52 protein-coding genes (2 of these 52 running past the window's edge) are annotated in these 57,671 nt (G+C 43.6%); 22 read left to right on the plus strand and 30 right to left on the minus strand.

The window, feature by feature from the left end:
- The 5 genes from QEP08_RS15235 to QEP08_RS15255 form a co-directional block, all read left to right on the plus strand.
- A protein-coding gene (locus tag QEP08_RS15235) for a 3-dehydroquinate synthase (RefSeq protein ID WP_285059296.1) crosses the window boundary here: on the plus strand, positions 1 to 154 show its end. Its footprint begins 1,022 nt before the window's first position; 154 of the gene's 1,176 nt are visible here — the last part of the coding sequence; the start codon falls outside the window, past its left edge; its stop codon occupies positions 152 to 154.
- Between the two features lies 1 nt (position 155).
- Entirely contained in the window at positions 156 to 1,364 is a 1,209-nt protein-coding gene (gene eboE / locus QEP08_RS15240) for a metabolite traffic protein EboE (protein WP_285059297.1), read from the plus strand.
- A gap of 19 nt (positions 1,365 to 1,383) precedes the next feature.
- Complete coding sequence (locus QEP08_RS15245; protein ID WP_285059299.1) at positions 1,384 to 2,739, plus strand: alkaline phosphatase family protein; 1,356 nt, start codon at positions 1,384 to 1,386, stop codon at positions 2,737 to 2,739.
- A 228-nt stretch (positions 2,740 to 2,967) separates the two neighbouring features.
- The gene (locus tag QEP08_RS15250) at positions 2,968 to 3,363 is read left to right on the plus strand and encodes a DUF1801 domain-containing protein (protein WP_285059300.1); all 396 of its coding nucleotides are present in this window, start codon (positions 2,968 to 2,970) and stop codon (positions 3,361 to 3,363) included.
- Positions 3,364 to 3,413: 50 nt separating this feature from the next.
- Complete coding sequence (locus QEP08_RS15255) at positions 3,414 to 5,789, plus strand: phosphocholine-specific phospholipase C (protein WP_285059302.1); 2,376 nt, start codon at positions 3,414 to 3,416, stop codon at positions 5,787 to 5,789.
- Here the strand turns inward: QEP08_RS15255 and QEP08_RS15260 are convergent.
- Positions 5,786 to 6,022: an isoleucyl-tRNA synthetase gene (locus QEP08_RS15260; RefSeq protein ID WP_285059303.1), complete on the minus strand. Its 237-nt coding sequence runs from the start codon at positions 6,020 to 6,022 to the stop codon at positions 5,786 to 5,788. The two genes, QEP08_RS15255 and QEP08_RS15260, sit on opposite strands and share 4 nt — an antisense overlap.
- 438 nt (positions 6,023 to 6,460) lie before the next feature.
- Between QEP08_RS15260 and QEP08_RS15265 the strand changes: the two genes are divergently transcribed.
- On the plus strand, positions 6,461 to 7,072 hold the full coding sequence (locus QEP08_RS15265) for a GNAT family N-acetyltransferase (RefSeq protein ID WP_285059305.1): 612 nt from the start codon (positions 6,461 to 6,463) through the stop codon (positions 7,070 to 7,072).
- A 33-nt stretch (positions 7,073 to 7,105) separates the two neighbouring features.
- On the opposite strand, the gene QEP08_RS15270 is transcribed toward QEP08_RS15265, so the two are convergent.
- Positions 7,106 to 8,779 carry an FAD-dependent oxidoreductase gene (locus tag QEP08_RS15270; protein WP_285059307.1) on the minus strand — a complete coding sequence of 558 codons (1,674 nt, stop codon included), beginning with the start codon at positions 8,777 to 8,779 and terminating at the stop codon, positions 7,106 to 7,108.
- Positions 8,780 to 9,148: 369 nt separating this feature from the next.
- On the opposite strand from QEP08_RS15270, the gene QEP08_RS15275 reads away from it, so the two are divergent.
- The 6 genes from QEP08_RS15275 (at position 9,149) to QEP08_RS15300 (ending at position 15,318) form a co-directional block, all read left to right on the plus strand.
- Positions 9,149 to 9,565 (plus strand): hypothetical protein, encoded by a 417-nt coding sequence (locus QEP08_RS15275; RefSeq protein ID WP_285059308.1) that lies wholly within the window; start codon positions 9,149 to 9,151, stop codon positions 9,563 to 9,565.
- Between the two features lie 110 nt (positions 9,566 to 9,675).
- Positions 9,676 to 13,068: an isoleucine--tRNA ligase gene (gene ileS, locus QEP08_RS15280; RefSeq protein ID WP_285059309.1), complete on the plus strand. Its 3,393-nt coding sequence runs from the start codon at positions 9,676 to 9,678 to the stop codon at positions 13,066 to 13,068.
- A gap of 5 nt (positions 13,069 to 13,073) precedes the next feature.
- The gene (locus QEP08_RS15285) at positions 13,074 to 13,457 is read left to right on the plus strand and encodes a TraR/DksA family transcriptional regulator (protein ID WP_285059310.1); all 384 of its coding nucleotides are present in this window, start codon (positions 13,074 to 13,076) and stop codon (positions 13,455 to 13,457) included.
- Positions 13,457 to 14,059, plus strand: a complete 603-nt coding sequence (locus tag QEP08_RS15290) for a lipoprotein signal peptidase (protein WP_285059312.1) — start codon at positions 13,457 to 13,459, stop codon at positions 14,057 to 14,059. The genes QEP08_RS15285 and QEP08_RS15290 overlap by 1 nt, the downstream gene beginning before the upstream one ends.
- Before the next feature lie 81 nt (positions 14,060 to 14,140).
- Positions 14,141 to 14,845: an SIMPL domain-containing protein gene (locus QEP08_RS15295; protein ID WP_285059314.1), complete on the plus strand. Its 705-nt coding sequence runs from the start codon at positions 14,141 to 14,143 to the stop codon at positions 14,843 to 14,845.
- Positions 14,846 to 15,003: 158 nt separating this feature from the next.
- A complete protein-coding gene (locus QEP08_RS15300) occupies positions 15,004 to 15,318 on the plus strand; it encodes a hypothetical protein (protein WP_285059316.1) in 315 nt (104 codons plus the stop codon).
- Positions 15,319 to 15,493: 175 nt separating this feature from the next.
- Here the strand turns inward: QEP08_RS15300 and serS are convergent, their stop codons facing one another.
- Positions 15,494 to 16,765 carry a serine--tRNA ligase gene (gene serS, locus QEP08_RS15305; protein ID WP_285059318.1) on the minus strand — a complete coding sequence of 424 codons (1,272 nt, stop codon included), beginning with the start codon at positions 16,763 to 16,765 and terminating at the stop codon, positions 15,494 to 15,496.
- Positions 16,766 to 16,841: 76 nt separating this feature from the next.
- On the opposite strand from serS, the gene rsmI reads away from it, so the two are divergent.
- The 3 genes from rsmI to lnt are packed head-to-tail and all read left to right on the plus strand — an operon-like array spanning position 16,842 to position 19,862.
- Complete coding sequence (rsmI, locus tag QEP08_RS15310) at positions 16,842 to 17,549, plus strand: 16S rRNA (cytidine(1402)-2'-O)-methyltransferase (protein ID WP_285059320.1); 708 nt, start codon at positions 16,842 to 16,844, stop codon at positions 17,547 to 17,549.
- 39 nt (positions 17,550 to 17,588) lie between these two features.
- Positions 17,589 to 18,212 (plus strand): PH domain-containing protein, encoded by a 624-nt coding sequence (locus QEP08_RS15315; protein ID WP_285059322.1) that lies wholly within the window; start codon positions 17,589 to 17,591, stop codon positions 18,210 to 18,212.
- A 9-nt stretch (positions 18,213 to 18,221) separates the two neighbouring features.
- Positions 18,222 to 19,862, plus strand: coding sequence for an apolipoprotein N-acyltransferase (gene lnt / locus QEP08_RS15320; protein WP_285059323.1), 1,641 nt, complete (start codon positions 18,222 to 18,224; stop codon positions 19,860 to 19,862).
- On the opposite strand, the gene QEP08_RS15325 is transcribed toward lnt, so the two are convergent.
- Both QEP08_RS15325 and QEP08_RS15330 read right to left on the minus strand, forming a co-directional pair.
- Positions 19,859 to 21,499, minus strand: a complete 1,641-nt coding sequence (locus tag QEP08_RS15325) for an NAD+ synthase (protein ID WP_285059325.1) — start codon at positions 21,497 to 21,499, stop codon at positions 19,859 to 19,861. The two genes, lnt and QEP08_RS15325, sit on opposite strands and share 4 nt — an antisense overlap.
- 16 nt (positions 21,500 to 21,515) lie before the next feature.
- Positions 21,516 to 22,196, minus strand: coding sequence for a porin family protein (locus QEP08_RS15330; RefSeq protein ID WP_285059327.1), 681 nt, complete (start codon positions 22,194 to 22,196; stop codon positions 21,516 to 21,518).
- A gap of 54 nt (positions 22,197 to 22,250) precedes the next feature.
- Here QEP08_RS15330 and gldB point away from each other — a divergent pair, with 54 nt between their 5' ends.
- Positions 22,251 to 23,306 (plus strand): gliding motility lipoprotein GldB, encoded by a 1,056-nt coding sequence (gene gldB, locus QEP08_RS15335; protein ID WP_285059328.1) that lies wholly within the window; start codon positions 22,251 to 22,253, stop codon positions 23,304 to 23,306.
- A gap of 6 nt (positions 23,307 to 23,312) precedes the next feature.
- On the opposite strand, the gene QEP08_RS15340 is transcribed toward gldB, so the two are convergent.
- The 7 genes from QEP08_RS15340 to QEP08_RS15370 are packed head-to-tail and all read right to left on the minus strand — an operon-like array spanning position 23,313 to position 30,224.
- Positions 23,313 to 24,035 carry a 2-phosphosulfolactate phosphatase gene (locus QEP08_RS15340; RefSeq protein ID WP_285059329.1) on the minus strand — a complete coding sequence of 241 codons (723 nt, stop codon included), beginning with the start codon at positions 24,033 to 24,035 and terminating at the stop codon, positions 23,313 to 23,315.
- 20 nt (positions 24,036 to 24,055) lie between these two features.
- Positions 24,056 to 25,135: a glycine cleavage system aminomethyltransferase GcvT gene (gene gcvT / locus QEP08_RS15345; RefSeq protein ID WP_285059330.1), complete on the minus strand. Its 1,080-nt coding sequence runs from the start codon at positions 25,133 to 25,135 to the stop codon at positions 24,056 to 24,058.
- A 40-nt stretch (positions 25,136 to 25,175) separates the two neighbouring features.
- Positions 25,176 to 26,378 (minus strand): glycosyltransferase family 4 protein, encoded by a 1,203-nt coding sequence (locus QEP08_RS15350; RefSeq protein WP_285059332.1) that lies wholly within the window; start codon positions 26,376 to 26,378, stop codon positions 25,176 to 25,178.
- A gap of 17 nt (positions 26,379 to 26,395) precedes the next feature.
- Complete coding sequence (gene rnhB, locus QEP08_RS15355; protein WP_285059334.1) at positions 26,396 to 27,007, minus strand: ribonuclease HII; 612 nt, start codon at positions 27,005 to 27,007, stop codon at positions 26,396 to 26,398.
- A gap of 35 nt (positions 27,008 to 27,042) precedes the next feature.
- Positions 27,043 to 28,128 carry an ABC transporter permease gene (locus tag QEP08_RS15360; RefSeq protein WP_285059336.1) on the minus strand — a complete coding sequence of 362 codons (1,086 nt, stop codon included), beginning with the start codon at positions 28,126 to 28,128 and terminating at the stop codon, positions 27,043 to 27,045.
- Between the two features lie 4 nt (positions 28,129 to 28,132).
- The gene (locus QEP08_RS15365; RefSeq protein ID WP_285059337.1) at positions 28,133 to 29,269 is read right to left on the minus strand and encodes a glycosyltransferase family 2 protein; all 1,137 of its coding nucleotides are present in this window, start codon (positions 29,267 to 29,269) and stop codon (positions 28,133 to 28,135) included.
- Positions 29,247 to 30,224 carry a lysylphosphatidylglycerol synthase domain-containing protein gene (locus QEP08_RS15370; RefSeq protein WP_285059338.1) on the minus strand — a complete coding sequence of 326 codons (978 nt, stop codon included), beginning with the start codon at positions 30,222 to 30,224 and terminating at the stop codon, positions 29,247 to 29,249. Before QEP08_RS15370 ends, QEP08_RS15365 begins: the two co-directional genes overlap by 23 nt.
- 43 nt (positions 30,225 to 30,267) lie before the next feature.
- Between QEP08_RS15370 and ruvC the strand changes: the two genes are divergently transcribed.
- Complete coding sequence (ruvC, locus tag QEP08_RS15375) at positions 30,268 to 30,831, plus strand: crossover junction endodeoxyribonuclease RuvC (RefSeq protein ID WP_285059339.1); 564 nt, start codon at positions 30,268 to 30,270, stop codon at positions 30,829 to 30,831.
- On the opposite strand, the gene QEP08_RS15380 is transcribed toward ruvC, so the two are convergent.
- The 10 genes from QEP08_RS15380 to QEP08_RS15425 all read right to left on the minus strand — a co-directional run bounded on the left by QEP08_RS15380 (position 30,824) and on the right by QEP08_RS15425 (position 37,945).
- A complete protein-coding gene (locus QEP08_RS15380) occupies positions 30,824 to 31,669 on the minus strand; it encodes a DUF4349 domain-containing protein (RefSeq protein WP_285059341.1) in 846 nt (281 codons plus the stop codon). The two genes, ruvC and QEP08_RS15380, sit on opposite strands and share 8 nt — an antisense overlap.
- 160 nt (positions 31,670 to 31,829) lie before the next feature.
- Positions 31,830 to 32,045, minus strand: a complete 216-nt coding sequence (locus QEP08_RS15385; protein WP_285059343.1) for a hypothetical protein — start codon at positions 32,043 to 32,045, stop codon at positions 31,830 to 31,832.
- Between the two features lie 136 nt (positions 32,046 to 32,181).
- Positions 32,182 to 33,063, minus strand: coding sequence for an ATP synthase F1 subunit gamma (gene atpG / locus QEP08_RS15390; protein ID WP_285059346.1), 882 nt, complete (start codon positions 33,061 to 33,063; stop codon positions 32,182 to 32,184).
- A gap of 4 nt (positions 33,064 to 33,067) precedes the next feature.
- Positions 33,068 to 34,642 (minus strand): F0F1 ATP synthase subunit alpha, encoded by a 1,575-nt coding sequence (gene atpA, locus QEP08_RS15395; protein ID WP_285059348.1) that lies wholly within the window; start codon positions 34,640 to 34,642, stop codon positions 33,068 to 33,070.
- A 53-nt stretch (positions 34,643 to 34,695) separates the two neighbouring features.
- Complete coding sequence (gene atpH / locus QEP08_RS15400; protein WP_285059351.1) at positions 34,696 to 35,244, minus strand: ATP synthase F1 subunit delta; 549 nt, start codon at positions 35,242 to 35,244, stop codon at positions 34,696 to 34,698.
- Positions 35,245 to 35,275: 31 nt separating this feature from the next.
- Positions 35,276 to 35,770, minus strand: coding sequence for a F0F1 ATP synthase subunit B (locus QEP08_RS15405; RefSeq protein WP_285059353.1), 495 nt, complete (start codon positions 35,768 to 35,770; stop codon positions 35,276 to 35,278).
- Between the two features lie 83 nt (positions 35,771 to 35,853).
- Positions 35,854 to 36,081: an ATP synthase F0 subunit C gene (atpE, locus tag QEP08_RS15410; RefSeq protein WP_285059356.1), complete on the minus strand. Its 228-nt coding sequence runs from the start codon at positions 36,079 to 36,081 to the stop codon at positions 35,854 to 35,856.
- 41 nt (positions 36,082 to 36,122) lie between these two features.
- Positions 36,123 to 37,253 carry a F0F1 ATP synthase subunit A gene (atpB, locus tag QEP08_RS15415; protein ID WP_349019042.1) on the minus strand — a complete coding sequence of 377 codons (1,131 nt, stop codon included), beginning with the start codon at positions 37,251 to 37,253 and terminating at the stop codon, positions 36,123 to 36,125.
- Positions 37,254 to 37,285: 32 nt separating this feature from the next.
- Complete coding sequence (locus tag QEP08_RS15420; RefSeq protein WP_285059360.1) at positions 37,286 to 37,675, minus strand: hypothetical protein; 390 nt, start codon at positions 37,673 to 37,675, stop codon at positions 37,286 to 37,288.
- A gap of 45 nt (positions 37,676 to 37,720) precedes the next feature.
- Complete coding sequence (locus QEP08_RS15425) at positions 37,721 to 37,945, minus strand: AtpZ/AtpI family protein (protein ID WP_285059361.1); 225 nt, start codon at positions 37,943 to 37,945, stop codon at positions 37,721 to 37,723.
- A 103-nt stretch (positions 37,946 to 38,048) separates the two neighbouring features.
- On the opposite strand from QEP08_RS15425, the gene porW reads away from it, so the two are divergent.
- Genes porW through uvrC form a run of 3 tightly spaced genes read left to right on the plus strand, consistent with a single transcriptional unit; the run spans position 38,049 to position 44,870 of the window.
- On the plus strand, positions 38,049 to 40,820 hold the full coding sequence (gene porW, locus QEP08_RS15430; RefSeq protein WP_489737907.1) for a type IX secretion system periplasmic lipoprotein PorW/SprE: 2,772 nt from the start codon (positions 38,049 to 38,051) through the stop codon (positions 40,818 to 40,820).
- A 1-nt stretch (position 40,821) separates the two neighbouring features.
- Positions 40,822 to 43,047, plus strand: a complete 2,226-nt coding sequence (locus tag QEP08_RS15435) for a penicillin-binding protein 1A (protein ID WP_285059364.1) — start codon at positions 40,822 to 40,824, stop codon at positions 43,045 to 43,047.
- Between the two features lie 20 nt (positions 43,048 to 43,067).
- On the plus strand, positions 43,068 to 44,870 hold the full coding sequence (gene uvrC / locus QEP08_RS15440) for an excinuclease ABC subunit UvrC (RefSeq protein ID WP_285059366.1): 1,803 nt from the start codon (positions 43,068 to 43,070) through the stop codon (positions 44,868 to 44,870).
- Positions 44,871 to 44,972: 102 nt separating this feature from the next.
- On the opposite strand, the gene porN is transcribed toward uvrC, so the two are convergent.
- From porN to QEP08_RS15480, 8 genes are all read right to left on the minus strand, one after another.
- On the minus strand, positions 44,973 to 45,854 hold the full coding sequence (gene porN, locus QEP08_RS15445) for a type IX secretion system ring subunit PorN/GldN (protein ID WP_285059368.1): 882 nt from the start codon (positions 45,852 to 45,854) through the stop codon (positions 44,973 to 44,975).
- Positions 45,855 to 45,860: 6 nt separating this feature from the next.
- On the minus strand, positions 45,861 to 47,399 hold the full coding sequence (porM, locus tag QEP08_RS15450) for a type IX secretion system motor protein PorM/GldM (protein ID WP_285059370.1): 1,539 nt from the start codon (positions 47,397 to 47,399) through the stop codon (positions 45,861 to 45,863).
- Between the two features lie 44 nt (positions 47,400 to 47,443).
- Positions 47,444 to 48,247, minus strand: a complete 804-nt coding sequence (gene porL / locus QEP08_RS15455; RefSeq protein WP_285059371.1) for a type IX secretion system motor protein PorL/GldL — start codon at positions 48,245 to 48,247, stop codon at positions 47,444 to 47,446.
- A gap of 35 nt (positions 48,248 to 48,282) precedes the next feature.
- Positions 48,283 to 49,653, minus strand: coding sequence for a T9SS ring complex lipoprotein PorK/GldK (gene porK / locus QEP08_RS15460; protein WP_285059373.1), 1,371 nt, complete (start codon positions 49,651 to 49,653; stop codon positions 48,283 to 48,285).
- 105 nt (positions 49,654 to 49,758) lie between these two features.
- Entirely contained in the window at positions 49,759 to 50,529 is a 771-nt protein-coding gene (locus tag QEP08_RS15465; RefSeq protein ID WP_285059374.1) for a uroporphyrinogen-III synthase, read from the minus strand.
- Positions 50,530 to 50,544: 15 nt separating this feature from the next.
- A complete protein-coding gene (locus QEP08_RS15470; protein ID WP_285059376.1) occupies positions 50,545 to 51,525 on the minus strand; it encodes a DUF4271 domain-containing protein in 981 nt (326 codons plus the stop codon).
- Positions 51,526 to 51,611: 86 nt separating this feature from the next.
- Positions 51,612 to 51,947 (minus strand): cupin domain-containing protein, encoded by a 336-nt coding sequence (locus QEP08_RS15475; protein ID WP_285059378.1) that lies wholly within the window; start codon positions 51,945 to 51,947, stop codon positions 51,612 to 51,614.
- Between the two features lie 375 nt (positions 51,948 to 52,322).
- Positions 52,323 to 55,112 carry a hybrid sensor histidine kinase/response regulator transcription factor gene (locus QEP08_RS15480; protein WP_285059380.1) on the minus strand — a complete coding sequence of 930 codons (2,790 nt, stop codon included), beginning with the start codon at positions 55,110 to 55,112 and terminating at the stop codon, positions 52,323 to 52,325.
- 254 nt (positions 55,113 to 55,366) lie between these two features.
- Here QEP08_RS15480 and QEP08_RS15485 point away from each other — a divergent pair, with 254 nt between their 5' ends.
- Complete coding sequence (locus tag QEP08_RS15485) at positions 55,367 to 56,731, plus strand: sugar porter family MFS transporter (protein WP_285059381.1); 1,365 nt, start codon at positions 55,367 to 55,369, stop codon at positions 56,729 to 56,731.
- 14 nt (positions 56,732 to 56,745) lie between these two features.
- Positions 56,746 to 57,671, plus strand: partial view of a carbohydrate kinase family protein gene (locus tag QEP08_RS15490; protein WP_285059383.1) — the 5' portion only. It continues 4 nt past the right edge of the window; the window shows 926 of its 930 coding nt (coding positions 1–926); its start codon is at positions 56,746 to 56,748; its stop codon lies off the right edge, out of view.

Raw genomic sequence — 57,671 nt, forward strand, 5'->3', positions numbered from 1 at the left:
GGAGCACCTGGGCGGAATTCTTACCATTACCCTGCTTACCGATCTTGGCACAGGACAGGAAGTCCATGAAATGGACCATGAACTGCTCATAGCAGCGAGCAGTTATGTCGCCAAATACAGTCAGGATAAAAAAAGCTTAACTACAATTCACTAAAATGAAAGTAAATAGCGGCCATTTAACCTATTGCACCAATATCCATCCCGGCAGGAACTGGACAGAAGATTTTGAGCAATTACAAAAGAATTTCCCGCAGATCAGACAGGCTGTATCGCCTGACCAGCCAATGGGCCTTGGCCTGAGACTGTCCAATGAAGCAAGTCTGGCATTGAGCGAACAAACGACGCTCGATGAATTCAAACAATGGCTGAAAGAAAACGATACTTACGTTTTCACCATGAACGGTTTCCCTTACGGAGAATTTCACCGTACGGTGGTCAAAGCAGATGTACACACCCCAGGCTGGACAAGCGATGCACGCAAAACATACACCATCAGGCTGTTCCGCATCCTGGAACAATTGCTGCCTGAGGGAATGGACGGAGGCATATCTACCAACCCGCTCGGATACCGGCACTGGTATACTACCGCAGAAACGCTGAATGAAGCCAGGAAAACAGGAACCCTGAACGTAATCGAGGTGGTAAAGGAACTGATCCGTATCAGCAACGATACCGGTAAAGTATTGCACCTTGATATTGAGCCTGAACCCGATGGGATGATGGAGACCGGAAGAGAATTCATCGACTGGTTTGAGGGTGACCTGCTAAGCCTGGGCATCCCTGAGATCAGCAATGCATTCGACCTCAACGATACTGAAGCCGAAGCTCTGATCAGAAAACATGTCAACCTTTGCTATGATGTCTGTCACTTTGCGATAGGCTACGAACCTCATGAAGAGATTCTAAATGAGCTGGCCACAAAAAACATAAGCGTCGGAAAGATCCAGATCAGCGCGGCGCTAAAAGCGGACCTGCAAAAATCACCTGAAGAAAAACCACTCATCAAAAAAGCGTTTGACATTTTTAATGAACCCGTTTACCTCCACCAGGTAGTGGCCAGACAAAAAGACGGCAATCTTTTGCGCTATCTTGACCTTCCGGAAGCATTGGACGATTTTGAAAACGAAACTGTACAGGAATGGAGAGCCCATTTTCATGTCCCTATATCCATTAAAGAGATCGGCCTCCTTTCAACTACACAGGAAGACATCATTACGGTGCTGAACCTTCAAAAAAACAAGCCGTTTACCAATCACATGGAGGTCGAAACTTATACCTGGGAAGTTTTGCCGGAGCAGATCAAACTTCCGATCACCGAGTCGATCAGCAAGGAGCTGGACTGGGTGATCAAACAACTGGCATAATACCAAATACCCATTCAAGATGAAGAAAACTGTAGTTATAGATGTTGTTGGCCTGTCCTCAAACCTGATTGGGGCCCATACCCCATTCCTGGAAAGATACACCAAAGCAAAAAACCTTCATACCATAGCTCCTATGCTGCCTGCGGTCACTACTGCTGTGCAGTCTACTTATCTGACCGGAGCAACACCGTCTGAACATGGCATTGTGGGCAATGGCTGGTATGACCATACCGATGCAGAAGTTAAATTCTGGAAGCAGTCCAACAAACTGGTACTGGCCGACAAGATCTGGGATAAAGCCAAAAAAGAAGACCCTAATTTTACCTGCTCCAATATGTTTTGGTGGTACAACATGTATTCCAACGCAGATTATTCGGTAACACCGAGGCCAAACTACCTGGCCGATGGCAGAAAAATGCCCGACTGCTACTCAGAACCCGCAGAACTCAGAGATACCCTCCAAGATAAGCTGGGCCAGTTTCCGCTTTTCCAGTTCTGGGGACCCGGAGCAAACATCAAATCCACCAAATGGATTGCCGATGCCGCCGTTATCACAGACGAACTCTACAACCCTACCCTGACACTTATCTATTTGCCGCACCTGGATTACTGCCTGCAAAAATTCGGACACGACTTTAGTAAGATCAGCAAAGAGCTGGGTGAAGTGGACGAAGTGGTCAAAGACCTTGTAGCCCATTACGAAAAACAGGGTGCCAACATCATTATATTATCTGAATATGGTATCGTCCCAGTTAGTCAGCCGATACACCTAAACCGCATTTTCAGACAAAACAAGCTGCTTCAGATCCGCATTGAACGTGGCCTGGAACTTCTGGACGCAGGCGCTTCAAAAGCCTTCGCAGTTGCCGATCATCAGGTGGCGCATATTTACATCAACGACGCGTCCGTAAAAAACCAGGTAAAAAACATCCTTGAAAAAACACCGGGTATAGCCCTGATCCTAGACGAAGCAGGCAAGAAAGAATATGGAATAGACCATGCCAGAGCAGGTGATTTCGTCGTTGTTGCCAAACCTGAAAGCTGGTTTACCTATTACTTCTGGCTGGACGATGCCGTAGCGCCGGATTATGCGCGCTGTGTAGACATCCATAAAAAGCCGGGCTATGATCCCGTGGAAATGTTCATGTCTTCCAAACCACGCGCCGCCTACAAGCTGCTCCGCAAGAAAGCTGGTTTCCGGTACGTGATGGATGTCATTCCTTTGGATGCCACACTCATTGGCGGTTCTCACGGCAGTGTCGATACGCCAAAGGAATTTCACCCGGTACTGATCACCGACCCTGCGTTAAATGCTGAAGACAAAAAAGCCACGGACGTTTACGAGGTGATCTGGAAAGCGCTGACAAAAGCATAATGTATGCCGTGCTCCTGGCACTGCATTCCCTTGTCAGCCAGCTGGTGCTGCTATGCCTGCTTTTTGCAGTTTTTTTCTGATAAACCACTGTTAACTCCTTTCCTCCGCCATTCTCCGCTATTTCTGCGCTAAATCACCGCATCAGCACCGCTAAAAGTACTTTTTAGCGCAGAACTACCGCAGCAGGTACGGAATAAGTGCGCAACTTTTCATAACTTAGTTATCAGCATGATAAATAAAGATATACAGATATATAACGATTCGCAGTCAGCAGGTGACCAGGAAATCTGCGATACACTTTCCAGAGAAATCGACAAACATCTGCCTGACGCAGAAAATAAAATCTGGCATGCACACCCGGTCTGGTTTTTAGATGGAAACCCTATAGTCGGGTATAGCAGGTTGAAGGCGGGTATCCGTTTGATGTTCTGGAGCGGAGCGGATTTTGGGGAGGAGCAGCTGAAAATAAATACGGGAAAATTTAAAGACGCATCTATCGGATACAGCTCTGTAAATGAAGTCAATCCAAAAGATCTCGAACGCTGGATAGCCAAATCCAGAGAAATACAATGGGACTACAAAAATATTGTGAAGAGAAAAGGAGTGCTGGAACGTTTAAAATAAAATCCCATCTTTAAGTCCCGATTTATTCCTTAACACACCCCCTGTCCTGTATGGATTCAAGAAGAGAGTTTTTAAAAAAAGCTGCATTACTATCCGGCGCGGCCGGCCTGCCAAATGTGATCCCGATGTCTGTTCAAAAGGCAATGGCCATTAGCGCAGATCCCGGCAGCACTTTTTACGATGCGGAACATGTAGTGATCCTGATGCAGGAGAACCGTTCCTTTGACCATATGTTTGGCAAAATGAAGGGTGTGCGTGGTTTTAACGATCCAAGAACCTATACCCAGCCCGACAAAAATAAGGTATGGCTGCAAAAAGATGCCGAAGGCAACACTTATGCCCCCTTTCACATTGACATCAATAGGACCAGGATCACCTGGCAGGGCGGGCTGCCCCATTCATGGAACGATCAGCTGGCTGCCCGAAACGGGGGAAAATATGACAAATGGGTACCGGTAAAGTCGCTGATGTGCATGGGATATTATGACCGTAAAGACGTGCCCTTTTATTATGCCATGGCCGATGCCTTTACGATCTGCGACCATAATTTTTGCTCTTCTCTTACTGGAACAACCCCCAACCGGCTGTTTATGTGGACAGGCAACATCAGGCCTGAGCTGAACGGCACATCCGTAGCTGCCGTCAACAATTCACAGGCCGAGTCCCGCGATGACGTGTATGTAGACTGGGAAACTTTTCCTGAAGTGCTTGAAGACAATGGCATCAGCTGGAAGATTTACCAGAACGAGATCTGGACGAGTGATCTGCAGGGTGACACGGTAGACGACTGGCTGGGCAATTATGGCGACAATGCCATAGAATATGTGAAGCGGTATAATGTCAGGCTATCGGCCTGGTTTAGAAAACACGGCGATCCAAAGAAAAAACTAACAGCAAAAGAGGTTAGAGAGAAGTATGAGGCCCTGACGGCGAGAGAGAAAAATCTGATAGATAAAGCCTTTGCCACCAATATCAATGCACCTTTCGATTACCTGGAGCTCGCACCGTTTAACTATACGGATGACCAGGGCCAAAAACAAAGCCTGAACATTCCCAAAAATGACATCTTCTACCAGTTCAGGGAAGATGTGGATAAGGGCAGGCTGCCCGCTGTATCCTGGCTGGTGGCCCCGCAGCGTTTTTCCGACCATACCAGTTCTCCGCTCTATGGAACCTGGTATGTTTCTGAAACGATAGACATTCTTACAAAAAATCCTGAAGTATGGAAAAAGACAATCTTTATCCTGACCTATGATGAGAATGACGGTTATTTTGACCACATCCCGCCTTATGTGGTGCCCAAACCCGGAGACACGGACAGCGGAAAGGTTTCACATGGTATGGATACGGCCGCAGATTACGAAACAAATAAAGACAGTCCTATTGGTCTTGGCTACCGCGTGCCGATGCTGATTGCCTCGCCCTGGAGCAAGGGTGGTTATGTCAACTCACAGGTCTGCGATCATACCTCTACGATCATGTTCCTGGAAAATTTCCTGAGCAAAAAAACAGGCAAGAAGATCAGGAGCAATATGATCAGCAGCTGGCGCCGTGCCATCTGCGGCGACCTGACCTCAGCTTTCCGGCCCGCTCATGCGGAAGCTACGGGTATGCCGCCGCTTCCGGACCGAGATGAAGTGGTTACAGGTATACAGAATGCAAAGAACAAGCCGCCGCAGTTAAAGCCTGATCCACTTTCTGCCAGGGAAATAGATAAGATCAACAGCTTTCATCCTTTTCAGAAGGGTGCATCCACCTTTATGCCGCAACAGGAAAGCGGCACCAGGAGAGCCTGTGCACTGGGTTATCGTCTTTCTGCAGATTGCTGGCTTGATCCGGCAAAAAAAGAGGTGGTCATTCATCTCTCAACAGGAAGTACCGGACATTTGCGGCCTATGCCTCTTGGCGCTCCGTTCAGTGTTTATACGCCGGAACTCTTCCGGAACGCGGCAGGAAAAACATGGTCTTATGCTGTGGCAGCGGGGGACAGGCTGGCTGACCATTTTAGTCTTCAGGATTTTGAAGGAAGCCGTTACCACCTTTGTGTAAACGGACCAAATGGATTTTTCCGCAGGTTTAAAGGCTCGGCAGAGGATCCGGGCCTGAGGATCATCTGCGCGTATCAGCCTAGGTTTCTTGGCGCTGGATCTTCGGGAAATCTGAAAGTGTACTTTGAGAATGACGGGGACACCCCTCTGGAAATACTGATTGCTGACGATGTATATCAAAATATCAGACCAGTCTCCGTTAAAATACCGTCCAAAGGCAGTAAAAGTCTAATTATTGACCTGAAGAAAAGCCAGGGTTGGTACGATTTAAAAATATCTGTAAAAGGAAACGAAGGCTATCTGAGGCAATACGCCGGACATGCGGAAAAAGACGGCGAAGACTCAGTTACTGATCCGTATATGGGCGGGATAGTTTAGTTTTCTTCCTGTTTTTCAGGATCAAGCTCAACACAGCCTTCCTTGTCTTTTTTAGCAAAAAGAATAGGATAAAGGAACATCAATGCCCCGGCTACAAAGAAAATACCGGCGAGTGTCAGCATCAGGTTGCTGGACGGCGCTCTGTTTTCACTCATTATCCGATAAGCAACCAAGGCCCCTACTCCGAGTATAAAGGCTATCACAGCTTTTTGAAGTTTTAATCTTTTGATCATTGTGTTGCCTGTTAAGTAAAAACTACCAGTTATTTAACAAAAATCAATCCATAATATATACAATATCAATTCTGGTTTTTGTAAACACACATCAGTATGCTAAAAAACTGAGGGGCAAGCAGGAGCGTGAAACTCGTGTTTGCCCCCTCGTCTATGTTGTGCCTGCCCTACGCGGATCACCCGCTCACAGGACTTTTTTTCAGAATTGAGCAGTTCTTTTATTAGTAACAATTTAGCCATTCTGAAAGTTTTAAACGCAATAAACTTTTAAACAATTCCACATCATGTGAACAATATCATCCTGAGTTATTTCTTTCACGTATAATAATTTTGCTATTTCAGTTTTTGAGACGGCGTGTTCTACCGGATGATTTTTTAACTCCTGAAAATTAATGTTTTTCAGGCACATATCTATTCATTAAATTTACCCGCATGGACATGCCTGTTTTGCAAGGAAAATTTATAAAACTCGAACCGCTTGGTCTTGATCACGCCGATAGCCTGGCTGAAGCGTCGGCTGGCAATGAAGTTTTATATAAATGGACCCCGGTCCCACAGGGTAAAGCCGCCGCTGTCAATTACATCAAAACAGCTATTGCGATGAGAGATGCCGGAACCTCGATGCCATTCGCTATTGTAGGCCAGCAAGACGGACTTTTTAAAGGATCGACCCGCTTCTGGAACATGGAATACTGGCCATGGCCGGAGGGCCATCCCAGGTTTGCAAATAAAGCCCCGGATGCTTGTGAGATCGGCCATACCTGGCTAACGCGATCGGCGACAAGGACAGGCATCAATACAGAAGCCAAATTATTGCTGCTTACCCATGCCTTTGAAATATGGGGGGTACTCCGTGTTTGTCTGCATACAGATGTGCGCAATGAGCGATCAAGGGCCGCAATCGAGCGCATCGGCGGCAAGCTGGAAGGGATACTCAGGGCACATAAAATGAGTACTGACTTCGTCCCAAGAGATTCTGCCCGGTATTCTGTCTTAATCGATGAATGGCCCCTTGTAAGAGAAAAGCTGACTGCATTGTTAAACAGGTAACTGTCATGTATCATCCCTCAATAGTTTCATAACTTACCTGCTAAACCGCAATTTCTGATTCCGCTTTAATAAGACCTGTTCCAGTTTTTCGTAGCGCACATCCTGAACGGCAACCTGATCATCGATAGCAAGTACTGCTGCTGCTGCGGCAGATTCCCCAAGAATCATAAATACCGGCTCCATTCTGGCGGAACCATAGGCGATGTGTGAACTGGACAAGCAGACCGGGACCAGCAGATTTTTGCATTCAGATTTTTTTGGAACAATGGCACCGTATCCGATACTGTAAGGTCTCGGAGCCTTTACTCCGATGTCTCCTTCATTCTGCACAAATCCTTTGTCTGTCACATAGCGTTGGGTGTTGTGTGAATCCAGGGAATAAGAGCCCATCCCTATGGGCTTAAGCACTTCTTTTTTGCCCAGCACTTCATTTTCAGTCATTACATAATCGCTTACCATCCTTCTGGCTTCTCTGATGTAAAGCTGGTGCGGCCAGTTACCGTTGTCTTTAAATTCATCTCTGGAAAGTCCCCAGGTCTTTAAGCGGTTTTGCAGATTTGCGGGTACCCTCGGATCTGTGATCATAAAGTAATACAGCCCTTTCTGATAATTTTCGTGTGCTTTAATGATCTTCTTGCGCTGTGCGTAAGAGGCCTCGGGATAATCATAATTCATTCCGATATAGTCTGTACTGAAAGGGCCATGATTATTGGTATCTGTTTTTCGGTTGGGGATGTCATCAAATTTATCAAAAAGCTCATTCCAACCGCTTTGAAATACCCTGGCCAGCAGTTCATAATTTAACGGATCATAGCCATCAGGCTTAGGAAAAGCAACCCGGTTATCCGGATGATCGGTCAGGCACATCCTGAAGCAATAGGCCTGAAGTTTGTTGTCGCCTGAGCCGTTAATACCCGGTTTCTCAGCGGAAATACCTGCAAGCAGACCGCTTGCCGGATTCCCGGGAATTTTGTAAGGATCTACATCCTTTTTAAAATGATGCCCATGCTGAAATACTCCTGTTTGAATGCCATTCCATTCCTCGCCATATACTGCGCTCGCTTCGCGTCCAATGTGATAACTGACACCAGCAGCCGCCATCAGGTCTCCCTCATAAGTAGCATCAATGAACATCCTGCCTGTATAAATTTTTCCGCTCAGGGTTTTGATTGAAACAATCCGCCCGTTTTTCCTGACTACACCGTTCTTCCTGTTCAGCCATTCATTTCTATAGACGGTGATCTTATTTTCTTTTATAAAATCCTCCATAATCTTTTCGGCAACATGCGGCTCAAAGATCCACATGGTACGCTCCTTTCCATCCATGGCAGGTGTTCCCTGTCCTTTATTTCCGTATTCTTCTTTTTTTTGCCACATCCAGGCATCCTGTTGCTGATAATGCATATAAACCCGGTGATAAAACTCCCTGGACAAACCACCGATCACTTCCTTATTGCCTGTATCCGTAAAGCCCAGCCCGCCGGATGACAGCCCCCCAAGGTGCCGGTCAGGGCATACGATGATCACTCGTTTACCGTCTTTAGCTGCCCTTACGGCAGCGGTTACTGCCGCAGAAGTCCCGCCATAAATGACAATGTCTGCTCTATAAGCAACAGGTGCGCGGGCAAAAGGCACTGCCCTGCTCTCCGCATAGATCAATATCAGCAGTAAAATGAGGAAGGGCCTGGTTGAAAAAGTGTTTGTCATATCGGGATTGTTTATAGAAGTGTTAATGTAATAATTATTGTTGATTTTTAAAGGGGTGCTATGTCAACACATTGCTGAATTTCGTACGCTGTACAATTTCCCCATCTCGTCGTTTCGTGTATTTAGGCGACATTTTTTTAATTGGCCTACCCTTTGCATTAACCAATATGTCCGGGGAGGAAATTTTATATAAAATGAGGGCAAAGTCGAGGGGGAGAGAAAGAGAGCTGTGAGGGTGAAATTCCGGGAACGGGGATGGATGTTGTTAGGGTTACATTCATCCCCACGGCCTGGAATTAAAGTCGTTAAATCAAATCTTTTGTAGCGTTTTAAAGGTTTGATACGTATTGGTATTAAAATCTAAATGCCATGTACAAAGCCGCTTTGATATGCCTGTGCGCAGTCCTGTTTATAGCCTGTGATAAAAAAGACGCTTCAGAGTGTCCTGATTTAATCTGCACGGAGAGTTTTGCAATGGTAACTTTCAGCTTCACCAATAAAGATGGTGTCGGTGTGGGTATTAAAAATTACAGCGCGGTAAACCAAAGAACAGGTGATACCATTAAAACCGCCGGCATAGCAAGCCTTAGCCTCACACCGGGCACTTATGTGGTGGTGGATGACAATTATGTTAAAAAACTGTCAGAGGAAGGAGATGACATTAAGGTCTCCGGGACCCTTGAAGCCACCAATCAGACCAAAACGGCAATTCTAAAAGTTTCCGGTGGTAAATGTGCCTGCCACATCGAAAAAATATCTGGCCCTGAGAAGGTTGCATTTGACTAGCGCGTCTTCTAAACTGTATTGGTAAATATGTAAAACAGTTTGCTGCATACTTCGATTTCTCAATCAAAAACCTTAACTTTGCATCCTTAATTTTTGGAGATACTTGATTGATGTATAGGGAATTTAAACAATTAGAACTGGCTAAAATAGGGGAAGAGATACTTGAGTTCTGGAAAGCGGAAAACATATTTGAGAAAAGCATTTCTACCCGGTCAAAATCGAACCCGTTTACTTTTTATGAGGGCCCGCCTTCCGCTAATGGAATGCCTGGTATCCATCATGTTATGGCCCGTGCTATTAAAGACATTTTCTGCCGTTATAAAACCATCAAAGGATTTCAGGTAAAACGAAAAGCCGGGTGGGATACTCATGGCCTTCCTGTGGAGCTGGGTACTGAAAAAGAGCTGGGCATTACCAAAGAAGACATTGGCAAAACCATTTCTATAGAAGAATACAACGAAGCCTGTAAAAGGACGGTAATGCGTTACACAGATGTGTGGAACGATCTGACTGAGAAAATGGGCTATTGGGTAGATATGGACGACCCGTACATTACCTACAAGTCAAAATACATGGAGTCGGTATGGTGGCTGCTGAAACAGATCTACGATAAAGGATTGTTGTATAAAGGCTATACCATTCAACCTTATTCGCCAAAAGCAGGTACGGGACTAAGTTCTCATGAGGTGAACCAGCCTGGTGCATACCGGGATGTAACGGATACAACCATTGTGGCGCAGTTCAGATCTTTGCCCGAAACATTGCCCCCATTTTTAAATGATTTTGGCGATATTCATTTGATGGCATGGACTACTACTCCATGGACACTGCCTTCCAACACAGCACTGACCGTGGGTCCTAAAATTGATTACGTGCTGGTAAAAACTTTTAATCAGTATACTTTCCTGCCGGTAAATGTGATCCTGGCAAAAAATCTGGTTGGCAAGCAGTTTAACAAAGTTTATTTTGAATCTGCGGATGCTGAGGCTTTTAGCAGCTTTGCTGCAGGAGATAAGAAAATCCCCTATCAAATCCTGACAGAATGTAAGGGTGCGGACCTGGTTGGTATTAAATACGAGCAGCTTCTTCCTTATGCATTACCTTACCAGAATCCGGAAAATGCTTTCCGGGTAATTTCCGGTGACTTTGTGACTACCGAAGACGGAACAGGTATCGTGCATACGGCACCTACCTTTGGCGCTGATGATGCTAAAGTGGCGAAGGAAGCAATTCCTGAAGTGCCGCCGATGCTGGTTTTGGATGAGAACGGAACACCGGTCCCACTGGTGGACCTGCAGGGAAAATTCACTTCCCATTTGGGTGACCTGGCCGGAAAATATGTTAAAAACGAATATTATGATGAAGGTGAGGCTCCGGAGAAATCTGTAGACGTAGAGATCGCTATCCGTCTGAAAGAAGAAAATAAAGCGTTTAAAGTTGAGAAATACGTGCACAGTTACCCGCACAGCTGGAGAACTGATGAGCCGCTTTTATATTATCCGCTGGATTCCTGGTTCATCAAAGTAACTGACATCAAGGACAGGATGTTTGACCTGAATGAGGCCATCAACTGGAAACCAAAATCGACAGGAGAGGGCCGTTTTGGAAACTGGCTGAAAAACGCGAATGACTGGAACTTGTCCAGATCGAGGTACTGGGGGATCCCGTTGCCGATCTGGAGAACTGAAGACAAAAGAGAAGAAGTGCTGATCGGTTCTGTGGAAGAACTGTATAATGCTATAGAAAAATCGATAGAAGCCGGCCTGATGAAGGAAAACCCCTTCAAAGGATTCGAAATCGGCAATATGTCGGAAGAAAACTACGACCTCGTTGACCTGCATAAAAATGTGGTCGACGGAATTGTGCTTGTTTCTCCATCCGGAAAACCGATGAACCGTGAAAGCGACCTGATCGACGTCTGGTTTGATTCCGGGGCCATGCCTTATGCGCAATGGCATTATCCTTTTGAGAACAAGGATAAGATCGATGAGAACAAGGATTTTCCCGCTGATTTTATAGCTGAGGGTGTAGACCAGACCCGTGGATGGTTTTATACTTTACACGCCATAGGGACATTGGTATTTGATAAGATTGCTTACAAAAATGTAGTTTCCAACGGACTTGTATTGGATAAGAACGGGCAAAAGATGTCCAAACGTCTGGGAAATGCGGCCGATCCGTTCAAGACCCTGGAGGAGTACGGACCGGATGCCACCCGCTGGTATATGATCTCCAATGCAAACCCATGGGACAACCTCAAGTTTGACATCGAGGGAATAGCCGAAGTTCGCCGTAAATTCTTTGGAACGCTATACAACACTTATGCATTCTTTGCTTTGTATGCAAACATTGACAAGTTTGAAATAGACCATAGTAATCCGACTCCGGTCGCTCAACGCAGTGAACTGGACAGGTGGATCTTATCGCTGCTGCAAAACTTAATATCTGAAGTGGATGAAAGCTATGCGGCTTATGAGCCAACCAGGGCTGCCAGGGCTGTTCAGGCTTTTGTGGATGAACACCTGAGCAACTGGTACATTCGCTTATCGCGCCGCCGCTTCTGGAAAGGAGAAATGACCGAGGATAAGAAAGCAGCATATGAGACTTTATATGCCTGTCTGACCAGCATTGCACAACTGATGTCTCCTATTGCGCCATTCTTTGCGGACTGGTTGTTCCGGAACCTGACTGCCGGGGATGCGGAAAATAAATTTGAATCTGTGCACCTGACCATACTTGCTCCAGCTGATACTGTACTGATAGACAATGAGCTGAATGAGCGCATGCGTCTGGCACAGAACATTTCCTCAATGGTATTGTCCCTCCGTAAAAAGACAGGCATAAACGTACGTCAGCCGCTGGCCAAAATCCTGATTCCGGTACTGGACACCAAGTTTGCTGAGCGGGTAGCGCTGGTGAAAGAACTGATCCTTTCGGAAACCAATATCAGGGATATTGAGTACATTACAGATACTGCTGGTTTCATTACCAAAAAGATAAGACCAAATTTTAAGGCACTGGGACAAAAGGTAGGCAAGGATATGAAGGCAGTTGCACAGGCCATTTCAGAATTTAACCAGGATGACATCGCAAGATTGGAAAGCGAAGGCCAGATCGGGGTACTTGATGGCAGATACAGCATCCTGCCTGCAGATGTGGAAATTATGGCTGAAGACATTCCCGGATGGCAGGTGACCAGTATGGGCACTCTGACAGTGGCGCTGGACGTTACCGTAACTGAAGAACTGAAGCAGGAAGGGCTGTCGCGCGAACTGATCAACAGGATCCAGAACTTAAGGAAAGAGTTAGCCTTTGAAGTGACCGACAGGATTACAGTGACTTTACAGAACCATAATTTGATAACCGGGGCTGTGGAGAAAAATAAGCATTACATTTGCACGGAAATTTTAGCGGATGATGTTAAATTAACAGAATCTTTAGATAAAGGAAACAAAATAGTAATCGATGATGTTGAACTACAAATTTTGATTGCACAACAATAAATATTATGGAAAAAGCTACAAAAACCCGGTACTCGGATAGTGAACTTCAGGAATTCAAAGAATTGATCCAGGATAAGCTGCGTATGGCAAGAGAAGAATTTCTGGACCTTTCACGCTCGTTGAGCAGTCCAAATTCTAACGGTACAGAAGACACTTCAGGAACATATAAAACGCTTGAGGATGGTTCCGCTACACTTGAAAAAGAACAATTAAACCAGCTGGCCGCGCGTCAGAAAAAGTTTATCGAAAACCTTGAAGCTGCGTTGGTTCGCATCGAAAACAAGACTTATGGCATTTGCAGGGAAACCGGTAAGCTGATCCAAAAGGAACGTCTGCGTGCGGTACCTCATGCTACATTGAGTATGGAAGCTAAACTGAAGCAGTCGTAATGAAGGGATATACAAAACCTTTAATCATTATCTTTCTCGTATTGCTGGCTGATCAGGTTCTGAAGACCTGGATCAAAACCAATATGTATATCGGTCAGGAATTTAAGATTTTCGGCAATTGGTTCATCATTCATTTTACGGAGAACAATGGGATGGCTTTTGGTCTTGAGTTTGGCGGTGAATTTGGCAAGCTTGCCTTGTCTTTATTCAGGATTGCTGCTGTCGCGGGGATCGGCTATGGACTGCATTACCTGATCCAGAAGAAATACCATAGGGGACTGATCTTAAATGTTGCCCTTATATTTGCAGGGGCATTGGGAAATATCATTGACTCTGTATTGTATGGTGTGATCTATGGTTATGCTGGTTTGTTTCATGGCCGGGTCGTAGATATGTTTTATTTCCCACTGCTGGAAGGCGTATTCCCGGCTTGGGTGCCGATATGGGGAGGTGAGGATTATATATTTTTCAGACCTGTATTTAATATTGCTGATGCGGCTATTTCTGTTGGCGTAGTGATTATCCTGATCTTCCAGAAATCTTATTTTAAAGAAGAAAGCAAAGAAGAAATAGGACCTAATAATGAGGTAGTTGAGGATTAACCTGCACAATATTTAAATTTTGTTTATGGAATTGGTATGATATTTACATCTGTCTTTCAAATACACAAAAGAACATTTATTATGAAAAAGTTAATGACCCTTGCCTTTGTTGCCTTATTTAGTGTAAGTGCTCTGGCGCAACAAGTAGATTTACGCAGGAAGATCAATGTAAGTGGATCTGCGGAGACTGAAATTACCCCGGATATCATTTATATCAGTATCTCATTAAAGGAATACCTTAAAGACAACAACAGCAAGAAAAAAGTAGACATTACTACACTGGAAAATCAGTTGTATGCCGCAGTTCAAAAAGCCGGTGTTGACAAGGAGAATCTAATGATCAATAACCTGTCAAGTTTTTCATGGGCTACTGAGAAAAAGAAAAACCCTGATTTTCTGGCGAGCAAACAATATCGCCTGAAGGTTTCTGACCTCAATAAGTTCAATGATATCATTGGTGCCATTGACGCTAAAGGGATTGCTTCTACCAACATAGAGAGTTACGATTACTCCAAAATTACAAGTCTTAAAAAAGAGCTAAAGATTCAGGCACTGCAGGCCGCCAAGGCTAAGGCGACTTACCTCGTTGAAGCATTGGGTGACAAACTGGGCGGCGCAATAGACATACAGGAGATCGAAAATCAGGTTTATCCTCAGGCTATGTATCGTTCGAACGTAATGATGAAGGCCGAAAGTGCTGACATGGCTGGTGCGGCAGCTCCCGATATAGATTTCAAAAAGATTAAGTTAAACTATGTAATGAATGTAGTTTTTGAGATCAAATAAGGATCAGTGACTACAAGAGTAGACAGTTTTAATTCAGAAACATTTAAAAAACCTATCAAACAGCTTTGGTAGGTTTTTTGTTAATACAGTTTTGATCGATAAACAATGATACCTGTGCAGCAGGCTTCATGGCAATTAAAAAACAAATCTAAAACATCATGAAAAAATTAATTTACTCTTTAACACTTATTTTTGCGCTTACTATTAGTGCAAATACAGTTTCTGCCGCAGGCAATGCTGACAAGGTTAAAACTGAAATGACCGCTGAACAGAAGATCCAGCTGAAGAGAATTACTGACCGCGTGGAAGAAATCAGAGCTATGGATAAGTCAAAATTGACCAGGGATGAGAAGAAAGCATTAAGAAGCGAATTGAAAAATTTAAAACAGGAAGCCCGCGCAATGAGTGGCGGTGTTTACCTTTCTGTTGGAGCAATCATTATCATCATTCTGTTGCTGATCCTTATACTTTAATATTAGCTAGCTATATTATTAATATCATATCATCCATCTGCTTATCAAAAACGAAAAGCCCCGGTTCATCACCGGGGCTTTTTTATGCTTGTCTATTTAGGCTCTTGTCGTTGTGCCTTGCCGTCATTGTTCCTCGCAATGACGATTCTGCGATCCTGACCTTTAAACTTTCGTATTAATCAATATACTCGAAGCCTGTGTACCTGACCAGTGCTTCAGGGATCTTAATTCCTTTATCGGTCTGGTTGTTTTCCAAAATAGATGCTACTATACGGGGTAATGCCAAAGCACTTCCGTTTAGCGTATGCGCCAGCTGCGTTTTGCCAGTTGCCCCTTTGAATCTTAGTTTAAGCCTGTTGCTCTGGTAGGTCTCAAAATTAGAAACAGAAGATACTTCCAGCCAGCGTTGCTGGGCCGCACTCCATACTTCCATATCATAAGTCATGGCAGCCGCAAAACCCATATCGCCACCGCATAGACGCAGTACACGATAATGCAGTCCAAGTTCCTGCAACAGGGACTGAACGTAAGCACTCATCTGCTCCAGGACCTCATAGGATTGATCCGGATGAACAATCTGAACCACCTCCACTTTATCAAATTGATGCAGCCTGTTTAAACCCCTTACATGCGCACCATAAGATCCTGCTTCACGGCGAAAGCATGGGGTGTAGGCTGTATTTTTTATCGGCATTTCTTCCTCTTTAAGGATCAGATCTCTATAAAGATTGGTCACCGGAACCTCTGCCGTAGGAATGAGATAGAGATTGTCTATACCTGCATGATACATTTGTCCTTCTTTGTCCGGCAGTTGTCCTGTGCCAAATCCCGATGCCTCATTGACCAAATGCGGCACCTGCATTTCCCGGTATCCTGCTGCTGTGGCATGATCCAAAAAGAAATTGATCAGGGCCCTTTGCAGCTTTGCCCCTTTGCCTTTGTACACAGGAAATCCTGCACCGGTGATCTTTGTCCCCAACTCAAAGTCAATGATGTCATATTTGGCGGTAAGCTCCCAGTGTGGCAGTGCACTAGCCGGCAGTTCCGCGGGTTTCCCGTGTGTATAAATCGTTTCATTCTCCTCAGCTGTGTTGCCTGTCTTTACCAGCTCATGCGGCAGGTTTGGCAATTGAACAATAAGGTTATGCAATTGGGTCTCGGTATTTGCCAGCTGGTCTGACAGTTTTTTATGTTGTTCTTTATTGCTGGCGGTTTCACCTTTCAGCGCCTCTGCCTGCTCTTTTTGACCGCTGCGCATCAGTTCGCCGATCTGTTTGGCACTGGCATTGGCTATTGCCGAAAGATTATCCAGGGAGGTTTGAACCTGTCTGCGTTCTTCATCAATTCTGATGATTTCATCAACCAGTTCAGGTTGTTTAAATTGACGTACACTCAGTCGCTCTAAAACTTTCTCTCTATTTTCGCGGATATAATTAACTTGCAGCATTATTTTATTTTTTGCACAAAGATAAGAACTTAACTCGTTATTGCGAACCCGGCTTGGCAATCGGACACTGAATAATATGGAAGGCAAACTATTTCTTGTACCAACGCCCATAGGTAATCTGGAGGACATGACCTTCAGAGCGATCCGCATACTAAAGGAGGCTGATGTGATCCTCGCAGAAGATACACGCACCAGTGCGCCTATGCTGAAGCACTTTGGCATAGACAAAAAGGCGTATTCGCACCATCAGCACAATGAGCACCAGGCTACTTCGGAGATCATCAAATTTCTGAAGGAGGGTAAAAATGTAGCGCTGATCTCTGATGCGGGAACCCCTGCAATCTCTGATCCTGGCTTCTTCCTGGTTAGAGAGGCGATAAAGAACAATCTCCAGGTGGAGTGCCTTCCTGGGGCCACAGCATTTGTCCCTGCGCTGGTCAACTCCGGTCTGCCTTCTGACAGTTTTGTATTTGAAGGATTCCTGCCGGTAAAAAAAGGCAGGCAGACCCGGTTTAAAAAACTGGCTGAAGAAGAAAGGACTGTTGTACTCTATGAAAGTCCGCACCGCTTGCTGAAGACACTGGAAGAGTTTATGCAGTACATGGGCCCTGACAGACAAGCCTCTGTTAGCCGGGAACTCACCAAACTGTATGAAGAAACAGTAAGAGGAACTTTGACAGAGATAAAATCACACTTTGAAAACAATATATTAAAAGGGGAATTCGTAATTTGTATTGCCGGAGCTGAAGAGGTAAAAAAGAAGACAAAATATGACCGTGATTAATTGGGTGCAGTTTTTGACAAACAAGATAAAAAAGATAAAATGAATTTGATAGATAGATTTTTAAGTGATGAGCAAGATCCAAAAGCGGTAGAAAAAGTTTTAGGCAAGCTGAATGATATGCTGACAGCCAATGAAGAACTGATTTACCTTGCTGTACAAAAGCGACCGGCCGTAAACCTATTACCGGACTGCATTGCGGTAAGTACAAAACGCATATTTTATTGCACCCCCGGTAATCTCGGCTTTACCATGAACTTCAAAGATATTTCGTGGAAGAGCATTAAGGAAGTTTCTTTCAAAGAGGAAATATTTGGTTCTAAATTTATTTGCGTACCGCTTCACGGAGAGAACATCATTACAGAATACATCCCCAAAGTGCAGGCACGCAAACTCTACCAGGCCGCCTATGAGCAACTGGAAGACTTTAAGGAGCAGCAAAGACTGGAAGACCTTGATGAAAGACGCTCTTCAGCTTCTCCGGTAACGGTAAATGCCCTGTCTGAACCTGTTGAAGAAAAGACTTTTGTTCCTCCTGCGCCGGTGGAAGAACCGGAAGATGAGACTACGCTGAAATTAAGGAAGCTCAAAACATTGTACGATAAACACCTGATCACTCAAGAGGAATACGAGGCGAAGAAGGCTGATATTTTGGACAGCTTATAGCATTGCCTGATGAAGTTTTCTAAAAACACCGCTCTTCTTGCTTTAGTCAGTGCCTTTGTCCTGTGGCTGGCCTGGCCGCCCATTCCTTATACCACGCCATTGCTGCTGATTGGACTTGTCCCGCTACTGATCGCTTTGTCACAGATACAGCAAAGCGCTGCTGCAAAAAAAGGCAGGCGTGTGTTTCTGACTGCGGGATTGACTTTCCTGATCTGGAATACCGCCAGCATCTATTGGGTATACAATGCCATCAGCGCCGTAAATGACCCGGTTACGGCCTTTTTTGTGTCTCTCATCCCTTTCGGGCTTGGGGCCTTGCTGATGACGTTTGCCTTCTGGCTGTATTACAGGTTGAACGCGGTGGTCAATAAATACCTCGCATACCTGGGATTGATCTGTTTTTATGTAGCCATGGAATTCCTGCATCAGACCTGGGACCTGGCTTTTCCCTGGATGACACTGGGCAATGGTTTTTCGGGAATGCATCAGATTGTGCAATGGTATGAATACACGGGGGTATATGGCGGCTCTGTGTGGATATTGACCAGCAATATTCTTGCATTTGAAGCTTATAAAAGTTTCAACCAGAAACTACCCTCGCACATCAGGTTCAGGTATACACTTGTCTGGTTGTTATTCATTATTCTTCCTGCCGGCCTGTCTCTGGGCATATACAACACCTATACCGAAAAGAAAGCACCGGTAAATGTGGTGACTGTTCAGCCAAATATAGATCCTTATGACAAATTCGGCAGTCTTTCATCTGCTCAGCAAATCAATATTTTAACTCATCTTTCGGATTCCGTTGCACAGCCCAATACGGAATATTTTATATGGCCGGAAACAGCAATGTCTGGCCGCCCCAAAAATGAAGACCAGGTAAGAGGCAATATTGACTTTATAACCGCACAGCATTTTTTGGAGAAATATAAAAATGCCAGCTTAATTACCGGTATTGAAAGCATTAAGTTTTACAATGACAAACAGACTTCTTCTGCCAGGCTATATGACAACAACACCTACATAGACTCCTTTAACGCGGCCATGCAGATGGAGAACTCTGCGAACGTCCAGTTCTATCACAAGTCGAAGCTGGTTCCCGGAGTAGAAAAAATGCCTTTCCCTGCCGCACTTTCTGTATTGGGCCCCGTCTTTCAAGGATTTGGAGGTTCTGTGGGTGGTTATGGCTCGCAAAAAGAGCCGGGCGTATTTTATTCTTACAGTGGTATTGGGGTGGCTCCCGTAGTTTGCTATGAATCTTTATGGGGCAGCTGGATTGGGACAGCAGTAAAGAACGGCGCACAATTCATCGCCATCATCACCAATGACGGCTGGTGGGGCAATACCTCAGGCAAGGACCAGCATCTGCTCTATGCAAAACTACGTGCGATTGAAACACGCCGTTATGTGGCCAGGTCGGCCAATACAGGCATATCCTGTTTCATTGATCAAAGAGGAGACATTTTACAACAAAGTAAATGGTGGACGAGAGACGCGCTCAAGGCGGACATCAATCTGAATGATGAGCTTACTTTTTATGTGAAACATGGCGATTTCATCCCGATGACTCTTTCTGTTTTAGGAATTCTGCTTGCGCTGCTCATTCCTTATTACAAGATCAAATCATTCCGTCATGTAAAAAGAGCCTAGGATAAATACTTGCCAACTATAGGCATTCTCCGGCCCATGCCAAATGCTTTTGGCGAAACCCGTAAGATCGGCGGGGTCTGATAACGTTTAAACTCCGCGGTGTTCACCATTTTGATAATGCGTCTTACCAATGCCTCATCGAACCCCTTCGCAATGATAGCCTTTGAGCTTTGTTTTTGTTCAATGTACTGAAATAAGATCTTGTCCAGCTCATCGTACTCCGGAAGGGAATCTGAGTCTTTTTGTCCCGGCCTGAGTTCCGCCGAAGGCGGTTTAACGATGGAATTCAGCGGGATGATCTCCTGGTCTTTATTGATGTAATTGGCCAGTTGGTATACCTGGGTCTTATAGACATCACCAATCACTCCAATGGCACCACACATATCGCCATAGAGCGTTCCATATCCGACAGCACATTCACTTTTATTGGAAGTATTCAGCAAAATGTAGCCAAACTTATTGGACATCGCCATTACAATAATCCCCCTGCACCTGGCCTGGATGTTTTCTTCAGTAAGGTTAAAGGGCTGCCCCTTAAAAGCGGGCGCCATGATGTGGTCAAATGCATCTGCAACTTCTTTTATGGCAATGATCTGGTGCTGACAGCCAAAATTTTCGACCAGGTCTAAAGCGTCTTTTACGGAGTGATCCGATGAATATTTAGATGGCATCAATACAGCCATGACGTTTTCAGGACCCAGCGCCCGGCAGGCCAACGCACATACGACTGCGGAATCTATTCCTCCTGACAAGCCCAGCACTGCTTTAGTAAAGCCGGATTTTGAAAAATAATCCCTGATCCCCAATATCAGCGCATCGTGAATTTGCTCAATATCCGGAACATGAGGACGGGATATAGGCTCATATCCTTTTATGGCACCTCCTGCCACTTCATATATCCTGAGCTCTTCCTTGAAATAAGGCATTTCATCAAGCACATTCCCGGACTTATCAAATACGAGTGATCCCCCGTCAAATATGATCTCAGTCTGCGCACCAACCTGATTGACATACAACAAGGGCAATTGGTATTTCTTCGCATTATCTGCCAGCACAACCACTCTTTCTTCATCGTGCAAGTAGGAAAATGGCGATGCCGCGATGTTGATCATGAGGTCCGGCTGCTGTTTGATCAGCTCATCCATAGGGTTGGAAACATACAATGGATTGTTGTTAATGTTCCATAAGTCCTCACAGATGGTAATTGCGATCCGCTGGCCTTTGAATTCGACACAGTCAAACTGTGTAGCCGGTTCAAAATACCGATATTCATCAAACACATCATAATTTGGCAATAACGCTTTCCTGACTACAGATTTAACCTTACCGTTTTCAATGAAATAAGCGGCATTGTACAGGTCTTTTCCTGCCAGCACGGTGTTTTTTACGGGTAGTCCGACAATACATGCAATATCCATACATTGTTCAGCTATCTTTTGTGCAGCATCCTCACACAAATCAACGAATTCTTCGAATTCAAGAAAATCACGTGATGGATAACCACAGATGGCAAGTTCGGCAAATACCACCAGGTCAGCCCCCTGATCTTTTGCGAGCTGAATATTATTTATGATCTTTTGAGTATTAAATTCAAAATTCCCAATGTGGTAATTGAGCTGAGCTAGTGCAATTTTCATTAGTAAAAACGTTCAGTTAAAAGAAAACACCAAAATTTATGCCGAGGTAATGGTTGCGTACACTGGTATCTTTATCAGTGGTGATGTCGGTAAACCCGTTGTTGAAGGTCAGTCCTGCAGTAATGCTGGTCTGGTCGTTGAGATCAAACTCGCCGCCCGCGCCAAGAAGAAGGCCGGCCCGGTAAAATTTAATGTTGTCTGAGACGTTCAGGTCCCTGTAAGCAGATTCTCCAGATATGTCACCGTCTTGCTTAGCCCCGATGTTGAAACCATTTGAAAGTCCAAACTGACCATACCAGCGGACCCCGCTAATCTTTACTGTCCTTAGCTTGAGTGTAAGCGGCAGTTCAATATACTGCAGTTTATACTTCAGTTCTACAGGAGCCTGTGTCGGATTGGGATCTGGAAACTGAGAAGAAGCCGATGGCATGGTGATCACCTCTGTACTTTTGCCATTGATGGTCGTAATCGTTAGTCCGGTTGAAAAGCTATAATTCTCCGTAAAATTAAAATCGGCAAGCAGGCCATAGGCAAAACCCAGAGCCACACTATTGCTTTTGCCCACCTGAGGCTTTACCCATCCAAAATTCGGATGTGCAGTTAACCCCAGTCTAAAACCATAAGAACGTCCGGCATCCTGACCGAATACACTACCTGTAAAAAACAAAATCAGCAGCCCTATAAATGTCCTTTTCATATAATTTTTCTTAGAGTATGAAGCTTGAAAAAACTTGTTTTATATTTGTTTATAATGATACACAACGTAAAATCCCGTCAAAGCTATCTATTTTTTCTGTTTGTGATCGCTTTTTTTTTGCTGTCCGCTTTACTGGTTTCATGCAGACAAAATACTAAACCAAATGTTAGTGATATGCATATTGAGGTCAAAACTGAAAGATTTGACAAGGATCTCTATACTGGAAAGTCTAAAGACCTTAAACTAACAGATTCATTACTAAAAAAGAAATACGGAAAGTTCTATGAGGATTTTGCGCACAGAATGGTCGGCACCCCTGAATATACCACACTGAAGGTTGTTGAAATGATGTACAAAGACCAGGCGTATTCGGATCTGCAAACGGAAGTGGACAGCGTATTCAAAGACCTTTCACCTTTCGATAAACAGATCAGTCAGACCTTCAAATACATTAAATATTATTACCCGCAGGCTAAAGTTCCCCGCTTCATTTATTTTGTTTCAGGTTTTGCGGTACAAACTCCCGTCGGCGACGATTACCTGGGGATAGGTCTGGATATGTTTCTGGGCAAGGACAGTAAATTTTATAAAGCCATAGTTCAAAGTGTCCCCGCCTATCTGTCAAGACGTTTTGCACCGGAATACCTGGTGCCGCGCGTTGCAGAAACGTATATCCGCGAAGACCTGTTTCCGGAAAGAGATGAAGACCGGACTCTGCTGGCGAAAATGATCCACAACGGAAAGGTCCTTTATTTCATGGACCAGGTGCTGCCAGATGATGTTCCTGATTCTTTAAAGATTGGATACACCACCAAACAACTGGATTGGTGCAAGCATTTTGAAGGTGACATCTGGGGCTATTACCTGCAGAGTGACCTGCTGTTTGAAACCGACTACCAGGCAATACAAGTGCTGTTGAGCGATGGCCCTTTTACACCGGGATTGGGAGAAAGGAATGAATCAGCACCTAAACTCGGTGTATGGACCGGATGGCAGATCGTAAGAAAATACATGAAGGAAAACAAAGAGGTGACACTGGCGCAATTAATGGCAGAAAAAGACGCCCAGAAAATCCTGAACCTTTCCAAATATAAACCTAAATCTAATTAGCGGAATTTAAGGATTCAGTTCTAATGCGACCAAGGCATCTCCTGAAAGCACAGGTATAGCCTTGCAGATGTTCAGTTGTAAACAGAACCTGACATCTTCTTCTATATTCAGCAATGCCAGCCTGTAACTGTGCGAAGATTTGCGGATGTAGGTCCTCAGATCATTTCTGGCAAGCTGATAAAGGTCTTCTGCCGCAACTGAAGAATCATCGAAATGTGTAAAGTCCTTCCTAAGTTCAGCAACAACAGCTCCTGCGAATAAGGTATCCTCGAGGTTAAACTGGTCCTTCCAGCCTGCGCAGAGGAGCAGCACACTCTTATCCTGGACTTTAAGCCAGTCGCACAGCGACTGTAAATTCAGGAAAGAACCGATCACTACCTGATGTGCCGTTTCCCTGGCCATATGGAGCGCCTTGGTGCCATTTGTCGTGGTCAGCACGATAGTTTTACCGCCTACTTTTTCTTTGGTATACGAGAATGGAGAATTGCCAAAATCATAACCCTCGACCACAGATCCGTCGCGTTCTGCCGCCAGCAAAAATCCTTTGCCGGAATAGGCCAGGCAATCTTCTACATGGGCAACAGGGATAATCGCTGTGGCACCATTGTCGATTCCATAAACTATTGATGAAGTCGCTCTTAGCACATCTATAACGACTACAATGCTATTGCTGATGTCATAGAGGTGAAGCAAGGCCGGAGTTAGACAAACTTCTATACGCTTGTTCATGAGCAGTTATTGGAATGCGGTTATTTGTAGAAAGGAAATTTAACAACTCTGGCTTTGATCTTCGTGTTGCGGATATTGATGTACAGCTCCGTTCCTTCTTTATCAAATCCTTTTGCCACATAGCCCATACCTATCGCTTTCTGTAACGAAGGTGACTGGGTACCCGAAGTCACTTTGCCTATGACACTTCCTTCCGCATCCACAATCTCATAATCATGACGGGGAATGCCTCTTTCAACCATCTCAAAACCCACCAGCTTATTTTTTATGCCGGCTTCTTTTTGTGCAAGCAATGCTTCTGAATTGGTAAATTTCTTACTGAACTTGGTGATCCAACCCAGTCCGGCTTCAATGGGCGAGGTCGTATCGTCGATGTCATTACCATACAGGCAAAATCCCATCTCCAGACGTAAAGTATCACGGGCACCTAAACCGATCGGCTTGATGCCTAAGGATGTACCTGCGGAAAATACAGCATCCCATATGGCAACTGCATGCTCATTGTCAAAATAAATTTCAAACCCACCAGCACCGGTATAACCTGTAGCAGAGATCACCACATTATCAATACCGGCAAACTTTCCTTTTACGAAGCTGTAATACTCCATAGAAGCGAGATCAACATCGGTTAGGGCCTGTAATGCTTCCGCGGCTTTGGGGCCTTGTATAGCAAGCAATGAGGTTTTGTCAGAAATGTTATGCATCTCCACTCCATTGGTGTTATATCGCTGAATCCAGTTCCAGTCCTTTTCTATATTGGAAGCATTTACGACCAGCATATAGGTCTTTTCATCTATACGGTATACCAGCAAATCGTCTACTATCCCGCCATCTTCATTTGGAAGACAGGAATACTGCACTTTACCGTCATATAATTTTGATGCGTCGTTGCTGGTCACTCGCTGGATCAGGTCCAGGGCATTCTCTCCTTTCAGGATAAATTCGCCCATGTGGCTTACATCAAATACACCAACACCATTTCTTACTGTTGCATGTTCTGCATTTATGCCTTCATATTGAACAGGCATGTTATAGCCTGCGAACGGCACCATTTTAGCGCCCAGCGAAATGTGTTTTTCTGTTAATGCGGTATTCTTCATATTGTCGATCTGTAAAAACGTGGGCAAAAGTACATAAAATTTATGCACTAAGTAACTTCTGATAGATATTGAGCATCCTTTTGGAAATGGCCGAAATGTCGTGGTCCCTTTCTACCGTTCTCCTGGCATTCTCTCCTATCTCGCGCCACTTATTTGGATTGGTGATGCATTTGAGGATTGCTCTGTAAAACTCATCGGCAGTATCGGCTATCAGAATATCCTTATCGTGCATGCATTTGATGCCCTCGGCAGCCATACTTGTGGCAATGATGCATTTGCTCATGGCCATCCCTTCAATGATCTTGACACGCATCCCGCTTCCTGAAAGCAGCGGCACGATCATAATGGCCTTTGAATTGATAAATTCGACAGCATCAAAGACCTCTCCTTCGACTACCAGATTGTCCGAATCATATTCAAAAAATTCCCGCTGCATATTCTTGCCGGCAATGTAAAAGCGCAGTTCACTGCTCAGTTTCTCAATATCAGGCCATATCTCATCTAAAAACCACTCCAGCCCCTCTTTATTCGGACGCCAGTCCATAGCTCCCAAATGAAACAATGTCGGGAAACTTGTTTTTGAAGCATCACTTACATATTTATCAAAGTCCAGAGCCACAGGAAAGACTTCTATACCGGCCTGGCCGCCAAAACGCACAATGCTCTGCCTGTCCTGTTCGCTGATGGCGAAGATTTGATGAAAGCGGTTGATCTGCTCCGTTTCGTAAACCTTTAGCCTGCGGGCAAGGAACTGAAGATACCTTCTTCTGGGTGTAAAGCTTTCCGTCATCGCAATGCGTTCCCACACATCGAATTCAATATTGTGCGCCCTGTAGATGATTTTAGCTTTGCTGTTCGCCTTCACAATGTCCAGGTAAGGAACGATAAACAGGCCTTCAAACTGAATGATGTCAAACTCGTTCTCTTTAAGCACTTCTTCCAGGAGCTTTGCCGCATCATCGTCATAATAGCGGGACACATTGTAGGACTGATTGGAGAATATATTGAAAAAAGCACCCCAGATGTTTACCTCTGTATCCAGACTAAAAGAGTAAAATTTAATGCTGTCAAACACCGGGTCATAGATGTCATCTACGTCAACCCTGTGCTTGCTGGGATTGATACTGAACAGGGTAATGTCGACACCAAGCCGCAGAAGTCCCTTTATAGTATTGTAGACTACTATAGGATACCCGCTGTTTACGGGAAAGGGAACTCTGCTTGTAATAATTAGTGTTTTCAATACTGTGAAAATACTAATTATGCTTCAGTTTCCGAAAACAGCGTTAATTGGGGGTCGGTAATTGAAAAAGTCCGGCGGTGAAAAGGGGACAGTCCATGCTCCAGTGCCGCGGTTCTGTGTACTATTGTGGGGTATCCTTTATTTTGGTGCCACTGATAGTGAGGGTATTGGCCGGATAGCGATTCCATGAATTCGTCACGGTGGGTTTTTGCCAAAACAGAGGCCGCTGCTATATTAAGGTATTTGCCGTCGCCTTTGATAATGCAGGAATGAGGAATATTCGGATAGGCTTTAAAGCGGTTTCCGTCTATGCTTAAATATTGGGGCTGTATACTTAACTTCTCTATGGCACGGTGCATGGCCAAAAAAGAGGCATTCAATATATTGATCTTGTCAATCTCATGATTGTCAACCTCTGCTACTGCCCAGGCTATCGCCTCTCTTTCAATGATCACCCTCAATGTATTGCGCTGCATATGGGTCAATTTTTTAGAATCAGTCAATTCTCCCGCCGGAAAATCAGGGGGCAATATCACAGCTGCCGCAAATACAGGTCCCGCAAGACAGCCCCGGCCGGCTTCGTCACAGCCGGCTTCCAGAAATTCGGTTTGAAAACAATTTAACAGCATACAGGAACAAAGTTAATCATTATATTAAAGGAAGGCTAAACAGAAATATTTTGTGACTTGACATCAAAAGCATCTCTCAGGCCTATCGCCAATAAATTAAACGCGTATACCGTGAGCATAATTGCCAGTCCGGGCAAGACCGCAAGGTATGCAGCATCCATGACAATATATCCGTAGTGTTCCTTTATCATACCTCCCCAGCTCGGCATAGGTGGCTGAGCGCCAAACCCTAAAAAGCTGAGCCCTGTTTCCAGAAGTATTGCAGATGCAAAATTGGCTGATGCCACAACCAATATAGGCCCGGCTATGTTGGGTAAAATGTGTTTGATAATGGTTCTTGACGTAGAATATCCAAGCGCCTTTGAGGCTTCTACAAACTCCACTTCTTTTAAGGCCATCACTTGCCCGCGTACCAGTCTCGCTACGTCTACCCAGGTCGATAAGCCTACTGCTATAAATATCTGCCAGAAGCCTTTTCCAAGGGCGAAAGAGATGGCAATAACCAACAGAAGAGAAGGAAGCGACCAGATCACGTTCATAAACCAGCTGATCGCAGCATCGGTTTTCCCTCCAAAATATCCGGCCAATGCACCAAGGCTAACCCCGATGAGGAGCGAGATCAATACCGCTATTAATCCGACAGACAGTGAAACACGAATGCCTAAAACCAACCTGCTGTACAAATCCCTGCCATAAATATCTGTGCCCATCCAAAACGTCTGGCTGTACCTGTTGGCGCCGCTTACCAGTGGATAAGCGGTCTCTTCAGCCTGTTCGTCATCACCTATATACTCCCTGGCGTACACTACATCCCCTTCCTTCCTGTAGGAAGTTATGGGAATGCTTTTAAAATTGGCGTTCTGACCATACAGCATTTTTTCTAAAAACCCGGTTTCGCTTGTATTTTCATTCCGGCTGATGACCAGAAATTGAAATGTCCTTCCCGGCTTCTTATTGGTGAGCTGCAAATGCATGGTATTTGCGTAAGGCGTTTGGTCAGGTATCATGAGATAACCCAAAATACCAGCGATCATGAGCAACACTATAAACAACAACCCGCCAAAAGCAAGCTTATTTGCCTTAAACCTTTTCCATATCTTTTGTGAAGGGCTGTTATTCATACCGTTATTTTACCATTCTGTCTTTCCAGTTATATTTTCCAGAGTTACCCGCTATACCAATGTATATGATGTATATGATGTGCAATATATTGAGCACCGGCAACAATATCAAAAGTTTCTTTTTCCGCGCAAAACCTGTTATTCCCTGTAAAAATATAAACTCAATGAACATCTTGGCAAGTAGCTGGACAAGTGCGAGCCTGAGGTAAAAGCCAATAAATAACCCGGCACCTATATTTATAAGAATAGTTAGATTAAAAGCCCAGATACATACGCCCAGAACGATAATCGATTTATTTTTATACCGTGTACTTTTGGAAGCCCAGCGTTTCCTCTGCTGGATGAATTCTTTAAGAGTTGACTTGGCATGTGTAAACACTATCGCATCTTCATTTTTTAAGAACCCTATATTATTTTCAAATCTTGCAGCGATTTTATGCAGCAGTAGTTCATCATCTCCGGATGCGAGATCATCTATCCCTTTAAATCCGCCTACCTCGTAAAATGCCTCTTTTTCATATGCGAGGTTAGCACCATTGCATGTTGAGGGCATTTTATTGCCGATGGTGGAAGCCCCAAGCCCGATCAGGTATAAAAACTCCAGGGACTGCGCTTTTTCAAAAAAATTCTTTTCTTCAAAAAATGTCACGGGAGAAGAAATCATTTTATATTGCTTTTCCTCGTAAAACGAGACGATAGTCTGCAGCCACCTCGGCCCCATTCTGCAATCTGCATCCGTCGTAATGATCAGTTTACCATTGGCCTGTCCGATCGCAGTCTGAATCGCTTTCTTTTTATAGGAATTCAGGGCTTTGTCTTCATTGAGAACAATCAATTTAACACCGAGTTCGCTATACGAGCGGATGATTTCGGCGGTGCCGTCCGTGGAATGGTCATCTATAAAAATGATCTCCGTCAGTCTCTTATCATAATTTTGTGCAAGCAGATCATCCAATGTTTTTGAGATGTTATTTTCTTCATTACGTGCAGCAACTATTATCGACACAGCCGTCCGGCCCTCTTTTAAACCAGGTATAAAATTACTTAATCTATACCAGCCTCTTACAAACGCAAGCACGACTACCACGTATAAGATTGTTAAAAAACAGGCTATAAAGCTAACTACGCTGAAGACTTCCAAAAAAATTGAGTTTAGAAACGAAATAAGCGCCTAATATAGCAGGAATTATAATATTTATCAGCCAGATACTGGCTGTACAGGCGATGACTGCCACATCCTGAGTGGTCACCGAACTAAAAAAATAAGAAGCCGTCACACTTCTTACACCTATATCAAAAAGATCAAGAGAGGGCAGGGTCGACTGGACGAAGAACAATATACTCACCATCATCAGGATGTCCAGATAGTGGATCTCAGGAATTAACCAATGGAACAATATAAAATATTGTGTGCTGAAAACCGCATATCTGGCCAGGCAGAACAATAAGATATTTAGAAGTTCTCTCTTTTTATACCTTGCAAGAATGCTATAGAATTTCTTATACCTGCGCGTAAAACGTACCGAAAGCAAAATCCCGTTTAACCACCTGATGTTAAAATAAAAAACAATGAAGAACAGGCAAAACATTAAAGATAAAACAACCAGAGCGTAAAACAATCTGTAGTCGATACCAACAAAACGGTAAATGAATATACTCAGTGCAACTGCGCCAAAGACATTTGTCAGTACCATTTGTCCGATGTTCCCGACCGCCATAGCCACCACCCCGATAATTCTTCTCTTTGGTGACAGGAAGAAGACCCTGCCCCCGTACTCCCCGATCCGGTTAGGGGTAAATACAGCCCAGGTAAGGCCGCAAAACACAGATTCTATAGCCCGCCACAAGGTAATTTTTTCAACCTGGGAAATCAGTCTCTGCCATTTAGCAGCCTCCAGTCCCCAGTTTAAAAACATCAGCAGAAAAACAACCGATAGAACAACTATAATTTCTGATTTTGGTATCCGTTCTATAAGTTTTCCAAATTCCCTTAGGTTCTCATTAGCAACTAGTTTGTGATAGATAAACCAAAAAGCAAATACAACAATTGCGGTTTTGAGAACGAATGAAACTGTTTTTTTATAATCTGATATCAATTTTTATAGGTTTACTCTCTGCAAATATGCTTAATATTGTTTTATGTTGGTTGAAAAAAAGGAAAGGGTAATTATGGGTATCGATCCCGGAACCTCCATAATGGGTTACGGCGTGATATTGGAAAAGGGGAGTAAAATCGAACTGATCACCATGGGTATAGTGAGAATGGACCACCTCGACGATCATTTCCTCAAATTACAGCGTATTTTTGAAAAGACAACAGCACTCCTCGACGAATTTAAACCCGATGTGCTTGCTCTTGAAGCCCCTTTTTACGGCAAAAACATACAGGTCATGCTCAAACTCGGACGTGCGCAGGGAATTGCAATGGCCGCGGCATTATCCAGGAACATTCCAATAGCAGAGTACGCGCCGCGAAAGATCAAACAATCCATTACCGGCAATGGCAACACCAGTAAGGAACAGGTGGCCGCTATGCTCCAGCGGCTCCTGAATTTTAAAGAAACCCCCGAGTTTCTGGACGCTACTGACGGACTATCAGTAGCAGTCTGCCATTCCTTTCAGCGCATCAGCACTACCGGAAAAGGCAAAGCATATTCCGGCTGGGAAGCTTTTGCAAAGGACAATAAAAAGCGGCTTAAATAGCAGCCTTCTTTTTACCGTAATATTTAAACATTAAATACCCCGCTATCCCCAGTGCAAACAATACCCATAAATTAGTCAGGATCAGCAAGAACTCTTTGAAAATAGTCCATCCTGTGTCAATACTTAGCCAAAGTCTTTTAAAGAAGCCCGGACGATAATCCGAAAGATTGTCATTTTCTACTATAATTCTTTTCACCGTATTATCCTGGTAAAAATTTAGTGTAATGTTGCTGTATTTAACCTTACTGTCGATGATCAGATTTTCTATTTTCTTATCAACATAATCATCCTTAAGCAGCAGTGACGTTTCCACATTATTGCTTTTTTTACTGGCATGTTTATTTAACTGCTCCACTGCCTCTACGCGGTTCCGGTTCTTTAGCTGATTGGCCAGATAGGCAATACTCTGGTCATCAAGCTTCATGGATTGCTGATCTACAAACATCGCTATCCTTGCAATCTTATTTGTAAACTCATCCAATTTATCTGAAGGAACTTTGGCAACCATAAATCCCTCAGTTCTGTAAGCAGTCGACTCCTGCAATGAGTCTGTCAAATACCTTACTTTCTCACTTTTCTGAACAGTGCTCTGAATAGAAAATTCTGTCACTGTACCGCCCTCGGCTTTTATTGCATTGCTCAGCTTTTCCTTAGTCTGCTGCACATCTTTTACCCTAAACCGCATGTCTGCAGTCTTAATGATCTTTTCTGTAAATGTGGTATCACTATTCTCCAGATTGGCTTCAGTTACATCAGAGGTTCCGCTTTCAAAGTTCTTTTGTTTGTCGCAGCCGAAAACCGCTATTGCGAATACACAATAGATTAAATATTTTTTCATAACAGCAATTATAATTGATTTACCCTTAATACTGAATTATGAAATAGGTAACCCATTTATTTTTTAGCGTATAACAGGGAGCCAATAATACCGCGTGCAAAATAAAACAGGCCCGTTAGTTCACACTAACGGGCCTGTCTTTATAAGATTATTTTTAAAACTATGCGTTTAATATTTTGAATACTCCCTTACAGGCAATAACAGAGCCGATCAATAAAATTACCCATGACACAATGGATAATGCTGTTGAATCAAAAGCAAAGCGAAGGTAAACCCCTACTATGCCTACTAAAATACCTACAGTCATTAACTTGTATGTAGCTACATCATTAGCCCTTTTCATGCTTTCTGTATTTTGCTTTGGTGTCTGTTCCATTCTATTATTTTTATACAGGGCAAAAGTAATATTTTTTCAACAAAACACGCAAAAGCGCAGTAAAATTTCTACAAGATATATAAAAAAAAGCCCCCCGGATAATTATCCGGGGGGCTTGAATATCATAATTTGAAGATTAACCGTTCAATGCAGCTGCACCACTCACAATCTCGGTGAGCTCTGTGGTGATTGCAGCCTGACGCGCCTGGTTGTAAGAAAGCTTTAAGGCCTTTAACAGGTCCCCGGCATTCTCTGTTGCTTTGTCCATAGACGTCATACGCGCGCCGTGCTCCGAAGCATGAGAATCTAATACAGCCTTATACAATTGCGTTTTGATAGACTTAGGAATCAATTGCGCTACGATTTCCTCTTTTGAAGGTTCCAGAATATAATCTACATTTGAAGTCTTCACATCTGCCGCTGACTCAGCTTTAGGTAAAGGCAGCAATTGTTCCGTTGTTAAAATCTGTACAGCAGCATTTTTAAATCTGTTGTATACCAGTTCAACCTTGTCAAAATCACCTTTTATAAAACCATCCATAATGGCATCCGTAATCTTCGTTACATTTTCAAAAGTAAGCGCAGCATACACCTCGTTGTTGTTGCCAATTACGTTGTAATTACGCTTCTCATAGAAATCCTGCGTTTTTTTTCCAATAGCAACAATGCTTACATTGCCGTTTTTGTACTGCTCACTATATTTCTCGGCAATCAGGTTATTCACAGTTTTGATCACATTCATATTGAATGCGCCGGCTAAACCACGGTTAGAAGAAACTGCAACAATTAAAACCTTGTTGGGTACACGTTCCTGTATGAAAGGAGATGATGATCCCTCAAGACTTGCAGAAAGATTTCCAAGGATCTCTTTTAGCTTTGTAGCATACGGACGTAACTGTACAATAGCATTGGTGGCACGCTTCAGCTTTGCCGCCGAAACCATTTTCATGGCTTTGGTGATTTGCTGCGTAGATTGTACCGACGCAATACGATTTCTTACTTCTTTTAAATTAGCCATCTAATTAATATTTACCTGAAAGCTCTTTGGCAACAGTTTCTAACACTCCTGTAATCTGATCATCAAACTTACCGGCTTTAAGTGCCTTCAAAGTTTCAGGATGACGCAATTCAAGCTGCTGTAAATACTCAGCTTCAAATTCTTTCACTTTATTTACAGGAACTGAACGCATCAGATTCTTTGTACCAATGTAAATGATCGCAACCTGTTTCTCTACCGTCATAGGAGAGAACTGTCCCTGTTTAAGGATCTCTACGTTACGTGCACCTTTATCCAGTACAGATTTAGTTGCTGCATCAAGGTCAGAACCAAATTTAGAGAAAGCCTCCAGCTCACGGTACTGAGCTTGATCCAGTTTCAATGTACCCGCAACTTTCTTCATCGATTTGATCTGGGCGTTACCACCTACACGCGATACCGAGATACCTACGTTGATCGCCGGACGGATACCTGAGTTGAACAGGTTACTTTCCAGGAAGATCTGGCCATCAGTGATCGAGATCACGTTGGTTGGAATATAAGCCGATACGTCACCAGCCTGGGTTTCGATAATAGGTAATGCAGTTAGTGAACCGCCGCCCTTTACGATGCCTTTCAGTGATTCCGGAAGGTCATTCATTGCCTGGGCAATTTCATCATTGGCATTGATCTTTGCTGCACGCTCCAGTAAACGGCTGTGCAGATAGAACACGTCACCAGGATAAGCCTCACGGCCCGGTGGACGACGCAACAGCAATGACACCTCACGATAAGCTACAGCCTGCTTAGACAAATCATCATAAACAATTAAAGCTGGTCTTCCGGTATCCCGGAAAAACTCGCCTATTGCAGCACCTGAAAAAGGAGCATAAAACTGCAAAGGAGCAGGTTCAGCCGCTGAAGCAGCTACAACTACTGTATAAGGCATTGCGCCGTTCTCTTCAAGAGTACGTACAATGTTCGCTACAGTACTCGCTTTTTGTCCGCAAGCCACATATATACAGAACACAGGGTTACCTGCCTCGTAAAATTCTTTTTGATTGATAATGGTATCGATACAAACCGCAGTTTTTCCGATCTGACGGTCACCGATCACCAGCTCACGCTGACCACGACCAATTGGGATCATTCCGTCAATCGCCTTGATACCTGTTTGCAACGGCTCAGTAACCGGCTGACGATAGATTACTCCAGGAGCCTTACGCTCAATCGGCATCTCATAAGTCTGGCCAAGAATAGGTCCCTTACCGTCGATAGGCTCGCCAAGTGTATTCACAACACGGCCCAGCATTCCTTCACCAACTTTGATAGAAGCAATTTTCTTGGTACGTTTGATCGTATCACCTTCCTTAATAGTGTCAGAAGGGCCTAAAAGCACGACACCGACATTATCTTCCTCAAGGTTCAAAACGATACCCTGTAGTCCGGTCTCAAATTCAACTAACTCACCTGACTGAACTTTAGTTAAACCATAAACACGGGCAATACCATCACCCACTTGCAATACGGTACCAACTTCTTCAAGTTCCGCTTCTGATTTGAAGCCCGCCAATTGTTGCCTGATAATTGCCGATACTTCGTCTGGTCTTACCTCTACCATAATTTTATGTTATTTCTTTTGTAAATCAGTATATGTTATCTTAATTCTCCAGGTTAAACAAGTCCCTGAGCAAATTCCTTTTTTAGTTTACTTAAACTGCTGGAAATACTGGCATCAAATTGCCGGTCGCCAACCTTCAAAACAAAGCCACCTATCAGCTTATCGTCAATTTTCTCTTTGATCACTACCACATTGGCACCATTTTCCTTTTTCACAATATTTGTGATCTCGGCCCTGTTCGCATCAGTAAGCCCGGTTGCAGAAGTAACCTCAGCGGTTACAATTCCTTTAATGAGATTATACTGTGCAATAAATGCCTTTGAAATTGCGAACAGGATCCCTGAACGGCCTTTACTTACCACCAGCTTTAAAAATGCTTTGGTAACTGCATGCACTTTGTCGCCAAATACATGATCTAAAATCCCGGTTTTTTTATTCAAAGGAACAATCGGGTTTTTAAGAATAGCCTCCAGTTCAGGATTCTGATCAATGACCTGCTCTAAAAGAACCATATCGTTTTTCATCTCTTCAAAAGCATTTTGCTCTGTAGAAAGATCTATTAGCGATCTGGCATATCTTGATGCTGCTTTATGTTCTGACATTTTCCTCTTATATCTGGTAAAGAACTACTAATTAATTTAATTCAACGTCCTTTAAAAGACTATTCACTAAATCCTGCTGTTTCGCTTTATCGTCTAACTGACTGCGCAGTACACGTTCCGCAATTTCGATAGATAAAGTAGAAACCTGATTTTTCAATTCAGCCAGAGCAGCTTTCTTTTGGTTCTCAATTTCAATTTTGGCCTTTTCTATCAATTTGGCGCCTTCAGTATGGGCCTGTTGCTTGGCTTCATTCACAATATTATCTTTCAGCGCTTTAGCTTCTTTTAATATCTGGTCACGTTCTGCCCTGGTATCCTGCATCAGCTGGGCGTTTGTTGCCGTCAGACGAACCATGGCATCCCTTGCCAGTTCAGCTTTGTTCAAAGCATCATCAATAGAGTGTTCACGCTCCTTTATTGCTGCCAAAACCGGTTTCCATGCAAACTTTGACAAAACAAAAAACAGTAATAAGAACACTATGGTGCTCCATACAACTAAACCAATGCTGGGATTAAATAAATCCATTTTATATCTCTTTTATTTTTAACACTCAACTTAATTAAGAAATTCCCTTTAGCCAATCGCATCAGGGAATTTCTTTTTCTTGATTAAACCGCTCCGCCTGAGTTTGTACCTAAGAAAGATACAACAACAGCGAAAAGTGCTACCGCCTCAACGAATGCAGCAGCGATCAACATCATCGTTTGAATTTTAGATGCAGCTTCTGGTTGACGAGCAACGCCCTCTAAAGCTGAACCACCAATTTTACCGATACCGATACCTGCACCGATTGCAGCTAAACCTGCACCAATTGCAGCAATACTTCCAATTACCATTTTAGTTTAATTTATATATGTAAAAACAATGTTGTTTCAAATTAATGTTCGCCATGTTCTTCAATGGCCAGGCCAATAAACAAAGCAGTTAATACAGTAAAAATAAAGGCCTGTATCGCGCCAACCAACAATTCAATCAAGCTAATAAATACCACAAACAACACGGACACCGGCGCGACAAAGATCGATTTGAATACAAATATCAGGCACAATAAAGCCAATACGAGAATGTGTCCGGCAGTAATGTTTGCAAACAAACGTATCATCAAAGCGATCGGCTTTGTAAATATACCAATGATCTCAACCGGGATCATCAATGGATATAACCACCATGGCACATGAGGCTTAAATATATGGCTCCAATAATATTTGTTGCCATTTGCAGTAGTAATAATAAAGGTTAGCAAAGCCAACACAAAGGTCAGGTTAATGTTACCCGTTAAATTTGCTCCACCTGGGAAAAACGGCACCATCCCCAGCAGGTTATTAAACCATATAAAAAAGAATATAGTTAGTAAATAAGGCATAAACCGCTCAAACTTTGAACCCAGGTTTGGTATAGCAACCTCATCCCTGATAAATAATATCACCGGCTCCATCAAAGACTGGAAACCTTTCGGAGATTTTCCAGAGCGTTTGCGATAACCTTTAGCTACTCCAATAAAGACAATCGCAAGTATTACAGAAGAAAAGATCAGTGTAAACACATTTTTAGTTATGGAAAAATCCAACGGCTGTTTGTTTGCAACCTCATGCTTCGCATTCACCTCTGCAAAAACACCATGTTCATTGGCCGCAGGCGAAGCATAATAAATTTTCTCATGAACGTTTATAAAACGCTGCCCTCCTTTTTCCACTACAACTTTACCTTCAGCATCATGATGGAATTCACCCGACATAAACACTATCAGCCCGCTCTCCGTCCATAAAATTACTGGAAGCGGAATACCTACAGAGTTTTCACCCTCTCCCCATAAATGGAAAGAGTGGGTATCCGCAATATGATGCAATATAAAAGTACTGATATCAAACTCTTTTTCCTTTTCAGTCTCTTTTGCATGCGCCGTAGCTGTTTCTTCAGCAACAGCTCCCTCCAATGCTGAAACATTTAAACTAAAAAATGTCAGAAAAAGCGCAAAAGCGATACTTAGTATGTTTTTCTTAGATCTCAAAATATGACTGAAATGCATTTATAGTGTGTTTTTTACTTTTTAATTTGGTGGCGCAAGTTACGTAACAAACAGTATATTTCAAAGAAGCTGAACAATAAATATAAAGAAAAAAAATTCAACACAAAAACAAGCCCGTTTTCTTTGTTATTCAGGCTGTATATCAGCACGAAAGCCATTGAAAAAATCATTTTTATTGCAATAGATGCCATGATGGCCATGACCCCTGTTTCGGGGTGACGTCTGATCCCTAAATAAGCAATCGTGTATGCGATAAAAGTGATCCCTGAAAGAAAGCCTAAGACTACCCAAAACTTTCTGGCCAGGATAAACACATCGGGAAAAAAGGAAGAAAGCAAATACGCAACACCGGCGATAGCCGCTACATATATCAGGTAGCAAATGGTGAACTTCGTTAAATTCAAAATCAGTATTTTTCACAAAAGTAGGCAAATACCCTGATTTCCCGGTTACTTGTCATTTTTATTTAATTGTTTTATGACCATATACAGAGATACAACAACCCCAATAAAGCTAAATATTGTCGCGAACACGGGCGTTTTATTATTTTTGCCTTCATCAATTTTATACCCTGCGAATGCAAATAACCCTATTGTAGCCAGCATCTGAAAACTGATTGCCGAATATTTGGCAAAGTTGTTCGCATTCTGTTTATCTCCGTTAGAATCTTTCATGTGCAGTCAGATTAAATAAAACATCTTTTGTTAAGAAGTTATAGTTGAATAAAATACTTTTGTATATATTTTTATTGGTCACAAGCATTAACTTAATCTCTATTTGAAACATTACGCAATCAACAATTTAAAGGTACTATTATTTAGTTTATGCATTTGCATAATATACTCCTGCAGCTCTCAAAAGGACACTGCGACAAGCAGGGGCATGCAAAACCTTACCGCCCGTTACAATTACATCTATAACTCAAATGTTATCCTCACCGGGCATCAGCTGGAGCTGACTGAAAATTACGTTGACAACTATGACCAGATTCTTCCGGTCTATCTGGGTCCCGAGGCAGACAACAACACAGCAGGAGCTTCACTCAACCTGAAGCCAATGGATGATATCATTAAAAAAGCACAGGCCATCATTCTTGAAAAAAGTTACAGCAATTACCTGGACGACGCGTACATCCTGCTCGGAAAGGCAAACTTCTTTAACGGCAACTATTTCAATGCTGTTGAATACTTTGATTACACGACCAAAGCCTATAAAAAGAACACAAACAGCTATCTGGAAGCCCTCAACTGGAAAGCGAGAAGCCTGATGCAATTAAAACGCATTAGCGAAGCAAACCAGGTTTTGGATACACTTGAAGCATTAATACCAGATATAAAATCCAGAAAAAGACTTGCCGCACCTTTAGCCACGCTTGCTCAAATGTGCATTTATCTAAAGAACAACGCAGCAGCCATCTCCTATTTAAAGGATGCTGTAAAGAATGCAACGCAAAGTCAGGAAAGAATCCGCTGGACCTATATTCTTGCGCAGCTTTATGAAAGCCAGAAAAACTATAAGGAGGCCTCCCTTAATTATAGAAAAGTAGAACGGAGCAACGCCCCTTTTGAAATGTATTTCAATGCCAACTTAAACCAGATTAAACTCAAAACTTTCCTGGGAGATATCCGGTCAGACAACAAGGATGAACTGCTCTCCCTTCTAAAGGACGATAAAAACCTCGATTACAACGATCAGGTGTATTTCCAGGTGGCCGAAAACCACGCTGCCAGGGAAGAATATGAAGAGGCCCAGAAATTCTATCAGTTCTCTATTCAAAAAAGCACTACAAATCAATATCAGAAAGGACTTTCTTATCTGAGGATAGCCGACCTGAATTTTAAGCAGTTCAAGGATTATTTAAAGGCTAAGTCTTATTACGACAGCACAGTCAATACCCTGCCCAAAAGCTATCCGGGATATGACCTCATCCTTAAAAAGAACCAGAACCTGAGATACCTCACCAACCGTTTTGAAATCATAGCGCTTGAAGATACACTTCAGTACATTTCCAGACAACCGGAAGCCAGCCGTGCCGGGCTGATAGAAGCACTGGCGAGCCCTGTTATTGAGACGGCCGCCCCTGTAAACAACAATACTTCAGCGGGATTCAATTATGCTGGAAATTATAGCACCAGCCCGACCAACAAAGCGCAGCCGCAAAATTCATTTTACTTCAGTAATCCTACGGCGATCAGCATAGGCTTTAATGATTTTAAGAAAAAATGGGGAAGCAGAAAGCTGGAAAATAACTGGCGGCAAAGTGTCAGGTCCTCAGCCCAGGAAACCACACAAGACATCGTTAATAATACCAGCAGCACACCAGCAAATCCCGACGAAGCCGCACCGGTCATCAAAGATAAAGCAACCCTGGTAAAACAATATACAGATGCACTTCCTGTTACGCCAGATCTGCTCACACAGTCCAATCAAAAAATCATCGATGCTTATTATGAGATTGCCAGTTTCTATCTGCAGGAACTGGAAGATGCCAAAGAAGCTGAGGAAATTTATTTAATACTGCTAAAGCGTTTTCCGGCGAACAATCACCTTGCGACTATTTACTATAGCCTGTTTCTGATCAACAAAGGCTCAAACGAAGCTAAAGCCAATGAATATAAAAATAAGGTACTGACAGATTTCCCTGCGTCGATATATGCCAAAACAATTCTGGACCCGTCTTTTTCTGCAAAACAATCCGAACTTGAAACCGCTGTAAATAAAAAATATAATGAGACTTTTGAACAGTACGAGAAGAAGGCCTTCGGCAATGTGATCCAACAGGCAAATGAAAATGCACGAACAGGTCAAAACCTGCTTTCCCCGCAATTTGCCTACCTGAAAGCAATTGCAATTGGCCGCACCAGCCATGTAGACAGCCTGATCATTGCACTGGACACCATCATCACGCAATTTCCTGATGACAAACTAATTACGCCCCTGGTCAAAGAACATTTAACGTATATCAACGCACATCTTTCAGATTTCAAAAAAAGACAGATCGCCCTGATAGATTTTGACCCCAATGAACCTCCATTCATAGAAAAGACAAATACGGCTCCGATTGCCAAAGCTGTCCAAAATCAGCCTGCACAAACAGCAGTTCCGACCAGTCCAAAGACAGTGGAAAAAAAACAGAGTGTTCCTGCACCATCCAACGTCACACCGGCTCCTGCTGTTAAAGTTGAGGGGCCATTCAGCACAGCTGAATCTTCAATCTACTATTATGTAGTGGCAGTTGCAGATGCCTCCCTTACCTTAAGCTCATCCCGTTTTGGCATTGGCCAGTTCAACAGGGGAAACTATTCAGGAAGTGGCCTCAGGCACCAGTTAAAAGAATTTGACAACGATCAGCTCATATATGTAGGGAACTTTAGTAATTTTGAAGATGCTAAAACTTATTCAAACGGGATTACCCCCCAATTGAAACAAATCATGAAGGTGCCCGTTAATGTTTATACCAGTTTCATCATCAGCAAAGAAAACTTCGATAAACTTACCAGCAAGAACCTACTGAACAAGTACATCGAATTCTATAAAAACAATTATTAAAATGAATAAACCACTTTCGCAGGGAGACATTAGAAAGTATAATTATAGATTATGGAAAATATTGATTGGCGCAATGGTTTTGTTTGCGCTGTTTATCGTTTCCATCGGTTTCGGGTTATTTGGCGAACTGCCTTCATTCAGGGACATTGAACACCCGAAAAGTAACCAGGCATCGGAGATCGTGACAGATGATGGAAGGGTATTAGGTACATATTTTGTACAAAATCGCTCCAATGTTACTTATCCTGAAATATCTCCAAATGTCATCAATGCATTAATTGCAACAGAAGACATCAGGTTTCGCAAGCATTCCGGCATAGACTTTAAACGTACGTTTACCATTATCCTGTACAACCTGATCGGTAAAAAGCAAGGTGGCAGCACCATTACACAGCAACTTGCGCTAAACCTATTTTCTGACGAAGGCAGACAAAAGAACATGATCAAGCGGACGCTCCAAAAATTCAAGGAATGGGTGATAGCAGTTAAACTGGAACGCAATTACACAAAGGAGGAGATCATTGTTATGTACCTGAATACTGTTGATTTCGGAAACCAGGCCTATGGCATCAAGTCCGCCGCAAGGGTATATTACAATACCACACCGGATAAGCTCACTGTTTCCCAGGCAGCCACACTGATTGGCATCCTGAAAGGAATAACCCGTTATTCCCCTACCCGTAATCCGGAACGGTCACTGGCCAGGAGAAACACCATCATGGGGCTAATGGTGAAAGCAGAACTGCTCACCGAACAGGAGTTCAATACAGAGAAAGAAAAACCGCTTGGCCTCAGATTTAATGCCGCTACGGTAAACGAAGGAATCGCTCCTTATTTCAGGGCAGTACTCAAAAGCGACATCAGGAGAATTTTTGACGAGCGCTCCATTACCAAACCAGACGGAACTCCTTACGACCTTGACCGTGACGGACTCAGAATCATTACGACAATCAACTACGACATGCAGGTATATGCCGAGGAAGCCCAGAAAGAATACATGAAGATCCTGCAGGCATCGTTTTTAAAAAGCTGGAAAGGAAGAAACCCCTTCAAAGGAAAAGAACTGCAGATAGAACAGGGTGTCAAAAGATCCGACAGGTACAAAGCACTGATCCTTGAAGGAAAATCGGAAGAAGAGATCAAAACAGATTTCAATACACCTACCAAGCTCACCATTTTCAGCTGGAAAGGAAATATTGACACCGTAATGAAACCGATCGATTCCGTCAGATATTATAAAATGCTGCTTAGGAATGCCATGATGGCCATGGATCCGCAAACAGGCTATGTTAAAGCATGGGTAGGCGGCATTAATTATGAACATTTCAAATATGACCAGGTAAAAATGGGAACCCGGCAAGTGGGTTCTACAGCGAAACCATTTACCTATGCAGTTGCGGTCGAAAACGGGTATTCCCCATGCTTCACTGTACTGAACGAACCGGTAAGCATTGACGTTCCAGGCGGCGAGCCCTGGGTTCCGCGCTCCAGCGGTACCGTTCCGGGCTATCTGACCTTACAAAAAGGCCTGGCACTGTCACAAAACTATATTGTGGCCTATCTAATGAAGCAGGTCGGGCCAACGGCCGTTGCAACACTTGCCAAGAAAATGGGGATCACATCTGACGTTCCTCCATATCCTTCCATAGCACTGGGTTCCTTTGATGCCTCGGTCTATGATATGGTGGGAGCTTACAGTGCTTTCGCAAATAAAGGAGTCTGGACCAAACCAACCTATATATTAAGGATAGAGGACAAGAACGGCGTACTGCTGCACAGTGAAAAACCGATCCCGGTTCCCGCGATGAATGAGGAAGTCGCTTATATCATGACGCGTATGCTGCGGGGCGTTGTCACCAGCGGAACAGGCTGGCGTCTTGCCGGCAAATATGGCGTAAAGGCTCCTATCGGAGGAAAAACCGGCACCACTCAGAACAATTCAGACGGCTGGTTTATGGGCATTAGCCCGCAGCTGGTTGCCGGCGTATGGACAGGCTGTGAAGACCGGGCATTCCATTTTACCAGTACAGCCCAGGGCGACGGTGCCACAACCGCCCTTCCCATCTTTGCCGGTTTTATGAAACGGGTTTATGCAAATCCTAAGCTAAAGATCAGTCAGGCTGATTTTGAACCACCAAAGAATGGGGTATCAATAGTGTATGACTGCAACCAGTATCAGCAACAGCAGGACCAGAGCACTGAACTGGATGAAAAACTGGGATTTTAATTTAGCATCCTCCCGTTATCATGAGTGCTTTCGAACATAAAAAAGTTGTAGCTGATATTCCGCATAAACCCGGTGTCTACCAGTTTTGGGATACAGACGGAACGCTGATTTATATCGGCAAAGCCAAAGACCTCAGAAATCGCGTCGGTTCTTATTTTAATAAGGACAACCAGATGAACGGCAAGACCAAAGTATTGGTTTCCAGGATCAGAAAGATCTCCTTTACCATAGTTGACACCGAAATCGACGCCTGGCTTCTGGAAAACAGCCTGATCAAAAAGCACCAGCCCCGATACAATATCCTGCTGAAAGATGACAAGACTTTTCCCTGGATCATCATCAAAAAAGAACCCTTCCCCCGAGTATTCTGGACCCGGAAAATGGTGAAGGACGGTTCCACCTATTTCGGTCCATATGCTTCGGTAGGCATGATGCACACCATACTTGACCTGATCAAGGAAACCTATCCGCTGCGTACCTGCAACCTGCCGCTAACACCTGCAAATATCGACGGCGGGAAGTTTAAAGTCTGCCTGGAATACCAGATCGGCAATTGTAAAGGTCCTTGCCAGGCCTATCAGACACTCGACGATTATAGCAACAATATTGAAGAAATCAAAGACATCCTCAACGGGAAGATAGGCAATGTCATAAAAAATGTCAAACAGGTAATCAGGAATGCAGTAGACCAGCTCAACTTTGAATATGCACATCAATACCAAAGAAAACTACAGATCCTGGAAAAATATCAAAGCAAATCTACAGTTGTAAACAGCGCAATTACCAATATAGATGTAGTGAGTATTGCCTCTGATGAGCACTACGCATTTGTAAACTATTTAAAGGTAATGAACGGCAGCATCATACAGACCCAGACCATTGAAATCAAAAAGCGTTTGGATGAAACCGACGAGGAGCTCCTCACCATTGCCATTACAGAGTTTCGCACCAGGTTTCACAGTACTTCAAAGGAGATCATTGTCCCGTTTGACATCATACTCCTGGATGAAAACCTTAAGTTCACAGTTCCAAAACTTGGCGAGAAGAAGAAATTACTGGAACTTTCACAAAAGAATGTGCTCTTCTTTAAAAAGGAAAAGCTCAACCAATATGAAAAATTAAACCCGGACCTCCGGACGGACAGGATACTGAGCCAGATGCAAAAAGACCTCAGGCTTACGCAACTGCCAAAACACATCGAATGTTTCGACAACTCCAATTTCCAGGGCAAATACCCGGTTTCCGCTATTGTCGTATTTAAGGATGCCAAACCCTCTAAAAAAGACTACCGGCATTTCAATGTAAAAACAGTAGAAGGGCCTAATGATTTCGCCACCATGGAAGAAGCAGTTTACAGACGTTATAAACGCATGCTTGAGGAAGATGGCACACTGCCTCAGCTCATCATCATTGATGGCGGCAAGGGGCAGCTTTCCTCTGCAATGACCAGTCTGAAGAAACTTGGCATCGACAAAAAAGTAACCGTCATCGGCATCGCCAAAAGGCTGGAAGAATTGTATTATCCCGACGACTCCTATCCGCTCTATCTCGACAAAAAATCAGAAACCTTAAAAGTGATCCAGCAGCTCCGCGACGAAGCGCACCGTTTTGGAATCACCTTTCACAGGAAGAAAAGAGATCAGGGCACACTCAAGACCGAACTTGAAGAGATCGGTGGTATCGGAAAGACCACCGCCGACAAACTTTTGAGACATTTCAAATCTGTTAAGAAGATCAAAGAAGCCACAGAAGCAGAACTGGCCGAAGTATTGAACAAGAAACAGGTGCAAACCCTGCTTCAGCATTTTAACAATCAGGTATAAAACACGTCATCTCGACCTTAGGAGAGATCTCTTGCTTGTGTTATAGTTCAAGAGATCTCTCCTAAGGTCGAGATGACGAAAAAGTAAAATAAAATCAGGCAATTAATACTCCCAGAGACTTTGCTCAAAATCAGATACCGATTTCTTAATCCGTTCAGATTCATAGAGTTTTTTGGGATCTTTAGGATCAGTCAGTCCAAGCATATCAGTAATGTTCTTATTACCCGGGTTTGTCTCTTTAACGATATAACTATAGAACAATCTCCTCACAAAAAAATCATCAAAAGTCAGCGTAGACGCATCATTGGCAGGATTGACCAAACGTTTCGTGCTTAGGAGCTGTCTGGCATCATCGTAATAGATCCAGAATACCGGCTGCCAGTTTCCCTCCACCATCTTCATAGGCGCAATACCTATTATCCTGGGTTCAAAAATAGATCGTTTTGTATCCAGGATCCAGTCTTCCTTGATCCGGTATTTCACAAACTCATCCGACCTCAGTCTTCCCAGAGACGGCGCAGCGATCTTTCCGGTCAGTGAATCGGCAACACCTTCGACAGATCCCCTTGCACTTTGCAATGCTTCCTGCGCAGTCAGCGCGATCTTAAAAGAATCATTATCGTCCAGTAATTTCCCTGCTGTGGTATCTTTATTAGAATATGCTGTAAGCTCTTCATTCCCTATTGCCTCCAGCAATACATCGATCAGTTTAGAGCCTTCAGCACCTAAAACAGAATTGATCGTATCACGCAGGTCAATTTCTCTCCAGATCCGTTTAGAATAAACGACATCTTCCTCACGCACATCAGCATAAGGAACCATCACATTGCTGTCGATATCTTTTCTCACCGCAAACCCGTCTTTTGGTGGTGTTTTAATCCTGGATTTCTTTAACGTATCGGCTCCTGCAGGAGGGATACTATCCTGCGCATAAGCTCCCGTGCCTAATAACAACAATACTGCAATACCTAAAATCTTTTTCATAATATGCTATTTTGCTACAAATGTTATTCCATCCAGCACTTTCTGTCTTCCATCAGGACCTTCACAAACAACATCTTTAAAGATGATCGTTGCTCCCGGCCTCAAAGAATGCAGTGCTCCTTTAATCTGTCCGCTAAATCCCGCTCCGCTGTTCTGCATCGTCACCGCATCCGATCTCGGATTGATAAAGGTAGCAGAAAACCTGAGTACCCTGAACTTCACATCAAAAACAAAGTCTTCAAGCTGTGTTTCCAACGCACCTGCTCCTTCGATCCATTCCAAAGGAACATTCCCGCCGGATTTACCTTTTATGTACGCTTTCGGTGTAGGCAGCGCCTTCACTCTGAACTGCTGCGAACCTAAATTTAAGGTTTTTCCGCCATTTGTCGCAGAAACATTTATGCTTAAGGTCTTGCCTACCTGGGTACCGCCTACATTTACCATATATTTTCCACTGCCACCTGAGATTGAACCACCTGTTATAGAGGCATGAACACTTTCCAACGGAAATCCCGCAGCAGAAACAGAAAACGGATTAGGGATACCGGCATAGATCACATTCATCTTATCCGGCGACACCGTTGCAGATGGTTTAGCCACCTGGTAAGTTTGTTCCGGAGTAAAGTACTCCTTGATCTGCCCGTCGGTCTGTCTCACACGAATGGTGCCCCGCCATTTAAATACCCCAACACTGCCCGTGCTGCCGGTATAAATTCCTTTTCCGTCCTTTACAGACAAACTGCTTCCCCCGACAGTGATCTCAGGATTTGACCTGGAATCACTGGCGGTCAAAAATACCTCGGCAGTATACGGCTGTCCCTGTACAATATAAGAACTTGGCGCAACAGCAACAGCTGCAAACTGATCCAGATTGACCAGTGCTTTATCCATATTTCCAAATAACTTCTTCACCACCTCTGCCTCAGCATTTTTTACATCCGACTGGATCTTGCTTAAAGTAGTGTTTGCTGCAGTAAGCGGCATACCCTCGCCAAAGTTTATGTCTTCCCATTTTTTATTTCCGTTAATCCCTTTTACAGCGTCTTTGGCTTCCAGTGTAAAAGTTATCCCTGCCCTGTCTTTCGCGTCCAGCAGGGCGATCAGTTTCTCACGTGTCTCATTGATTTTGTTTTTCAGTTTCACACCTTCCTTCTGGTTGATCATGATTCCCTGGGCAATGTCCATATTCGCCCTTTCTACCAAGTCTCCTGTTTCTTCGTCGATACCATTCCCTGCTTTTTGAAAACGGTCTTTCAGTTGCTGCACATAATTGTTCAGGTCATTTGCATAGGCTTTAGCCTTGTTGGCCTTTTCCCAGATCGGCTGAGCCCTTGCAGGTTCATCTTTAAGTTTGGTATTTTGAAATGAAGAAAATAACTGGTCAATACTGGTGTTCACGTTAGTTTTAGAACTCACCAGACTATCATTGAAATTCTTAAAGGCATTTAATATTGTATCTGATACGTTCAACGCAAGCATAGCAAGCAATACCAAATACATGATATTGATCATCTTCTGCCTCGTTGTCTCTTTTGCTCCGGCCATTCTAAATAATTCTGTTGTTAATTAATAAAAAGTTAGCTTACTAATTATACACGTGGCTGGTTCATAGCAGACAACATGTTGCCGTAAATGGCATTTAATGATGACAGATTTTTAGCCAGTTTACCTACTTCTTCCTTAAACTGTTTAGAATCTTCCATAGACTCGTTAAAGTTATTCATGGTCAGTGAAAGGTTCTGGTAAAACTTGTTCATGGATTTAAGGTGTGCACTTGAATCCTGCAGTTCGAGCTCATATACTGCATTTAATGCCGAAAGATTTTTTGCCAGTGCATTTACCTGGTCATGATAAGACTGTGAAGCCACATTGCTGTTACCGAGTTCCGCAAGCTGAGCGGTAGCTTTGGTAAAAGCGTTATTTAAACCATCAAAACTGGCCGATGCAGTTTTTACCTTACCTGTAAATTCACTTGTCGCAGTTGAAGCGTCAGCCACATTAGAGATCGCAGATACCTTATCACCAAAAGTGCGTAAGCCTGCACCCAGACTTTCAATCAGTTCAGGGCCGATCTTTGCGTCTGAAAGCATTTTATCCAGTGCAGCAGTCGACGACGGACCTGCACTCACTACCGGTCTTGAAGATTTTGGAAGCTCGCCATCATATTTATCATCCAGTTCAGGATAGACCCTTTCCCATGGAAGCTCCTGGGCCGGCTGCCTGAAGCCTGTTAAAAAGAATAAGATAGACTCCACACCCAAACCGGCGCCGATAGCCCAGTTTCCAAACGTTCCCCCTATATGAAGAATTTTAAATAATGCGCCTAAAATTACCACACTGGCACCCCAGGAAATTGCCACGTGTAACCAATCAAATTTTTGCTTTGCTGCCATGTTTCTTTAAATAAGGATAATGTTATAAGTTTTATTTAGTTTTTGTAGGTGATGTCTGTACCAGGATATGCAGAAACACATCTGAATCCTATATACGATCTCGCCTGGTCCTGGTACTCATAGGTACCCACTGAATTTTGAAGGAAAAAACCGATGTCTTTCCATGAACCCCCTCTTACTACCTTACGTTTCAGGTATTTGCTGTCGTTGGTTTTAGCAACGTAAGTAAAGGTTGGGTTAAAGTCAAGCAACATCGGAGCAGCAGACTGGTTGTAAGCCGTTAAAGTCCATTCCGAAACATTTCCGGCCATATTATACAGGCCGTAATCATTCGGAAAATAAGATTTCACATTTACAGTATACATACCACCATCATCAGAATAGTTACCCCTTCCGACTTTAAAGTTGGCCTGCATACATCCCTTTGTATTGCGCACATAAGGGCCGCCCCATGGATACTTGGTCTTTACATTACCACCCCTGGCAGCATATTCAAACTGCCCGTCGCTCGGCAGCTGGTATTCCGGTCTTGCATTCAGCGGCTGTTTTCTCGCAACGGCGACAGATTCGTAAAAGCGCGTACGCCACACACAAAATGCCGAAGCCTGCTCCCAGGTCACCCCAACAACGGGATAATCATCATATGAAGGGTGGTTAAAATAAGTCTTAACCATAGGATCATTTTGAGAATATGAATAGTCCACTTTCCATACCAGTGTATCCGGATAAACCGGGATAGAAGGGTGATGGTTTGGATTATTCGGATCAGGCAGGTCTGTATAGGTCACGATAAAATCCTGTCGTTTCTTATTGGGGTCTTTCCTGCCTTCAGCAGCAAGATCATAACTGACATAGCTGTAAGCATATCTCAATTTTCTGATGTCAATTTCGTTTCTTCCCGGAATTGCATCCGCACCACTGTAGTACATGTCATTCAGCTTGTTGCCAAATCCATTGTTCTTATTGCTCCATAGCAGCGATCCATTACCAACCTTTCTCCAGTCAATATTTCTTTGGCCGGTTGCAGCTCCCGGCACACCCGCAGCCCCTTGCGGCTGAGCCTTAAAAAAAGCCGGTGCACCCGCAGGACCTAAAGTAGTCACAGCAATTGAATCGCGGACCCAATTTACAAACTGCCTGTATTCGGCATTTGATATTTCGGTCTGGTCCATAAAAAAAGCGCTAAAGGAAGTCATCCTGCTCGGAGAACTCTGGGAATTATTGATATCCTCGTCAGCAATACCAATTAATGTTCGCCCGGGGGGGATATATACCATCCCAAGCGGAATCCTGTTATTCCTGAATTTCCTATTGTAGACCCCAACCAATTCTCCCTGGCCGCCCTTTCCGCAACTGGAGATCAAGATGGTAACAATAAAAAAACCAAATAAGTATATGTTTCTCATAGTGTAGTCAAAGCAATTTTATAACAATTTTATCAAATATCATTGAAATATACAATTAATAATGATAAAAATATGCCTTTAGAACAAAATGAATAACGGAAATAACTACTTGTTAGATTTTTTAATATAGTTTTCAAGAGCCATAATCATCGAAGGGGCTTCTGGCATAGGCGCAGCGATATCTACGATCAGCCCGGCATCTTTCACTGCTTTATGAGTGTTTACACCAAAGGCGGCAATCCTGGTATTATTCTGTTTGAATTCAGGAAAATTGATAAATAAAGACTGGATACTTGAAGGACTAAAGAATGCGATCACATCATAAAACACTTCCGCAAGATCAGAAAGATCAGAAACGACTGTCTTAAACAATACCGCAGGCGTAACATCATATCCGTTCTTCTGCAGGAAATTCATGGTATCCTCTGTAGCCACATCTGAACAGGGATACAGGAATTTTTCTGTGGCGTGCTTTTTCAAAATCTCAGCCAGGTCAGCGGCGGTCTGTTTACCAAAAAAGATCTTACGTTTCCTGTACTGAATGTATTTCTGAAGGTATAGTGCCGTCGATTCCGAAATACAGAAATATTTCAAATCCGCAGGAACTTCGTGCCTCATCTCTTCGCATATCCTGAAAAAATGATCCACCGCATTTCTGCTGGTAAAAACCACTGCGGAAAAATCACCTAACGTGATCTTGTCTTTCCTAAAATCTCTGGCAGGAATCCCCTCAACATGAATAAATGATCTAAAATCGATCTTCAAGTTGTACTTCTTCGCCAAATCAAAGTACGGAGATTTCTCTGTTTCCGGCTTCGGTAATGTCACCAATATACTCTTTACCTTACGCAACCTATCTTCTGTCTTTTCTTGCATTTTAAAAATTACAGCTTATAATCCTATTGCCTTGATTAAAATTAATATAGGGCAAATTTCGAGGGCACAAAAGTACAAAAATAAATAGATTTTTGAAAATCGATGATGCGATAAAATATTTACCCCTGCTCTAATGAACTGAAACGCAAATATAATGCATAAAAGCACAAAAGAGACAGCTATATAATATGGCCCGTATTTTAATGGTGACAATGAGAAGGCGATAACCAACGGAATGAACACTAAAGACAGGTTGAAATAACTTAAATATAATATAACAACGTATTCATTAACAGGCTTTTGAAGATTAAAAAGATAGCCCAGCAACCTTAAGATTACGATTTTGAAAATATACAACACAATAATAAGTACAGAAATACTGATGTAGAACTGGAATCCGGTACCGGGAAAAGAGATGTGATAAAACTGTGATACCAGGTAAAAAAACATTCCCACAGTGAACCCGAACTGCACAAACAACAGCAAAAACGGCCAGGAAGTAAATAAATTATCTTCTCTGTTTAAGTTGTTCAGTACCCTGTTGCTAAAAAAAGACTGGACTATCGTCTGGAGTTGCTTTGCAAAAGAGATCTTTAAAGTAGCAAACAAAATAAGCAGGAGTGTAACCACCGCAGGTACCCAGACCTGGCCCTTCGGCACCGGAGTACCCAGCCGGTACCTGCTGACCTCACGTGAAGCGTAATCTTTATACCTGTTGATCAGGTTAGACCTGTTGTATGTATTTGCCTTAATGATGCTGTCTATGATCAGGTGTCTATTGATCGCAGAATCCGGAAAAAGCCAGGTATGGGTCATTATAGAATCTGTCACAAACTTTTGCCTGGCTTTAAACGCAGCATCCCTTGCTTTCCAGCGGGCAATACCATTCGCCTTAGTTGCCGAATCAGCAGGCGCTACGTTAACCTGGGCTGCAGCCTGCCCGACACCCCCGATCAGGATTACGGCCATAAAGAAAACAAAGTTTCTGACATTCATCACCGCAAACTTAGCTAAAATATGCTATTTGCTAAGGAAATAGATCAGCATCTTACGCAAATTGATGGTAAATTAATTTGGTGATGTCAAAGAAAGTCGCTTCTTTGCGGACTAAAAGAATCTATTAAAACTCCCGCTTCAAGACACACACAACCATGTACTACATGCGGAGGAATGTAGTACCCATCGCCCTTCCTGATCACCTTCATCTCAGCTCCAATGGTCATTTCAAATGCACCGCTCTCCACATACGTAACCTGCGAATGAGGATGTTCATGCAGATCGCCAACAGCGCCCGCCTCAAATTTAACCACAACCATCATTAACTGATCATCAGAACCATATACTTTTCTACTGACTCCCTCCCCTGCATATGTCCAGGCTATTTCCTCCCCAAACTGGTATAATTCGCTGCTTTTCATTGTGATTTGTATTTGATGCAAACATAAAATATTTTAAATTAATTCTTTCCATCAGCCACATGACCAGTCCGCTCACCAAAGGCCATTACTAAGACAACACTTAAATTATGGTCTTCCTACAGGACTGATTTTAGTGATTTTGATAGGATAACCAGTTAATATAGTATAAGATCAAGAATTAAGACACTCTTGGAATACGGTTGGAATACCCTTGGAATACCATATGGGGTAATTCAAGGGTATTCCAAGGGTAGCCAAACGGTAAGGCAAGGGTAAGTTAATTCAGGTATTTACATGTATTTTATCAATAAATATATTGTTGTTATTAATAACCAGTCCGATCCGTTATATGAGAAGAGCCGTTACAGCAATACCTTACCTGCCACCTTTCTTAAATTCAGTAGGCGACATGCCATACTTCGCCTTAAAAACCGTTGAAAAATAAGTAGGTGACGATATCCCCACCATGTAGCTGATTTCAGAAATGGTATAATCCTCATTGGTCAAAAAATATTTCGCCTTTTTGAGCCTTCTGTTCAGGATATAATCGGTTACGCTGCAATTGAGCAGGGCCTTGACCTTGCGGTACAGCTGTACCCTGGAAATCCCGATAGATCTGCTGATCTCGTCGACACTAAAATTCTCGTTGCTGAGGTTGTGTTCCACTATCCCGGCAAAATCGTTAAGAAATTTTTTGTCGATCACATTTGAGACCTGTTTTTTACTCCCGGAAGGTGAAATGTCACTGATATAATGCTCTTTCAGCATTACCCGGTTCCTGATCAGGTTTTCTACATTGGCCTGTAAATATTCAAAGTTAAAAGGCTTGGTCATGTAAATATCGGCCATACTGTGTATGCCTTTGATCTGCTGCTCCATACTACCCTGGGCGGTCAGTAAGATCACCGGGATGTGCGAGGTACGAATATCAGTTTTCAGCTGGTTAGTCAGGTCTTTTCCGGAAATGCCCGGAATGATGACATCTGAGATGATCAGGTCAGGAATCTTTTCATAAGCTGCAGACAACCCGGCTATACCGTTATTCGCGGTAAAGATCTCGTAACCTGGTTCAAATTTCCTGCACAGGTAATCGAGCAGTTCCTGGTTGTCTTCGATGATCAGAATGGATTGTTCTTTGATGAGGTTTAATGAATCATCCGGGGCAGGCAGGCCTGCTTTGTCCTGGTCAAAAGTATAAATCTTCATTTCATCATAGAGCTTCGCCTCCTGCTTTTCCTGTACTATTTTTTCATCTGCTGAAAGGTGTTCCTCTCCAAGCGGCAGACTGATGGTAAAAGTAGTACCCTCCCATTTTCTGCTGGTAACAGAAATCACGCCCTTGTGCAGCAATATCAGTTCTTTGGAGAGCGACAGGCCGAGCCCGGAACCACGGCTATAACTGGTGTCTGACTGATAAAACTGTTCAAAGATCTGCTTCAGTTCTTCTTCGTTCATACCGACCCCGCTGTCCGCTACTTCTATAATTGCTGACGATTCGTCTTTGCTGACAGTTACATAGATCCGGCCGTTGTCACTGGTAAACTTTAAGGCATTGCTGAGCAGGTTAAAGATCACTTTATCGAGCATATTGACATCAAACCAGACCAGCTTCGGGTCTTCTTTGATGATAACCCTGAGATCTATGTTCCGTTTCCGGGCATTGTGCTGAAAGCTCTCTATAATGTCTCTGACAAAATCAATCAGGTTGCCGGCAGTGGCATGAAGCCTTAATTTTTTGTTTTCGATCTTGCGGTAGTCCATCAGCTGGTTCACCAGTCTTAATAAGCGGTATACGTTCTTATGGATGAGCGTCAGTTCACGCCCGGCGGAGGCAGTCAGTTTTTCGTTTTTTTGCAGGTCTTCCAATGGAGACAGGATCAGGGTGAGCGGGGTCCTGAACTCATGCGAGATATTGGTAAAGAAGTTGAGTTTAGCTTCAGTAGCCTCTTCCGCCTTCTCCGACATCTCGATCAGCTGGTTCCTTTGCCTCAGGATCTCTTCATTCTTCTGTTCAAGGCTTCTGTTGATCTTTCTGTTCTCCAGCAATGCATGAAATGCCAGTCCGGCAAATACCACCGTGAGCACCAATGTAATGACGATGAAGTTCAGTACAAGGCGCTGGTTGTTGTATACTTTAAACTGGTCGGCAAGTAAGGTCTGCTGACGTTCAATGTCATTTTGCTGACTGCTGATCCTTGCCCATTGCAGTTTCATCAGCTGGACGGTACTGCTGTCGATCACGACGGTCTGCAGGATGTTTTCTTTAGAAAACGGTTCTTTATTAAGTATGCTCATGGCAATGCTGATCGCTTCTTTGCCACCTGTCGGGTAAAGTACGCTTGCAGTGAGTGTTTTGTTGCCAACAAGGTTTAACCCTCCACCGTTTCCCGGCAGGGCATCCACACCGATCACCTTGATGTTATTGTCCATTTTCAGACTTCTGAGTACTTTCCTCGCACTTGCTGCCATGACATCATTGTGGGCAAATACGGCAGTGACATCCCGGAGTTTATCCTGGTTTTTTAACAGTTGTGCCTCCGTGTTCCTGCCCAGCCAGTCACCGTACAGCTGGGCGGTCAGCTTTACTCCGGGATGTTTTTTTAACACATCGGTAAAGCCCCTGTCGCGCTCGATGGCAGGCGAAGAACCCGGCAGGCCCATGATCTCCAGAACATTGCCTTGCCCTTTTATGATACTTACCAGGTACTCCCCCGCGATCTTACCCACCTGGTAATTTTCAGCGCCCACGTAAGCAGTATATAAAGAAGAAGAGGTCTTGCGGTCTATGACCACTACAGGAATGCCTTTGTTATAAGTTTCCTCAACTATTCCGGTAAGCGGCATGGCTTCGTTAGGCGAGATGATGAGCAGGTCTATTCCTTGCTCAATCATCTCCTTCACCTGTTCAATCTGTTTCCTGCTGTCGTTATTGGCGTCTGTGTATAGCAGCTCGCTTTCCGGATGAAGTGAAAGTTCCATTTTCATCTCGTCAAGCATGGTTCTGCGCCAAAGATCAGAGCCAACACATTGCGAAAAACCAATTTTAAACTTACGACTCTCTTTATTGCCTGAACAACCCTGCAAAAAAAAGAACAGCCCAAATAACAGCACTGGAAACAGGGCAACCTGGTGTTTTAAAATTCTTTTAAGATCCCTATGATCCATCCTTATTAAGTAAAAATATTTGGTCCTGACCGTTAAAGCTATCAATTATCTGCTTCATATTAAAATGACTCCGGCCCTGGCCCGGGCGCTGATGTAACCACAGTTAAAGGATCATGTAACATCAGCTAAGATCAGTGTGAAACAGAGATTCAAAACAATATTAATTGTCTAATAACCAACCATTTAATAAATGTCTGATTTTTTAAAGATTTTGAAATAATACCTATAACAGTACCCTTCAATTTAAGCCTACTTTGCCATCCTTAACCATTTATAAATCTAACATGAAGAAAAACTCCGTACTCGCATGGTCGGTCGTTGTCGCATTAGGCGGCTTTCTGTTCGGCTTTGATACCGCAGTTATATCAGGTGCCGAAAAAGCAATTCAGCAATACTGGAATCTGTCTGTCTTTGAGCATGGGCTTACCATTTCCATCGCTCTGATCGGTACAGTGATCGGCTCGCTGCTCGGCTCAAAACCCTCAGACAAATTTGGCAGAAAGAACACCCTATATTTTGTAGCGGTTGCTTACCTGCTCTCTTCTCTTGGCACTGCCCTTGCAGATAACTGGACAGTTTTTCTGCTGTTCAGATTCCTCGGCGGTCTGGGCGTGGGCGCATCGTCGGTCACCGCTCCCATTTATATCTCAGAGATCTCTCCTGCAGACCGGCGGGGCCGTCTGGTTGGGTTGTTCCAGTTCAATGTCGTTCTGGGCATCCTCATCTCTTACCTCTCCAATTACCTGATCAGCCAGGGCGGCGAAATGTCCTGGCGATGGATGCTGGGCGTGCAGGCGGTACCTTCGCTGATCTTTCTGGTCCTGATCACTTATATTCCGGAAAGCCCCCGCTGGCTGATCCTGAAAAAAGGGGCTACAGAAAAAGCACTGGAGATTTTAAGGATCATCAACCCGCTAAACTGCGAAGAAGAACTCGCCAGCATCAAAGGTTCAGAAGGAAAGTTGGGTTCAGCTCAAAAGAATAACGAGAATCTTTTTTCGGGCCAGTATACCAAACCCGTGGTCTTTGCGATGCTGTTTGCTTTTTTTAACCAGGTATCAGGGATCAATGCAATCATTTACTACGCGCCGAGGATCTTTGAAATGGCCGGATTGGGTGCACATTCTTCTTTACTGTCTACCGTTGGCATCGGGCTGATCAATTTTGCCTTCACTTTACTGGCATTGAATTTTATCGACAAGGTGGGCCGCAGGGTACTGATGCTGATCGGATCAATAGGGCTCATCGCCTCACTATTTCTGGTGGCCTTTACTTTTTATGCCGGGAGTTTCAGCGGCATGGCCATCCCAATATACATTATGGTTTTCATCGCCTTTTTTGCTTTTTCTCAGGGTGCAGTAATCTGGGTGTTTATCTCAGAAATATTCCCCAACCAGGTCAGGGCCAAAGGACAGACGCTGGGCAGTTCGACACACTGGGTCATGGCTGCGCTGATCGCCTTTTGCTTTCCCTACCTGGCTGAGACCTTTGGCGGCGCGGTGACCTTCACTTTTTTTGGTACCATGATGGTGCTCCAACTGCTCTTTGTCTGGAGGTTCATGCCCGAGACCAAAGGGAAATCACTCGAGAGTATTGAAAACAACATTGTATTACACTAAAAACCCTGAGCGCTATGAACAATATTGAGCATCGGGTATCAGGTATTAAACCAACAGCCATTTGTTATGGCGAGATCCTCTGGGATGTATTGCCTGATGGGCCTCAGCCGGGTGGTGCGCCGCTAAATGTCGCGTATCACCTCAATAAAATGGGTATGGACACTGGTCTGATCAGCAGGATCGGCAATGACCGGAACGGACAAAAACTGACGGACCTGATGGACTTTTGGGGCATCAGTAAGGCTTTGCTCCAAACTGACGAGCAGTATGATACCAGTCAGGTGCTGGCCCGGATGAACAATGGCAATGAGGTGACCTATGAGATTGTATACCCTGTCGCCTGGGATTTCATTGCTGAAAATACCGCATTGAAAGAAAAGGTAAGGGACACGAAATACTTCGTTTTTGGAAGCCTCGCATCAAGGAACGAGGTGTCCAGGGATACACTTTTTGGCTTACTCGAAGATACACCTGCCCTGAAAGTTTTTGACATCAACCTGAGGCCGCCTTTCATCAGCAGGTCTTTGCTGGAAGTGCTGCTGAAACAAGCCGACATCGTGAAGTTCAATGAAGCAGAACTGAGCGTGGTGCAGGTGATGTTTAAAGGATCCTACGAAGGGGAGACCAATAAGGTCAGGTTCATTCAGGATAAATTCAGTATTCCCGAGGTCATTGTCACCAAAGGTGAGTTTGGTGCTTCCTATTATCGCCACGATAAAGCCTATCATACCTGGGGCAATGAGGTTAAAGTAAAAGACACTATAGGCAGCGGAGATTCTTTTCTGGCTGCTTTTATAGCCAGTCATTATCACGGCGACCAACCACCTGATATACTGAAAAAAGCGATAGCCATGGGCGGGTTCATCGCCACAAAAAAGGGCGGTTGTCCGCAGTACGATCTTACAGAGTACTTCGATTTCAAAAACCAAATATTTAAACC

The organism is Pedobacter ginsengisoli (assembly GCF_030244015.1).
GTDB classification, from domain to species: Bacteria; Bacteroidota; Bacteroidia; order Sphingobacteriales; family Sphingobacteriaceae; genus Pedobacter; species Pedobacter ginsengisoli.

Bases quoted from the DNA above. Each gene is read 5' to 3' on its own strand.
- QEP08_RS15465 (WP_285059374.1), bottom strand. From the start codon at position 50,529: ATGCAAGAAAAGACAGAAGATAGGTTGCGTAAGGTAAAGAGTATATTG.
- QEP08_RS15255 (WP_285059302.1), top strand. From the start codon at position 3,414: ATGGATTCAAGAAGAGAGTTTTTAAAAAAAGCTGCATTACTATCCGGC.
- atpE (WP_285059356.1), bottom strand. From the start codon at position 36,081: ATGGTAATTGGAAGTATTGCTGCAATTGGTGCAGGTTTAGCTGCAATC.
- QEP08_RS15435 (WP_285059364.1), top strand. From the start codon at position 40,822: ATGAATAAACCACTTTCGCAGGGAGACATTAGAAAGTATAATTATAGA.
- porK (WP_285059373.1), bottom strand. From the start codon at position 49,653: ATGAGAAACATATACTTATTTGGTTTTTTTATTGTTACCATCTTGATC.
- QEP08_RS15300 (WP_285059316.1), top strand. From the start codon at position 15,004: ATGAAAAAATTAATTTACTCTTTAACACTTATTTTTGCGCTTACTATT.
- QEP08_RS15405 (WP_285059353.1), bottom strand. From the start codon at position 35,770: ATGGATTTATTTAATCCCAGCATTGGTTTAGTTGTATGGAGCACCATA.
- atpA (WP_285059348.1), bottom strand. From the start codon at position 34,642: ATGGTAGAGGTAAGACCAGACGAAGTATCGGCAATTATCAGGCAACAA.
- QEP08_RS15295 (WP_285059314.1), top strand. From the start codon at position 14,141: ATGAAAAAGTTAATGACCCTTGCCTTTGTTGCCTTATTTAGTGTAAGT.
- QEP08_RS15475 (WP_285059378.1), bottom strand. From the start codon at position 51,947: ATGAAAAGCAGCGAATTATACCAGTTTGGGGAGGAAATAGCCTGGACA.
- uvrC (WP_285059366.1), top strand. From the start codon at position 43,068: ATGAGTGCTTTCGAACATAAAAAAGTTGTAGCTGATATTCCGCATAAA.
- QEP08_RS15315 (WP_285059322.1), top strand. From the start codon at position 17,589: ATGAATTTGATAGATAGATTTTTAAGTGATGAGCAAGATCCAAAAGCG.
- QEP08_RS15480 (WP_285059380.1), bottom strand. From the start codon at position 55,112: ATGGATCATAGGGATCTTAAAAGAATTTTAAAACACCAGGTTGCCCTG.
- eboE (WP_285059297.1), top strand. From the start codon at position 156: ATGAAAGTAAATAGCGGCCATTTAACCTATTGCACCAATATCCATCCC.
- serS (WP_285059318.1), bottom strand. From the start codon at position 16,765: ATGCTGCAAGTTAATTATATCCGCGAAAATAGAGAGAAAGTTTTAGAG.
- QEP08_RS15385 (WP_285059343.1), bottom strand. From the start codon at position 32,045: ATGGAACAGACACCAAAGCAAAATACAGAAAGCATGAAAAGGGCTAAT.
- QEP08_RS15425 (WP_285059361.1), bottom strand. From the start codon at position 37,945: ATGAAAGATTCTAACGGAGATAAACAGAATGCGAACAACTTTGCCAAA.
- QEP08_RS15290 (WP_285059312.1), top strand. From the start codon at position 13,457: ATGAAGGGATATACAAAACCTTTAATCATTATCTTTCTCGTATTGCTG.
- QEP08_RS15360 (WP_285059336.1), bottom strand. From the start codon at position 28,128: ATGAATAACAGCCCTTCACAAAAGATATGGAAAAGGTTTAAGGCAAAT.
- rsmI (WP_285059320.1), top strand. From the start codon at position 16,842: ATGGAAGGCAAACTATTTCTTGTACCAACGCCCATAGGTAATCTGGAG.
- QEP08_RS15260 (WP_285059303.1), bottom strand. From the start codon at position 6,022: ATGATCAAAAGATTAAAACTTCAAAAAGCTGTGATAGCCTTTATACTC.
- rnhB (WP_285059334.1), bottom strand. From the start codon at position 27,007: ATGCTGTTAAATTGTTTTCAAACCGAATTTCTGGAAGCCGGCTGTGAC.
- porL (WP_285059371.1), bottom strand. From the start codon at position 48,247: ATGGCAGCAAAGCAAAAATTTGATTGGTTACACGTGGCAATTTCCTGG.
- gcvT (WP_285059330.1), bottom strand. From the start codon at position 25,135: ATGAAGAATACCGCATTAACAGAAAAACACATTTCGCTGGGCGCTAAA.
- QEP08_RS15330 (WP_285059327.1), bottom strand. From the start codon at position 22,196: ATGAAAAGGACATTTATAGGGCTGCTGATTTTGTTTTTTACAGGTAGT.
- QEP08_RS15275 (WP_285059308.1), top strand. From the start codon at position 9,149: ATGTACAAAGCCGCTTTGATATGCCTGTGCGCAGTCCTGTTTATAGCC.
- QEP08_RS15340 (WP_285059329.1), bottom strand. From the start codon at position 24,035: ATGAACAAGCGTATAGAAGTTTGTCTAACTCCGGCCTTGCTTCACCTC.
- ileS (WP_285059309.1), top strand. From the start codon at position 9,676: ATGTATAGGGAATTTAAACAATTAGAACTGGCTAAAATAGGGGAAGAG.
- lnt (WP_285059323.1), top strand. From the start codon at position 18,222: ATGAAGTTTTCTAAAAACACCGCTCTTCTTGCTTTAGTCAGTGCCTTT.
- gldB (WP_285059328.1), top strand. From the start codon at position 22,251: ATGATACACAACGTAAAATCCCGTCAAAGCTATCTATTTTTTCTGTTT.
- porN (WP_285059368.1), bottom strand. From the start codon at position 45,854: ATGAAAAAGATTTTAGGTATTGCAGTATTGTTGTTATTAGGCACGGGA.
- porM (WP_285059370.1), bottom strand. From the start codon at position 47,399: ATGGCCGGAGCAAAAGAGACAACGAGGCAGAAGATGATCAATATCATG.
- QEP08_RS15325 (WP_285059325.1), bottom strand. From the start codon at position 21,499: ATGAAAATTGCACTAGCTCAGCTCAATTACCACATTGGGAATTTTGAA.
- QEP08_RS15285 (WP_285059310.1), top strand. From the start codon at position 13,074: ATGGAAAAAGCTACAAAAACCCGGTACTCGGATAGTGAACTTCAGGAA.
- QEP08_RS15380 (WP_285059341.1), bottom strand. From the start codon at position 31,669: ATGAAAAAATATTTAATCTATTGTGTATTCGCAATAGCGGTTTTCGGC.
- atpG (WP_285059346.1), bottom strand. From the start codon at position 33,063: ATGGCTAATTTAAAAGAAGTAAGAAATCGTATTGCGTCGGTACAATCT.
- QEP08_RS15245 (WP_285059299.1), top strand. From the start codon at position 1,384: ATGAAGAAAACTGTAGTTATAGATGTTGTTGGCCTGTCCTCAAACCTG.
- QEP08_RS15270 (WP_285059307.1), bottom strand. From the start codon at position 8,779: ATGACAAACACTTTTTCAACCAGGCCCTTCCTCATTTTACTGCTGATA.
- QEP08_RS15470 (WP_285059376.1), bottom strand. From the start codon at position 51,525: ATGAATGTCAGAAACTTTGTTTTCTTTATGGCCGTAATCCTGATCGGG.
- atpH (WP_285059351.1), bottom strand. From the start codon at position 35,244: ATGTCAGAACATAAAGCAGCATCAAGATATGCCAGATCGCTAATAGAT.
- QEP08_RS15250 (WP_285059300.1), top strand. From the start codon at position 2,968: ATGATAAATAAAGATATACAGATATATAACGATTCGCAGTCAGCAGGT.
- QEP08_RS15265 (WP_285059305.1), top strand. From the start codon at position 6,461: ATGCCTGTTTTGCAAGGAAAATTTATAAAACTCGAACCGCTTGGTCTT.
- ruvC (WP_285059339.1), top strand. From the start codon at position 30,268: ATGTTGGTTGAAAAAAAGGAAAGGGTAATTATGGGTATCGATCCCGGA.